The organism is Halonatronomonas betaini (assembly GCF_015666175.1).
In the GTDB taxonomy this organism is placed as follows: domain Bacteria; phylum Bacillota; class Halanaerobiia; order Halanaerobiales; family Halarsenatibacteraceae; genus Halonatronomonas; species Halonatronomonas betaini.
The window spans coordinates 346029-403699 of sequence record NZ_JADPIE010000003.1; the positions used below are offsets into that span (position 1 = coordinate 346029).

Below are 57671 nucleotides of genomic sequence, written 5' to 3' on the forward strand. Positions count from 1 at the left end.
GAATCTATCAGGAATACAGCCATGAGTATGAAAATAATACAGAAAAATTTAAAGAAAGAGTTAAAGAATCTCTAGACGGTATCGAGAAATACCTGCTCAGAAAGCTTGGCAAAAAGGGTAAGAATAAACTACTCAAACACTTAGAGTCCGGAGAGTTCCAGAAGTTTATTAAATTAATCTTAACAGGATATTATGACAAGTTTTACAGTTATGCCGAAAAACATCAGCCTGATTTTGACCTTTCACTCTATGGTGATTCTACAGACAGTCTGACAGTTGAAATCATAAATTTCATTAAAGAACTCCAGACTTAAATAAAAAGGAGCTGATTAAAATTTGTGGAAGATATTTTTTGAAGATGGATGCTAAATTAATGGCCAGGCTCTTTAACGCTATTTTAGCTGACAGGGAATTCAATTTCAATAAAGAAATTTATCCTTCGGAGCAAGCACCGGTCATTATTCATAATCCTAAAGAATCAGAAAGAAAAATTGGCCAGATGCACTGGGGATTTAAAACAAATTATTCCTCTAAACTATTAATTAATGCCAGAAGCGAAACTATCGATCAAAAACCGACTTTTAAAGACTCTTTCTATAACAGGAGACTTATCGTTCCCTTTACAGATTATTTCGAATGGAAAGGCCCAAAGGGCAATAAGACAAAATACCGATTTTCAGTTGAAGAAGATAGCCCCTATGCCTTTGCTGGTATCTATAATAAATTTAAAATAAAAGACCGAACCCAGTGGAGATATTCTCTAATCACCACCGAGCCCAATCCTAAAGCTGCAGAAATCCATAATCGAATGCCAGCAATCTTGACAGATAATAATATTAATAGATGGCTAGACCCTGACTCTGAACCTTCAGTTTTGAAAAAACTTTTAAGACCATTTCCTGGCAATTTATCTTATCAACCTGAAGGTCCTGAACAGCTCAAATTTTAAGTTTAATCAATAGAATCTACTTTTAATATAATCTCTTTTATTAACTGATAACCAATTTCTCGTGAGATATAATCTCCAGTTTCTATATATTCTAGAAACTGATTATCAATAAACTCTGATTTAAGAATCTCATCACCATCTAAGTCTTCAGTATCACTTAAAAATATTTCACCATAAATCTTATTTAAATTACTTTGATCTAATAGTCCTTCTAATTCTAGATCATTCAACTCAACATCTAACTTATTATTATTTTCATTTATCTTAAAATATCGAACGCTGGCCTGGTTAAGTCTATTTAAAAATTGATCCGTCTCAAGTTTTTCTTCAAAATCAAATTGATTTTCATAACCACCAATCAGCAAACCCAGGCTATTAATAAATCTTATCCCATCAAGAGCTTTACTATCCTGCCCGGCAAATTCATATTCAAAATCATCAAGATAATTGCCCTGATTTTTAAGCCTTGTTTGCATTTCAGAAATCTTGATATCAGATTCTGCAATTTCATCAAAACCGACATCTTCTTCAATGGCAATTCTACTGGCTACACCTGCAGCCTCTGCAGTTGCCATACCAGTTGGAATTACCCTGGCAGAACCATGTGCTAGAGAATCAAAGCCTGCAGATCTACCAACAACTAATAAATTCTCAAACTGATCAGGTACAATACTTCTAAATGGAATACTATACTTTTTAGGATTATTATAAACAAATCCCTGATTATCCCTTGAAGTTCTCTGGATATCTACTGGATATGATGCCAGAGCGATCTTATCCTGAAAGTCTTTATGCTCTCTAACATCATTTATATTTAAGGTATAAAGACTTTCAGTATGAATACTCTCTCTTATATATAATTCTTCTGCTTTTTTAGTTAAACTGGCTTCGCTAAACCCTGGAATCTCATTATTGATATGCTTAACAATAGAAGGTAATTCATCAGCCGCCAGCTCCTTTGCTCTTTCAATTGATTCATTATCTAATGGATCAACATCAAAGAGATGAATAGAATTTATTAATACTCTATCATCCTCCTGGCGACCTACATTGAGACCTCTGACATCCAGATCATCACTTTCAGGTTCATATCTCCCCATCTCTGAACTAAAGCCCCAGAGCGATCTCTGATCACCACCAGTATTCGGGTCGCCATCATTATTTAGATAATCTCTGGTTTCATCCCAATCAACATTCTCCAGTTCAAAGACCTGGGTAGCAACCTGATATTCATCTGGCCGGCCTATATCTTCCATCCCAACTGAATAATTAACACCTGCTTCTCTGGCAAAATCAGCATCAGCAGTTCCATCTATAAAATTATCTCCATAATATTTATCAACATTATCATTTTTAAAAACTTCTAATCCTACAAGCTGTTCATTATTAAATACTGGTTCAAACTTTTCAGCTGAATCTATGTAAGTTATATTTTCTTCTGCTCCAATCATTTCAGTAAATACATTTTCAGCAGTTTCAGTATTAAATGATGTGCCTTCCAGCTGATTATATACTTCCTTGAAAATCCCCTGGTTAAGTATTTTCCCATCAGGATTATAATTCATATCAATTGTATTTAGCTTCCCCTTAACCATTAAACCTCCTGGTCTTTTATCTGTACTAACAAGCAAAACTTTCTGACCATTTCTGGCTCCGGCAACAGCAGCTGCTATAGATTCAGGCTCACTACCGGTTACAATTAGATTATATTTATCAGTAAAATTTTTGTCAATCTCTTCAAGGTCAAAATCAGGGTTAATATCTGCTTCATAATAACTATCTGTATCAATAACTGCTAAATTTATATATAAAAGAGTTCCAATTAAAATTATAAAGATTACAATTCCAGAAATAAATAATCTTTTCATAATTAAATAACCACCTTATTTACTCAGTATCTCCCAGGAAATTAAGATAAGAAAGGCTTGACGCCCATAGGAATGCTGCTCCAAGTAACTCAAGACTTTCCTCAACTAGAAAATCCATAAACCTGTAACTTATTGATATATAACCACCTTCAGCCAGAAACTGATCTGTAGTTTCATAGATAGCTAAAAGCTCATCGCCACCAAATTCCAGGGTCCAATCATAAATAATATTTCCTGCAGTCTGATACCAGAACCTTATATCCCTGGTTCCTGACATAAGAACTGCAACTCCATAAAAAGCAGCTCCAAAAAATAAAATTACTGCTGTTCTTTTATCTTCTAAAAAGACCTTTCTATATCTAATGAGGGCATAGACAGGTATTAAAGCCATAAGACCAAAATAAGTTAATTCTGTAATAGAGCGATATATCATTTCATCTCTAAATAATAGTACACCTCTGGTTGTCAGGAAATGCCTGATATTACCTGCATCCTCCATAATCATTAAAACAGCTAAAATCGAAAATAAAAACCAGAAACGAGACCTTGAACTCTTCTGGTCTCTAGTTGATATACCTGCAATATAACTGGATGTCATCATAAAAAGGCCAATAAATAACCACTGCAATATTTCAACTGGTCCGCCTTCAGAAAATAAATAATTCCATAAAAAAGGCACATTAAACCCATCATGTTCTACCATCCAGTCCCTGATCCCATTAAAATTATAAAGATCAACAAAAAAACTTGAAATATAAAATACTAACAATATAATAAAGACAGATATAATAACGTAGTAATCTTTAATTTTAAATATATTCAATTTTTTCATAATATCACCCTTTTTAAATAATAACAAAATTTGTTGAAATGATATTATAAAATTATTGATATAATTATGATATTTATCAATAATAAAGAAAAGACCCAGAAAATAATAAGTTAAGTTTGATTTAAAATCTTGATAATAAAATAATAAGACCTGGATAGCTTATAATATAAGCAATCCAGGTCTTAAGGTAAGTATAAATTAATCGAAAAAACTAAAAAAGCAGCAAAATTTAATGAAAATTAAATCTAATAAAAATTATAAATAGTCCTGTGGTTATAGACTTGACCAGGTTTTAGGATCGTATCAGGAAAATCCTTCTGATTAGGAGAATCAGGGAAAAACTGAGTCTCCAGACAGAAACCCTCTCTATCATTATACACTCTGCCAGATTTACCTGGCCCGGCCGGAACAATGCTATTACCACTGTAAAACTGCATCCCTGGCTTGGTTGTATATACTTTCATCTTTAACTTTTCATCACCAGAGACTGCCAATCCGGCATAGGTTAGCCTATCACATTCCTGGTTTAAAACCCAGTTATGGTCATAACCTCCGGCAAGTTCCAGATCATTATCACTCTTATTAATATCCTGGCCGATCGGCTTTAAACTCCTGAAATCAAAGGGAGTTCCGGCAGCATTTTTAAAACTACCGGTAGGTATCATCTTCTGATCGATTTCAGTAATCTGATCAGCATTGATCATTAATTTGTGATCAAGCACCTGACCATCAGATTCTCCATTTAAGTTATAGTAACTATGCTGGGTTAAATTTACAGGGGTTGGCCGATCAGTTTCAGCCCGGTAATCAAAAGTAATCGAATTATCTTCAGTTAAGCTAACAATCACTTTAACCTTTAAATTACCAGGAAAACCAGCTTCACCATCACTGCTATTATAACTTAACTGTAAGGCCTCTCCAGTCTCATTTTCAATAATCCTGCCAGACCAGAGTTGCTTATTAAAGCCAGCACTACCACCGTGAAGACAATTGCCCTGTGGGTTACTATCAAGCTGAAACTTATCGCCTTTATAAGTGTAAGCAGCACCGCCAATCCTATTGCCATATCTGCCTATCAGGGCTCCAAAATAATTTTTATCTTCAATATAATATTCCAGCTTATCATATCCTAAAACTACATCTCTAAAAGGACCATCTTCTAGAGGTACTATTAGTTTCGAAATAATTCCACCATATTCAATAATTTCAGCTCTCATACCATTACTATTTTCCAGAGAGAATAAATTTACCTCTCTCCCATCTGGCATAATTCCAAACTTTTCTTTTTCAATAACTGTCATTTATATCTCCCCTAAAAGTATAATAAATTTTTACTCTTTATTATACTTCAGGATCTTTAGCTATTTTCCTGCATTAGAATATCAAGATAGTGATCTTCATTAACTATTCTCTCATAATTTATCTCAGAATTAAGAACTTCAACAAAGCTTCTTATCCAGCTTTAATATAGAGAATGCATTAAGTCAATCTCAACGCCTGCTTCTTCCCAGAATTCCTGATGAAGCCTGGCTTTATGCTCCCAGATTATCTTATTCTCTGATTCAGTCGATTCAGATAGTCTATCACAGGGCATCCGTTCTAAGAAATAATTATTAAGATTTTTAAAAACCTCGCTTAAATCTAAATCTTCCTCAGATTTCAATTGGTTAGCTATATTTTCAGCCTGTCCCTTATAACTTTCAACTAAAAGTTCTTTATCAGCAAAGCTATCATAAAAGTCTCTGACTATGGCTGCCTCACGGCTTTGAGCCGATATAATTGCAGATTCAAGCCAGGGGTGAATATTATTTCCATCTATTAGTTGACTTAATGGAGCTTCCTCTTTTAATTCTCCATATTCTTCCCTGATAGGATTAACAATTTCTTCTACCTCTTTATTATCATATTTCTTGCTAAAATTTCTAACTAATTTTCTTTCTCTATCCTCAATAATTTTAATCTGTTGATATAACCATTCATGAATCGGTCCTAAAAATGCACTCATTATAAATCCCCTTCCTTATGTTGATTGGTATTGTCAACATAATATCAGAGATTAGCATTATCTTATATGACTTATATCACAGATAACCAGTTCTGATAAAATTGCTTCCTGATCTTATCCCAATTTTCAGCAGGAGTTAGACCATCTCTGGAATGAAAATAATTTGCTGGCCTGGATATATCCAGACCTTTATCTAAATCTCTTTGATATTCTTTAACTAAAGTATCTCTGTCATATTCAAAATGACCAGTAATATAAATGTCTTTTAGATCTTTGCTGGTAAAGACTGATGGGCCAACCCTTTCCCCGGCAGATAAAATCTCAAGACCTGCTACTTTTAGCTCATTTTCACCAATTTTAAAATACCTGGAATGAGGTATTTTAAATTCTTTGATTTGATCAGGAAATAATCTGTTTTCTTTTAAAACCTCCTGTCCATAAAGACCAAAAATCTTATCAGGAACAAGTTCCTTTTCAATTCCATATTTATAATTTAAAGCAGCTATTACTGACCAGCAGATATAGAGGGTTGAATCAATGTTTTTATCAGCATAATCAAATACCTGTTGAAGCTCATTCCAGTATTTAATCTCAGAAAACTCCTTATCTTCAAGAGGAGCTCCAGTTATTATCAAACGATCAAAATTATGATCATTTAATCTGCTGGTAGCAATATAATTATTTTCAAGATAGCTTCTACTTGAATTTTTCGAGATATATGACTCAAGTCTAATAAAACTTAATTTTACATCTCTCTCAATCCTGGCAAAGATCTCTTTGAATTGATTTTCTGTCTTTATCTTTGTTGGCATAAGATTTAGAACTGCAACTCTCTTCATTGAACTCACCTCTATATTTTAGCTAAAGCCTGATCAAAATCTTCTATAATATCTTCAATATTTTCTATACCGACTGAAACTCTTAACATATCCTCAGAGACTCCTGATTCCTTTAATTCTTCAGGGCCTAACTGTTTATGGGTTGTAGTGGCAGGGTGTAAAATAGAAGTCCTGGCATCTCCAACATGGATAACAAGCGATGTTAAATCAAAAGATGTTAAAAGCTTTTTAGCTGATTCAATACCTCCCTTTACTCCAAAAGTTAAGATCCCACTGGCTCCATCAGGAAGATATTTTTCAGTTAAGTGATATTTATCTGAGCTTTTGAGTCCAGGGTAATTAACCCAGTTAACTTTTTGATGTTCTTCTAGAAACTCTGCTAATTCCTGAGTATTACTGCTATGTCTCTCCATTCTCAACTCAAGAGTTTCACTGCCTAAATTTAATAAAAATGCATTAAAGGGACTTAAGGTAGCTCCTAAATCTCTAAGTAGATTGGCTCTGGCCTTAATAATATAAGCTTCATCGCCAAACCTTTCAACATAGCGAACTCCATTATAGGTTGGATCAGGTTCTGTAAGCTCAGGATATTTTCCATTATCCCAGTTAAAACTTCCTCCATCTACAATTACCCCGCCAACTGCCCTGGCATGGCCATCTATATATTTTGTTGCTGAATGCAAAACTATATCTGCTCCATGCTCTAAAGGATTACATAATATCGGGGTTGGAAAGGTATTATCAATAATTAAAGGTACGTCTATCTCTTTTGCAACATTACTAAATTTTTCAAAGTCCAGTACATTTAAAGATGGATTACTAATAGTTTCTGCAAAAACCAGCCTGGTTTCAGGTCTTGCTTTATTAATAATCTCTTCCACTGAGCTCTCTGGATCAACAAAGGTAACTTCTATTCCATATTTTTTTAATGTAGATGACAGCAATGTATATGTACCACCATATAAATTTGCAGCTGCTAAGATATGCTGGCCCTGCTGACAGATATTTAATAGAGCTATAGTTGTTGCCGCCTGACCAGATGAAGTTGCTAGAGCTGCTGCCCCTCCCTCTAAATCATTAATTTTTTCTGCAAAGGCCGCAACAGTTGGATTGCTTATTCTTGAATAGATATGACCCTCTTCTTTTAAATCAAAAATATCGGCCAGTCTTTCTGGATCATCATAATTATAAGTCGTTGATTGCACTAAAGGTAAAACCTGAGGATCTCCTACTTCTGGTTTGTAACCTGACCTAACTGCCTTCGTCGATTTTTTCCATTTCTGCGTCATAAATTATCCCATCTCCTGTTATAATATTTTAAAGCTATAAAATAAAAAATCTGCTCTTAAAAGCTTCAAGAGCAGAAAATAAAAAATCCTCAAAAAGAGGATTATAATTCCTCTCATCTCTCATTTCCTAAAAGGAAATGCTGGAATTAGCACCTTCTCTAAAAATAGAGAGGTTGCCGGGCTTCATAGGGCCAGTCCCTCTGCCGCTCTTGATGATCTTTATTTGATTTAAATGTTATGATATCAGTAAATATCATTCCTGTCAAGTATTAATTGGTTAAAGAATTAAATAACTTTCTGATCAGGTAACTTTTTTCATCTTTTTAACCTCACCAGATTCAGCATCGACATAAAACATTTTATATATCCTTGGTATCTGGCCACTCAAATTTGTTAATTGGGCACTGGGTGGTTTGGCATCAACTAAACGGGGATCATCCCAGCCTAATTTTACATGCCAGGTCTCTTCATCCTCTGATAATTCAACTTCTTCCACCCGGAGTGATTCCAGCTCTTTATCCTCATTAATATATTTAGCAAATGAAGTTGCAGATTCAACTGCCTGTTTTACATCTATCATTATTTTGACCTCCTCAATTAAAGAAACTATTGTTAATATTATTATAACATAGATAATATATTAATAAATTATCAAGGAGAACTAGTTTCTTATTAACTTTCTATTTTCTTATGACTTTTCTATCTTCAATTATTATTTTATTATTGACAATATCTCTTATAACCTCTGGATAAATCCGATGTTCCTCCTTTAATATTTTCTTTGATAAATCCTCTGCTGAATCACTATCATCAACCTTAACCACAGCCTGTTCAATAATCGGCCCTGTATCAACCCCGGCATCTACAAAATGAACTGTACATCCAGAATATTTTACTCCATAATCAATGGCCTGTTTCTGGGCATTAAGCCCTTTAAATGCCGGTAATAATGAAGGATGAATGTTAATTATTTTATTTTTATACTGATTGATTAAGGTTGGAGTGAGAATCCTCATAAAACCAGCCAGAACTATTAAATCTATCTTATATTCCTTTAATAATTCAATCAGATCTTTTTCATACTCTCTTTTGGTATTAAATTTATCTGGATCAATAAATATATTCTCTATCCTGGCAGCTTCTGCTCTTTTTAAGGCTACAGCATTTTTATTATCTGAGATTACCAGCTTGATTTCAGCAGGAATAAATCCACTGGCAGAAGCATCAATTAATGCCTGTAAATTTGAACCTCTGCCAGAGGCAAATACTGCTATTTTCATAAATTTCACCTGCCTGTCTAAATAAATTCTAAAGAACTATCTTCATCTTCAATAACTTCTCCGATTAAATAATATTCTTCGTTTAGTTCATCCAACTGATTAGTAATTTTATCCTCATCAGCTGGATCAACTACCAGAATAAAACCTAATCCCATATTAAATGTTCTATACATTTCAGCTTCAGCTATTGAACCGGCTTCCTGAATAATCTTAAATATCTCAGGTTGCTGCCAGCTCCCTTTTTTTATTCTGGCTTTCAAGTCTTCTGGAAGAATTCTAGGTAAGTTTTCCAGGATGCCTCCGCCGGTTATATGGGCCATCCCTTTAATATTAAACTTATCTAGTAAATTTAAGACCGGCCTCACATAAATTTTTGTCGGTTTTAATAATTCAAAACCTAATTCCTGATTAAGACCAGTTAAATTTTCTCTATAGGAATAGCCTGCAATATCAAAAAGAGCTTTTCTGGCCAGAGTAAATCCATTACTGTGAACTCCACTGGAAGCAAGGCCTATTAATTTATCTCCAGACTCTATATGTTCACCGGTTATTAACTTATCCTGATCAGTAAGCCCCACAGCAAAACCGGCTAAATCATATTCTCCAGGATTATAAAAGCCTGCCATTTCAGCAGTTTCTCCACCTAATAAAGCAGCACCGGCTTCTCTACAACCGGCTGCTACCCCCTTTACAATCTCTGCAATCTTTTCAGGATCAATTTCTCCAGTCGCCAAATAATCAAGGAAAAATAAGGGTCTTGCTCCCTGAACTAAAATATCATTAACTGACATAGCCACTAAATCAATACCAATAGTATCATGAATATCAAGTTCGAATGCCAGTTTAAGTTTTGTGCCAACCCCATCGGTCCCTGAAACTAGAACTGGTTCTTTAAAGGCTCCAAGCTCTGGTTTAAATAATCCTCCAAAACCACCTGGGTTATTAATTACCTCAGGGGTAAATGTTGATTCCACCTCATTTTTCATTAATTCAACTGCCCTATTGCCGGCATCTATATCAACACCAGAATCTTTATAGGAAATACCCATTATCTTTCCTCCTCTTTAGAGAAATAATCGATATTCGAGTAGTCACCATCAAAACAGGCAGTACAGAAATCAATCTCAGGATCATTTTTAATAGCATTACATAAACCTTTCTGGCTTAAATAATGAAGACTATCTGCTCCAATTATTTCACATATCTCATTAACAGAATTCTGACTTGCAATCAGCTCCTGTCTTCTTGAAGTATCAAGGCCAAAATAACATGGATATGAAACCGGCGGTGAAGATATCACCAGATGGACTTCAGCTGCCCCGGCTTCCTTAATTCTTGCAATTATCTGCTTGCTGGTTGTTCCTCTTACTATAGAGTCATCAACTAGAATCACTCTTTTACCCTGGATGATTTCTTTTATAGGAGCTAATTTTAAACGGACCTTTAAATCCCTGATCTGTTGAGTTGGTTGAATAAAAGTTCTGCCCATATACCGATTCTTTAAAATACCTCTTACATAATCAATTCCTGACTTTTCAGAGAATCCTAAAGCTGCTGCAATTCCTGAATCAGGTACTGGAACTACTATATCTGCCTCAATATCAACCTCTTCTGCCAGTTTTTGTCCCATCTCTTTTCTGGCAAGCAGAACATTCTGGCCAGATATATTGCTATCCGGCCTGGCAAAATAAATATATTCAAAGAGGCAGAGACTGGTACCATTATGACCACTATATTTTCTGCTCTTTAGGCCATCCTGATTAATAACTATAACCTCTCCAGGTTCAACATCTCTGATATATTCTGCCCCAATGATATCAAAGGCACAGGTTTCAGAAGCAATCACATAGCTATTATTTAACTTTCCAATCGATAGAGGTCTAAAACCTTTAGGATCTCTGATAGCTATTAGACTATCATCAGTCATTCCCACAATGCTGAAAGCTCCTTTAATCTGATGGAGACTCTGAATTAAAGCTTCAACAATATCATCCTCAAAGGCCCTGGCAACTAGATGGGCAATCACTTCAGTATCCAGGGTTGAATGAAAGATTGAACCATTCCGCTCAAGATTCTCTCTCAACTCAGGACCATTGGTTAAATTACCATTATGGGCAAGGGCTAGACTGCCCTTAATGCTATTGACTAAAAGGGGTTGGGCATTGACCAGCTTACTTGAACCGCTGGTTGAATACCGGACATGACCAATAGCCATCTCCCCTTTCAACCTGGTTATCTCTGCTTCATCAAATACATTCTCAACCAGACCCATCCCCTTATGAATATTTATATCACCACCATTATTAACTGTAATTCCTGCACTTTCCTGGCCTCGATGCTGCAGAGAAATCAGACCGAGATAAGTCAGATCAGAAGCATTATCTTCTCCATCTAAATTATAAATTCCAAAGACACCGCATTCTTCAATCATTTTATCAACTTCGATGGAATTGCTTCTTCCCATTTAATTTTCATCTCCTTAATATCAATATCAATTAAATTATTTATTTTTAATCTCTCACCTTTAACCTCACCAATCACCTGATATTCAACATTCTCTGCAATAATTTCTTCAACTCTTTCCAGATCATTTCTGGCTATACTAATAACTATTCTACTCTGGGATTCTGAAAAGAGAAGTTCTTCAGCTCTCAATTTAGTATCTATTCTAATGTCTGCACCTTTAAGATTACCGACACTGCTCTCAAATAATGTAACTGCCAGACCACCATCTGAACAGTCATGGGCAGATTTAACAAGACCTGCTTTAATAAGACTTAAACAGACTTCCTGAATTTTTTGCTCTTTTTCTAAATCCAATTCAGGAATCTCTCCACTGACAAGATCATGGATAGATTCAAGATACTGACTGCCACCGAGTTCAGGACCTGTCTTGCCTAATAATAAGATTAGATCACCTTCGTCTTTAAAAAACTGATCCGTTGCATATTCAATTTTATCTAAAAGCCCCACCATTCCAATAATCGGTGTAGGATAAACTGCTCCAGCTGGACTCTCATTATAAAAGCTAACATTGCCGCCGGTAACAGGTGTATTTAAAAATTCGCAGGCCTTTGAAATCCCTTGAATTGCCTTTTCAAATTGCCAGAATATTTCAGGGTTCATAGGATTACCGAAATTTAAACCATCAGTTATTGCCAGTGGCCTTCCTCCTGAGCAGACAATATTTCTGGCTGCCTCAGCAACAGCTATCTCCCCGCCTCTTTCAGGGTCTAAATAACAATATCTGGAGTTGCAATCTGTAGTTATAGCAATCCCTTTATCTTTATCCTTAACCCTTAAAACAGCTGCGTCTGAACCAGGTAAAACTACTGTATTGGTCTGAACCATGTGATCATATTGCTCATAAATATATGATTTACTGGCTATATTTTCAGAAGTAATTACTGTTTCTAAAATATTATTATAATCTAAATCTTTCTGACCAGTTGAACTATTTTCCGTTTTACTAATTAAACTATCTATATTAAAACTCTTTAACTGCTTATAATAATCAGGTTCTATGCTCTCCCTTATATACTCAGGGGCATCATCTGCCAGGATTCTAGCCGGTACTTCTGCAACTTTCTCTCCTTTATCTAAAACTCTAATCTTGCCATCATCTGTAACCTGACCAATAACTGCAGCATTTAAATCCCATTTAGAGAATATCTCTTCAACAAGTTCTTCTTTACCTGATTCAGGGATAACTAGCATTCTTTCCTGTGATTCTGACAGAAGAACCTCATATGGAGTCATACCTTCCTCTCTTTTAGGTACTAAATCTATATCCAGCTCTATGCCAGTCTTGCCTCTACTGGCCATCTCTGAAGCTGAGCTGATTAAACCAGCAGCCCCCATATCCTGAATACCAACCAGGCAGCCAGTTTTTATCAATTCCAGACTGGCTTCCAGCAGTAATTTTTCCATAAATGGGTCGCCAACCTGAACAGCTGGCCTATCTTCTTCAGATTCATCAGTCAATTCATCTGAGGCAAAACTGGCTCCCTGAATTCCGTCTCTACCAGTTGCTGCTCCAACAACCATAACAGGATTGCCAATCCCACTGGCAGTTGCAGTCGAAATATCTTCATGATCCATAATCCCGACACACATGGCATTAACCAGGGGATTGCCCTGATAGCTTTCTGAAAAATAAGTTTCTCCACCAACTGTTGGCACCCCAATACTATTGCCATAACCTGCAATTCCTGCCACAACTTCTTCAAATAAGTACTTTACATGCTCATCATCCAGATAGCCAAACCTTAATGAATCCAGCAGAGCAATCGGCCTTGCTCCCATAGTAAAGATATCTCTAATAATTCCACCGACACCAGTAGCTGCTCCCTGATATGGCTCTATTGCCGATGGATGGTTATGGCTTTCTATTTTAAATGATAAGGCCTGACCATCACCAATATCTATAATTCCAGCATTCTCGCCTGGACCCTGTAAAACAACTTCGCCTTCAGTCGGAAAGTTTCTTAAAACAGCTTTAGAATTTTTATAGCTGCAGTGTTCTGACCACATAACACCAAACATTCCTAGTTCAGTATAATTAGGTTCCCTATCTAATAAATCAACAATCATATTATATTCTGATTCAGTTAATCCCTCTAATTCCCAGGGTTTATTTGTCTGATTCATTAATTAACACCTTCTTTTAAATAACTGATTAAAGACTCAAAAATCTTTTTGCCATCACTGCTTCCAAGTATCTCTTCAGAGGCTCTTTCAGGATGGGGCATTAAACCAAATACATTTCTTTTCTTATTGCAGATTCCTGCAATATTATCTATTGAACCATTCGGGTTTTCAGAGTCATCCAGATATTTCAATACAATCTGGTTATTGGCCTTTAACTCCTTTAAACCGGCATCATCGATATAAAAATTTCCTTCCTGATGGGCAACTGGTATATCTAAGATCTGATTAATTTCCAACTTTCTGGTAAATGGAGTCCTATCATTTTCAACCTGAAGTTTTACATGTTTACAGACAAACTTTAAATTATCATTGACTTTCATAGCTCCAGGAAGAAGTCCTGCTTCCATTAAGATCTGAAAGCCATTACAGATTCCTAAAACAGTTCCACCATTATTTGCAAATTCTATGACTGAATCCATAACCGGTGAAAACCGGGCAATTGCTCCAGAACGGAGATAATCTCCATAGGAAAAGCCACCAGGTAATAAAATTGCATCATAATTATTCTTAAATTTCTCTTTATGCCAGATCATATCAATCTCTATCTCAAATATATCTTCAATCACATACCTAAGATCCTGATCACAGTTGGAACCTGGAAATGTTACAATTCCAAAGCGCATTTATGCCATCTCCTCTATGCTGTATCTATAATCTTCAATAACTGGATTGGCCAGCAACCGCTGACACATCTCATCAACCTGTTTATCAACCTGCTCTTTGTCTTCTAGATCAGATATTTTAAGTTCCATATATTTTCCGACATTTAATTCACTGACATTGTCATAACCTAAAGCATTTAACCCTGCCTGGACTGCCTGTCCCTGAGGATCTAGAATACTCTCCTTTAATTGAATATTAATCTTAACTAACCATTCCATTATAATTCCCCTCTTCCTGTAATTCTTTTTAGCATCTCCTGATAAGCCTCTTCAACATCTCCTAAATCCCTTCTGAACCTATCTTTATCCAGTTTTTCTCTGGTATTACTATCCCAGAACCTGCAGGTATCTGGAGAGATTTCATCGGCAAGGATTATCTCACCATCATCCAAATACCCAAATTCCAGCTTGAAATCAACTAAATCTATTACTCTCTCTCTTAAAAATTCTTTTAAAATCTTATTAATCTTAAAAGTCATTTTATTAATTTCTTCCAGGTCAGTCTCTGTAGCCAGTTTCAGTACTTCAATATGAGAATTATTAATTAGAGGATCTCCTAGATCATCATCTTTATAATAATATTCAAGAACAGGCTTATCTAAAACTTCCCCCTCTTTAATGCCCAGTCGTTTACTTAAACTCCCGGCAACAATATTTCTCATTACAACTTCTACAGGAATAATTCCAACTTTTTTAACAAGAACTTCATTTGCACTGAGCTCTTTTATTAAATGGGTCTTTATCCCGTTATCTTCTAATAATTTAAAAAAGAAATTACTAATCTTATTATTAATCTTTCCTTTTCCTGTAATCTGATCTTTTTTCTGACCATCAAAGGCAGTGGCATCATCTTTAAAATGAACAATAACCTGATCATTCGCACTGGTAGAATAGATCTGCTTGGCCTTGCCTTCATAGATCATTTCTCTTTTTTCCATCTCTAGAAACCTCCATTTTTAAGCTTTGAGAGCATAAACTGACTATACAAATTCATCTTGATCTACTCTGCAAATTTTTCATTCTTTTCAAGGTATTCCTGATAGCCTTTACTTTCCAAATCTGCTGCCGTATCTAAAACCTTATCCTTCATACTTTCTCTAAAGGCTTTCTGTCTATCATTTAACTTCTGGTCATTAATAGCTAAAATTTGAACTGCCAGTAACGCAGCATTTTTAGCTCCATTAATTGCCACAGTTGCAACCGGCACCCCTGGTGGCATCTGAACTATTGAATAAAGTGAATCAAGGCCACTTAACTTTGATGTCTTTACTGGAACTCCAATAACCGGTAAGGTTGTTATGGCAGCTATCATCCCTGGCAGATGGGCTGCTCCTCCAGCTCCTGCAATAATAACATCTAAACCCTTATCTTCTGCAGTCTCAGCATATTTATATAATCTCTCTGGTGTTCGATGGGCTGAAACAACTGTCAATTCATAATCTAATTCAAATTGATCTAATAACTCTGCTGCCTCTTTCATTACTGGCAGATCAGAATCGCTACCCATAATTATTCCAACTTTTGATTTCATTAAATCTAACCTCCTCTGATTTCTATTAACTGACTGGCCTTTAATGCCTGTTCAGCTGCAATTTTTAAAGCATTTGCTGTCACAGTTAGATGGCCCATTTTGCGGCCAGGTCTTGAGATAGTCTTTTGATAAATATGAACTTTCACCCCTTTAATTTCCAGGGCAGATTCAAGCCCAATGATTTCAGCTTCACCTTCATTTCCACTCCCTAAAATATTGCGCATAACAACAGGCCTCAGCAGACCTGTATCACCAAGTGGTAGAGAAGTAATTGCCCTAATATGCTGTTCAAACTGAGAAGTTACACAGCCCTCGATTGTATAATGGCCTGAATTATGAGGCCTGGGAGCTATTTCATTTATTAAAAGTCGGTCATTTTCTGTCAAAAACATTTCCACACAGAAGATTCCTATTCCAGCAAAGACCTCTAATACCTCTTTAGCCAGAGATTCGGCCTTATTTTTCAGTTCAGCAGAAATTTCAGCTGGAACCTTTGTTTCAAAAAGGATATTATCCTGATGATCGTTTTCTCCAATTGGATATACTCTCATCTCTCCTTTTAGATCCCTGGCTGCAATTATAGAAATTTCTTTTTTAAAGGGAATATATCTTTCAACCATCAATGGATTTTTCTCACCGGCTAATTTATGAAAGGCTTTTTCTACTTCAGTCTCATTTTTAATAACTAGATTTCCCTTGCCGTCATAACCACCTGTACAACTCTTTAGCATTAATGGATAGCCAAAATCATCACCAGTTTTATAAATATCTTCAATGACTTCAGCTTTAATAAAATCAGGCACAGCTATCTGATTCTGTTTTAATAAAGTTTTCTGATGATATTTATTCTGAATTATTTCCAGACTTCTTGCTGTTGGATAAACCTTATAATCTTCAGCTTCTAATTCTTTTAAAACCTCAGCATCTATATGTTCAAATTCATAGGTTATTAAATCAGATTTATCTGCCAGCTCTCTAATTGCTTTGCTGTCATCAAAGTCAGCCACTATATGCTGATCAGCAATACTGGATGCCGGACAGGATTTTGTCGGATCCAGAATAGTTACATAGAAGCCAAGTTTTTTAGCCTCTAAAATCATCATCTTTCCTAGCTGACCACCACCGATAATTCCGATTTTCTGCCTGGTTTTATCGATATAATTCAAGTAAAAACCTCCTTGTTTAAAAGATCTAAATTAATTTATAATGCTTTATGTCCTATATCATTTCTAATATGATAATTTTCAAAATTAATTTTTTCTACACCGGTATAAGCCTTATCTATTACTTCCTTAAAACTATTCCCTAGAGCAGTAACTGCCAGAACCCGGCCCCCATTAGTCAGTAATCCATCCTTTTCTAATCTGGTGCCTGCCTGGAAAACTATCATATCTTCAATCTTTTCCGCTTCTTTAATTCCTGTGATTTCTAATCCCTTTTTATATTTAACTGGATAGCCACCTGAAGCCATTACAACACAGAGAGTCTTTCTATCCTTCCATTTGATTTCGATTTGATCGAGTTTTTGATTTAAAACTGCCTCCATAATATCTATTAAATCGGTTTCTAAGAGAGGGAGAATTACCTGGGCTTCAGGATCTCCAAATCGGGCATTATACTCAAGAACTTTAGCCTCGTCACCATTTATCATTAATCCAAAATAGATGATCCCTTTAAAACCTATACCTTCAGTATTTAATGCCGCCAGGGTAGGCTCTATTATTCTTTCTTTAATTTTTAATTCGATATCCTGATCAACAATTGGTGCAGGAGCATAAGCCCCCATCCCTCCTGTATTCGGGCCTTCCCCTCCATTATAAGCTGCTTTATGATCCTGGGCTGCTGGCATGGTTTTTATGGATCTGCCATCGCAGAAAGCTAAAATCGTAGCCTCTTCACCTTCTAAATAATCTTCAATAATTATTTTAGATCCAGCATCTCCAAATTTTTTATCTAACATTATTTCTTCAACAGCTGCCAGTGCTTCCTTTTCGCTCTGGGCTACAGTAACGCCCTTGCCTGCTGCCAGGCCATCAGCCTTAACAACCAGGGGCGGAGTTTTTGATTTAATATATTCAATTGCCCTATCTGGATCATTAAAACTTTCATATTCTGCTGTTGGTATCTTATATTTTTCTAATAGATTTTTTGAAAATATTTTGCTACTTTCCAATTGAGCTGCTTTTTTATTCGGTCCAAAAACCTTTAATCCATCTTCCTTAAATAAATCAACTATTCCTTCTGCCAGCGGTGTTTCTGGGCCTACTACAGTTAAATCCAACCTCTCCTTTAATGCAAATTCATTTAATGCCAGTAAATTATTAGATTCAATTTTTAGATTAGTACCGTACTCTGCTGTACCAGCATTCCCTGGCGCTATAAATAATTCATCAACTCTACTACTTTGCGATAATTTCCAGGCCAGTGCTGATTCTCTGCCTCCACTGCCAATAAGAAGAATTTTCAATATATCACCCCTGTTATGATTTACCCCATTAACAAATAAAAATAGCCCAGGTCAGGAAAGCTCTACAATTATGAGTAGAACCTCCCCGCCTGGGCTTTTATCCCTTCGGTGTAATATAATATATATCTGTACCGCTTGGACCAGCCATAGATAGACATACTTATCCTATATTCTATAGGCATACTTATCATGTATTCTATATATGCGGAAACCTAGGTACACTTCCCCCATAGTCAGACCGTTTACGGCAGCCTGGTAGAGACTTGTGAGCCATATTCTCACCGTTATATGAGGTACAAATTTTATTCAATTTTATACTTACATCTTAACAGATGGATTTTATTAAGTCAAGAAGTTCATATTATTATTTCTAACTTGAAGGAAAAAATAGAGTTTTGTTGAATTAATGATTAACAGAACATTTAATAATTTCAGGATAGGTTGAAATAATAAGGAGGTATACACCAATGAGTATTGGAATACTAACTGATAGTACAGCTGATTTACCTGATGAATTATACAAAAAATTTGATATTGGAGTTATTCCACTAACAGTAAACTTTGGAGATGACACCTTTATTGATGGCGTTGAAATAACATCAGAAGAATTTTTTCAAAAATTAGATCAATATAATGAGCAACCAACTACATCCATGCCATCTGTCGGTAACTTTATAGAAAAATATAAAGAGTTAAATAAAAAATACGACAGGATTATCTCCATTCATTTATCAGGAAACTTAAGTGGCACCTTAAATTCTGCAAAATTGGCTGCTAGAGAATGTTCAGATATTGATATCTATCCAATTGACTCAAAGTCAATCTCTTTAGGACTTGGATTTCAGGTTCTATATGCAGCCAGATTAATTAAAGCAGGCAAAAACATTTCAGAGATTAAAGATAAACTTGCTAAAGCAAAGGATAACCTACTTCTCTATTTTACAGTTAATGATTTAACTTATATGAAAGAAGGGGGCAGAATAGGGAAAGCCCAGGCCTTTTTAGGAAGTATATTAAATATAAACCCGGTAATATCTATCAGCACTGAGACCGGTGAGGTTGAACCTCTGGATAAAGTCAGGGGCAAAAAGAGAACTTTTAGAAAAATGCTTGAAATAGCAGAAAGCAGGATTTCTGGAAAGGATAAAGTCTGGATCGGCTTTGCCCATGGAGATAGAAAAGAAGATATGCTTAAATTTAAAAATAAATTAATAGATAAGCTTGATTCAAGTTATAATATAGATAAAGAGGTATATGAGACAAGAATAAGCCCAACACTTGGAAGCCATGTCGGGCCATCTGTCTACGCAGGTTTTATAATGACTGATATTGAGTTAAATTAGATATTATTTATTATCCTGCGTAGAGATTATTCTGCCTCTAATATTGACATTTTTTTGATCATTAATCCAGCCTGTCAAACTTCTTAGGCGATATCTATCAGATAAATCTCTATCTCCTAATTCAATGCCAAATCTAAAAGATTTGGTACTGTCATGATATCTTGAGCCAGTAAAATTTATACCTAAATCTTCTAAAGGGTAATAAAGTTCAATCTGCTGAGAAAAATCTAAAAAACTTTCATTTTCGTAAAATCTACTTTTATTTCTTAAAAGCAAGGTGATTCTTTCAAAATTATGGATATATTCAATATCTAAATCCCTATAAAAACTAGTATCTTCAACCCAGGGATCTATAAAACTATATCTAATTCCTGCTCGCCGATTATAGTTAATATCATAAGTCAAATAACTGCTTATGCTAAATTCATATAAACTATCAAAACCACTTATATTTGAAGCAAAACTCAACTCAAGATCAGGAGGTGTTACAGGATCAGTGAAATAAATACTGGTATTAAGATTTAAAGCTGGCTTTCGGTTATCATAAGAAGGTCCAAAGGCTATATCCATTAAGACTCCATCCTGAATCGGGTTTTCAACTCCTAAAAGTATAGATTTAAATAGATTATTATCATACCCGATGCTAAAATCCAAAAACCTTTCTATGTTTTGCCTGCTGGCAGATTTCCATAATTCTACTCTATCAAGATGCTCTTTAAAATCCTGTCTTTCTGGATATTTTTTTATTAAATCTTCAAGAATCATGATAGCTTCTGAATAATCTCCCTGCCAGCTAATCAGTAAAGCTTTATAAAAAATATGGTCTGGATACCCTGTTAGATCATCCTGTTCAAGTTTCTCAAGGGCTAAATCATATTCTTCATCTGATATTAATTCCTGAATAACCTCTAAATCAACAATATTATTTGCTTCTACCTGCACTGAAATAATTAATAAAACCAGTAACATAATTATAATTTTTGTTTTCATTAAACATACCGCCTCCTAAAACTAATATAAGTCAGGATTGACTACAAAAATTTAAAAAATCAAAACAGAATATAGCATTTTAATTATTAATAAAATCTAAAACCTTATCTTTATATTTATCATCATAATCAAAATATATTTCTGCATGTTGACTATTACTTACAGTAAGTTTTGATTTAAAATCATGTTTAATTCCATCATAAATCTCTTCTGCCATAAAAAATGGAGTTATCTCATCACTTTTACTATGAATTATAAATACTGGAACTTCAGAATTCTTTAACTGACTGGATAGTTCTGCATCCTGATAGAAAAATCCTAGTTTATATCTGGTATATAAATTACCTGCCAGTAACATATAATCAGGTGGGTAGAAAGTATCTACCTTTTCTAAATGCTGACTTATTGGAAATTGCATTTCGCTTAATGCAGAATCTAATATTGCATAATTAATATGTTCATTTCCATGTTCAGTACTAATATATAAACCAGCAGTCAGCCCACCAAATGATATTCCCCAGAGACCAATATCATATGAAAAATCATCTTCAATATAATTTACATAATCTTTAAGATCATATTTTTCTAAAACTCCATATGTATTATTAGCTGCCATATTCTCACCTGAGCTTCTTTGATCATAAGTAAGAACATCTATCCCTGCTTCTAAAAAAAATTCTGCATAGGGATAGACAGACCTCCTATTGCCCCCTGAGCCATGGACCATAATTACTAACTGATTGGATGATTCTCCAGAAAGAATCAACTCTCCAGGTATTTTATGGTCAGCTTTAGATGATTCGATTTCCAGGTCATTTATTTGATATCTGCTAATAAATTTCTCTAAATTAAACTGCTCCATACTCTTTAACTCATTAGTGATATTTTTAAGGCTGGTCCGCTTGTTATCAGTAAACTGCATTGAACCATCATATACGAACCTGCCTGTGAAAAATATATTGATAATTATAAGAGCCATAATAATAACTGCAATTATAATTTTTTTCATTATAAAACCACCTTTAATTCTTTAACTTTAATTGTATTATAGATTTTTCAAAAATCAAAATTTATTAATCATTAAATCAGAAAAAGTATAAATAAATTTAATTTTATGAATTGTTATATTTTAGCGCTTTAACTTGACAAATTATTTTTGTTATGCTAAATTATTAAACATTATAAGCCCATATATAAGGAGGTGACAGGGAGTTAACTAAGATTTTTAACCTTTTTATTAGTAGAGATAATGAGTATTCTAGTAGCCGAGCAGAGTAACTATCAAAACAAAATATTTAAACCAAGGAGAGAGTAGATAATGAGTAAAAATACAAGGTATCTAATCATAATTCTAGTATTTTCATTAGTTTTTTCATTTAATAATATTCAGGCAGAGGAACCATGGTCAGCAGTTGAGGGAGAAAGTTTTGATTTAATTGTTGGTTTTGATTCTGGAGGTTCACATGATTTATCAGCCCGTTATTTAGCTGAAGCTTTATCAGATTTAAATATCGATATCAACATAGTTAATATGCCTGGTGGTATAGGAACTGAGGCTGGCTATCATGTTGCTTCACAGGATCCAGATTCAAATATTTTATTCTGGGGTCATCCACCAGCTGTAGTTTTTGATCCAGCAACAGAAAATGTTGGCTATGAATATAGCGATTTTGATCCAGTCGGAGCCATTGGTAGCCCTACATTTGTCATTGCATCAAGAGATGGAGCTCCATATGAAACTCTGGATGAACTAATTGAGTATATGGAAGAAAATCCTGGTGAAGTAATTGTTGGTGGCCAGGGTGAAATGCACCTAATGCATTTTGCAATTGAATTTATTTTGCCAATGGACGAACTGGACTATAGATATGTTGCCCTTGCAGGAGGTGCTGATGTTACATTAAACCTTACTGGAGGTCATGTTGATGTTGGCCATATGAGTCTATCTGCAGCCAGACCATTACATGAAGATGATGACTTAACAGTAATGGTTCATACTTCTTCAGAAACTGAAGAGGTTGATATGATGCCTGATGTTCCCCATGTTTCTGAATATGGAATTGAATTTACTGAACCACATACAATGGCAGCCTGGGCTCCAGCTGGTACAGATCTTGAAACAAGAGAAGCCTTAAATGCTGCATTTGCTGAAGTATTAGAAAATGACGAAGAATTGCAAAGTAATATGAGTGAAATGGGCTTTATTTTAGATCATTATACAATTGAGGAAACTGATGATTATTTTGGCGGTGTATTATATGAGGAAATCCTTCCTCAATACGAGGAATGGCTGGAGAATCAAAGACAACAATAATAATTAATCATGATAAAGAGCTCTGATATAATATCAGAGCTCTTTTAACTCTTTTAAAGAAACTTTCTTTAAAAATGCTTAGCTAATAATTCATCCATTACTCCACTTTCAATTACATCCTGAAGGCCTGCATTTAATTTATCCAATAACTCAGTATTGCCTCTAGCTACTGCTAAACCATATTCTTCGCCAGTAACAAGCTCTGCAATCATCTCTACTGGGTTCTCAGCGGCATATCTTTGAGCTACAGGGGTATCCAGAACAACTGCCTGTACATTTTCATTTATAAGGTCCTGAACTGCCAGCACAAAGGTATCAAAGTGAGTTACATTACCGGTTAAAATACCTGTATCCTGAAGATGTTCTTCAACCCAGAGATCACCAGTTGTACCTGTCTGGACTGCGAGACGATTATCGCCAAATAAAACAGTCACATTATGGCCACTATCTTCTTTAACAAGAACAGCTTGATTTGCAGAATAATATGGGTCTGTAAAATCCACAACCTGTGCCCGCTGTTCTGTTATTGTCATACCGGCTGCAACAATATCAATAGTACCTGCCTGTAAACCAGGAATTAAGGAATCAAAGCTGATATCTGTAATTTCAATATCAAACCCCTGACTTTCCCCGATAGCTCTCATTAAATCGATATCAAAACCAACTACTTCTCCATCCTGAATATACTCAAATGGAGGAAAACCAGCACTTGTTCCAACTACATAGGTTTCAGCCATAACTGTAAATCCAGAAAGAGCCACCAATAAAGCAAGAGCTAACATTACAACAAAGGTCCTTTTTAACATTATTATTACCCCCTTATTAAAATTGACTAAATTAAAATCCACAACTATTTTAGTTTAACCAAAACCTGGAATCTTCAGTTTTTCTTCTATTCTATCGATAATCCAGGTGCTTATCCAGACAATAATTAGATAAATTATTGCAGCAATAAGATAAACTCTGAAAAATTGATAATTACGGCTGGCTATAAATTTGCCCTGAGTCATTAAATCTGGAGCCCCAATAACATATGCCAGTGAAGTATACTTTAAGATATATATAAATTCATTAGTCCAGGCAGGAATTGCCCAGCGAATTGCCTGGGGCAGAACAATAGTAAAAATTGTCTGCCAGCGACTCATTCCCAGCGAATAAGCTGACTTAAATTGATCAGACCCCACTGACTCGATTGAACCTCTAGTATACTCTGCCTGATAGGCTGCACAGTTAATAGTAAACCCAAGATAGGCAACTGTTACTGCTGTCATTCTAATACCATATGGCGGTAGTGCAAAATAAAGAATAAATAGCTGAGCAAGCATTGGAGTTCCTCTAATAATCTCAATATAGGCTGTACAGAGCCAGGCTACTGGTTTTGAGCCAAAACTTCTTCCCAGAGCTAGCAAAACCCCTAATATCGTTCCAAAAAACATAACTACTATTGTCAGGGTAAAGGTAAACCTTAAGCCACTCATTAATCTGCCAAAGTTACTGATAAATATATCTATAATTAAATACTGAGAAAGGAAATCAAGCAATGCCTATTCACCGCCTTTACCATAAAGATCATCTAATTTAAATAAAAACTGCCTGGTCCGTTCGTTTTCAGGACCTTTAAACATATTTTCAGGATGGTTTTGTTCTACAATTTTGCCGCCTTCCATAAAGATAATCTCATCTGATACAGAGCGGGCAAATCCCATCTCATGGGTAACAACTAACATAGTCATACCCTCTTCAGCAAGCTTTTTCATTACATTCAAAACTTCACCAATTAATTCAGGATCTAAAGCTGAGGTTGGTTCATCAAATAGCATTAATTTAGGCTGCATTGCCAGTGCTCTTGCTATTGCAACTCTCTGCTTCTGACCACCAGATAATTGGGCTGGATATGAATCATCAACATCGGTTAAACCAACTCTATCTAATTCAAATCTTGCAAGTTCTTCTGCTTCTTTTTTGGACATATTTTTAACCTTAGTTAACCCAATCATAACATTCTTCTTTGCCGTTAAATGATGAAAGAGCCCAAATCCCTGGAAGACATAGCCAATCTGCTGTCTTATTTCATTGATATTTTTAGCAGAGACTATTTCTGTATCTTCCAACCATATCTCTCCTGAATCTGGCATAATCAATCTATTAATACAATTTAAAACAGTACTTTTCCCGGTACCGCTGGGACCTATAATAACTTTATTTTCACCGGTATTTAATGAGAAAGATATACCATCTAAGACAAGATTATCCCCAAAACTTTTTCTTAAATTCTTAACCTGTACAAGAGGTTTTTTCTCCATTATCTGCTCTCAGCTCCTATCCCAGGTATTTTCAATTTGAATTCAACTAATTTTAATAGTCTCGTTACTCCAAAAGTTAGAATAAAATAGATTGCTGCTATCATTAAAAAGATTGTAAGTGGATCATACTCTACTGCTATAATATACTGGCCCTGCCTTAAAAGCTCTGCTACTCCAATTGCATAGGCAAGTGATGTATCCTTTAAAATTATGGCATATTCATTGGCAAAGGGCGGGATGAAACTCCTGATTGCCTGGGGAAATATTACATAAAAAAAAGTTTTATATTTACCCATTCCAATTGAGTAAGCAGCTGTTATTTGATCTGAGCTGATTGATTTGAATGTACCCCTAAAGATCTGGGCCATATAGGCTGAAGCTCTTATACCAAGACCGAGAACAGCAGCATTAAAAGGCCTGATTCTAAAACCTAGATTGGGAAGGCCATAAAAAACTAATAATAAAAGTACAAGTTCTGGTATACTTCTGACTACTTTGCCATATAGGGCTGTAAACTTTCTTATTAATATATTCCCATAGGTTTCTCCAAAGGCTAGAATTAAGCCTAATATTAAACCAAATATCAATATAAGGACAGTTAACTGTATTGTTATAACAGTACCTCTTAATAAAGCAGGCAAGGAATTAATAATTAATTCTAATCTTCTATCCAAAAATGTCCCCTCCTCTTTTTATAATTATAAAAATGTATATGATATTATTCAACGCAGGGTTAATTTCTCCTGCATAATAAAAAATTATTTTATAAATTACTCTATATTTTAAGAATTAAGATACTGATACTATTTATTTTTTAAATTAATTTGAAATTATGCTATAATCAAGAAGGTTAATGACAAATTTCGAAGGGTTGGGGTAAGATGGAGTTAAGTTTTAAGCAGGCTATTATACCTGTAATTACTATGGCTTTTTTAATAATAATGTCTGTTTTAGTCTGGGATGTTCCAATTCAGATTGCTTTATTTTTTGAAATTATTATAATTGTCTGTCTCTCTTTTATCTGGGGTTATAGATGGAAGAAAATTGAGAAGATGATGTTCTCCAGTTTTAGGAGCATAGGCAATGTTATCATTATATTATTTTTAATCGGGATGATGATAGGTCTCTGGATAGCTATAGGGACTGTACCAACTATGATTTATTATGGTTTAGAAACTATTAATCCTGAGTATTTTTTAGTCTTAAGTTTTATATCAACGTCTCTTGTTTCCATGGCGATTGGCACAGCTGTTGGAACTGCCAGTACTATTGGGCTGGCTTTAATAAGTATAGCTGAAACTTTAGGAATGAGCCTGCCATTAGCTGCCGGTGCTATAATCTCAGGCGCTTATGTAGGCGATAGAATGTCGCCTGTCTCATCAATTGCCAATATTACAGCCCACAGCGCTGAAGCAGATATTCTGGAGATGGTAAAAAGCATGATGAAAACAACTATCTTACCTTATATAATTGCAGCTATAGTCTATCTAATTATAGGATTGAATTTAGGAGGTCTTGGAGAAAATGCAGGGGGATTTTTAGAGCTGACAGCTGCCCTTGATAGCTATTTTATGATCTCCTTCTGGATGTTACTGCCGCCAATACTTATAATAAGCATGGCTTTTTTAAAGGTACCTACAATTATAAATCTTGCTATCAATATTATCTTTAGCCTGATTCTAGGGATAGCTATTACAGACCGGAACTGGTCCGGGCTATTAAATATTATGTTTCAGGGATTTGATGAAAGCTCTGGTATAACCTTTATAGATAATATACTGGCCAGAGGCGGTTTAACAAGTATGTTAGAATTAATATCTCTAATAATTTTTGCAGTTATTTTAGGTGGATTATTAGAGCAGTTAGGGGTTTTAGATAGTATTTTAAAACCGATAGTCCATCATATTACCGGTAAGATAAAACTGGCTGTGGTTACTGTCTTTTCAAGTATATTATCTGCAATATTAGGTTGTAATCAATTTCTGGCTGTATTTTTACCGGCAAGAATGTTAATACCTCATTATGATAGGATAAAGGTAAAGCGGAAAGAATTAGCCCGGGCTCTCGGTGATTCTGGACTTGTATTCTCTCCGCTAATCCCCTGGAATGTAAATGCATTAATGATGACTGCTGTCCTGGGGGTAGATACTTTTTATTATGCACCCTATGCATTTTTTATATTAATTATGCCTTTATCAAATATTTTAATTACAGTGATTAAACATAAAAAAGAACTGATTGATTAGGGCCTGATTAAGATTTTAAGTGAAGATTTTTCTCTGGCTGCTTTTAAAGCATCCAGGGAATCTTCAAGCTTATACTCATCAGTAATTAGCCGGTCAAGGTGGAGTTCATTTCTTTCCAGCAAATTAAGTGCCGGCTTAAAGGGGCCACACCTGGAACCTAGTAATTTTATCTCATTAATAGCCAGCCCTGCCAGGTTAAGGTCATGGTTTTTGGCTGTCGTTGTCTTATATATTATTTTCCCCTCCGGAGCAACAAGTTCAATGGCTGCTTTTAAACCTGATGTGCTCCCGGTAGCCTCAATAACAACAGGTATATCTGGCTCTTTTTCTGGATATAATTTTTCAAGGTATGTTTTAATATTTAATGGTTTTAGAGTATCTAGCTTTTCCTGATGCCGGCCTATCATCTCAACATCAAAACCCAGGGCCCAGAGGGTTCTTGCTATAATTAAGCCCAGTTTGCCGTCGCCAATAACCATTATTTTTTCAGAGGGTTTAAGATGATATTGTTCTGCAATTTCAACAGCTGCTGCAATTGGTTCAGTAAAAACAGCCTCTTTGTCAGTGACAGCATCTGGTACAATATGAAGGTTTTCTCCTGGCAGTGTTAAATATTCAGCCAGTGCCCCATCCTTGCCTCGCATCCCAATAGCCTTTATATTTTTGCAATGTTTATATTGATTATTATGGCAGCGTGAGCAATTATAACAGGGAATATTTATTTCACCAACAACCCTTTTGCCAGTAAGTTCTCCAGCCGGGTCATTAACAACTTCTCCGACAAATTCATGGCCAAGTACGCCATTAAACTCGATCATACCGGCAATTACTTCAAAATCTGTATTACATAGACCAGCCAGCCTTACCTTGATTAAAACTTCATTTTCTGCAGGCTCTGGCCTGGCAATATTTTCAAGATTTATTTCACCATTTCTAACTGTTAATGCTTTGATATCTGTCGCCTCCTTAAATTATATAGATATCAGTCCAGGAAACCCTTCAATTCAGCTGCCAGATTCTTTCCTTCTTCTGAATCAGAAATTATTTCAATTTCTTCAGGTCCTGATACTCCAAGCTGAATTTCAGCTGCCCTGGCTATCTGTTCCAGTTCAAAAACAGGAGTATTCATAATAATATCTGTGCTGCCTAAATTTTTGAGCATGGCAACACCAGTTGCATCAACGGCAACTGGATCTTTAGATACAAGGAATATATTTGAATCGACTCTATTACCAGTTGATGGGCCACCTGAGGTGAAGGCTTCAACTCCATCGATTATAAATAGATCTGGACTATAGGCCAGTGATATCTCTGCGATCATCCTGCGCATATAATCTGAATTATGGAGCTGGCTCATATAATCTGTTCCTTCACGGGGGATTATTCCAACTGCTAGTTTTAAAGCCATTGTAAACTGGCCGCCAAACTGATGGGTTTTTAAACAACCTGTAGCTATAATATGATCAACTTCATTAAGAATTCTCGGTATCTTAAAGCCATCTGGCCAGTGTAAGCCTTCTCTATTAAAGAGAGTAAGTTCATCATCAGTCAGCTGATCAAAATTAATTATTTCAATATTATATTCTTCTGCTATCTCAAAAATACCCTTTTCCTCCATGACCTCTTCTGTATCTGGCGGGCCACTTCTTTCACCAATTATTATCCTTTCTGCTCCAGCCTTTTGCAGCTCTTCAATAATAGTTATAAGGGTCTCATTATCAGTGGAACCTGGAGCAGGGTCTGCAGTATTAAAATTTGGCTTAATTAAAACACTATCTCCATTAACATCAGGTAATGGAATTAAATTTAAGCTTCTTTTAACCCCATCGCTTCTATTTGAAGTTTTAATCAGTCCAACCTGGCTTTTACTGGCTGCAAAAGCCTTATTATCCCAGTCAGAAAATGATAATAAAGAAAGGCCTAAAAGTGCACTTCCTGAAAGTGAGATAAATTGACGTCTACCAATATCATTTGCAAAGTCAAAAATCTTTTCCATTTTAATCACCTGCTCCTTCTTTATAATAATTAAATTTTAAAGAATCAAAAATTTATAAGTTATTGCTATTTTAAATATATCATTTTTATGTACTAAATTAAATAAATAAATTAAATCAATTTATTATAACCATATATGAAAGCCTCCCAATTTCCATGGAAGGCTTTTTGAAAAATTATTTTTCTTTTTTATCTTTCTTTTTAATTTTTTTCTTTATAGTGTCTTTAATTTTACCTTTATTTTTTTCTGCCATTATTTATCCCCTCCCTTTTTTAATTAATGATTTAATCAACTCTGCCATTAATTTAACAGTACTAAAATAGAAGGAGCATCTATTACTGACAAAAAATAATCTGTAATATTTGTTATTCTATTTGCTTAAATTATAGCACTATTTAACTTTTTAACAATAGGCTATAATACCCAAGATTTCATGGTTTATGAATATCTTAACCAGTGAATTATCTCTTTAAAGCTGGCTGACTTTCCATACATTAACATGCCTATTCTAAATATTTTAGCAGCTGCCAGGGTAAACAAAATAGTGGTAATTAATAAAATTGCCAGAGTAATTATTATTTCAACTGTAGAAATTTCGCCGATTGCAATCCTTACAATTGAAATAACCGGGGCAGTTAAAGGAAAATAGGTTACTATTCTTGATAGCATACCTCCAGGATTATTAAATACTGGACCTATTACTAAAATAGGCAGCACCGGCAACATAAATACCATGCTCTGGGCATTAGTTGCACTCTGCAAATCTTCCATTGTTGCGCCAATCCCAACAAATAATGCAGCAAATACCAGGTAACCTAATAGAGCAAAAACTGCTATTAATGGCAAGGCTGGATTTAGGAATGCCTCAAGCAAGGGTAGATCAAAAAAGTAATCTGCCAGAGGAATACCGATACCAAACCAGACACCAATCTGGATCATGCCTAGAATAAAATGCCCAATAATCTTACCGGCCATAAGCTGCTCGGAGGAAATCGAGGATAGAATTATTTCTGACATCTTCTCCTTTTTCTCCTGGAGGGCACTCTGTAAAAGCATGGATCCTGAAGTGATTAATAAGAAAAATAATCCACCACCAAAGATTACTGCTGTAATAACTCTACTTCCCATAGCTGTTTCATCTTCTTGAAGACTTACAACCTGCAGGTTAGCCGGCATTGTAACCTCCTGGATAACTTCTTCAGAAAGATCATGGGTTGCTAATTTGTAATTCTGCAATTCTTCGGTCAAGAGGTTTGCCAGGCCACCATGGTTGGTGGCTGATAATGAAAATACATTTAAATTGATATTCCCGGTTTTAAAAAACTCCTGGTCTATTATAAAATACCCATCTGCATCTGCAGATTCAGCCCTGCTTTGTAATTGCTCCTGGCTGTTTTCTGATTCAATTAATACTGTATTCTCCAGCATATCTTCGGACCAATCCAGTTCGACTTGAGATTGATTCTGATAATAAAATGTTCTTTCAACTGGACTATCAAATCTTTCAATAAAATTTGGTAGACCACCAAATATAAGAATCAATACCGGGGTTAAAAAGATTCCAACTATAAATTGCTTGTTCCTTAAGTTTCTCATTACTTCCCAGCCAGTTATCTTAAATATTTTCTTTAGCATCTAAAAGACCTCCTCTGGCAACCCTTGTAAAGATATTATGAAGAGAAATCCTTTTTATTTCTAATTCAACTAAATTTATCCCTGCTGGTAAATCAGCTATAAATTTGTTTGGTTCAATATTATCTTCAAGCAGGATATTAAAATTATTGCGATATGAATTATAATTTAAAATTAAATCATTTTCATTAAGCCAGTCTTCTAATAGATTACTATCATTGGTCTGAAGCCTGGCTCGATAGTTTCCGTATTGATTTTTAATACTGTCGAGATCATCATATAATACTTTATTTCCTTTATCTAAAAGAAATATTCTATCACAGACTTCTTCAACCAGGTTCATCTGATGACTGGAAAGCATTATTGCTACACCTGATTCTGCCAGCCCTTTAATTTCTTCTTTCATAAGATCCTGACTAACTGGATCAAGACCGGAAAAGGGCTCATCAAGAATTAATAGTTTCGGTTTATGCAGAACACAGGCTGCAAACTGGACTTTTTGAGCCATCCCCTTTGATAGTTCCTTAATCTCGTCATTTAAATTATCAGTTAGATCAAATTTATCAAGCCAGTATTCACCCTCTTTTAAGGCCTCTTTTTTGCTAAGACCTTTAAGGCTGCCAAGAAAGATTAAGATATCCTTAACTTTTGCCTCTTTATACAGACCTCTTTCTTCCGGTAGATACCCTACCCTGCTCTGCCAGTTATCAGTATCAAGATTTAGTTCAATCTTTCCTTTATCTGGAGCATTGATATTCATGATCATCCTGATCAGACTGGTTTTTCCAGCTCCATTTGGGCCTAATATACCCATTATCTCACCCTGATTGACTTCAAAAGAAATTTTATTAACTGCTATAAGATCATCATAGGCTTTTAAAACATCTTTTACCTTTAAAATCGGCTCCACTGGTTTGCCCCCCTCAAATATGTGAATATATTCATTATATTATTATATCAAATATTTTTTATTTTAACAATATAAATTAGTTCGATTAAATACTTCTTTATCGAGAGTTTTTTTCCTGTATTAATTAATTTTTATAGTTATAATTCTATATGCTCTAAATATTATATAAGTTGAAAGTGAATCAGGAGTGGGTTGGTACTGGGTTGATACTGGGTTGGTACTGGGGAGGTATTGGAGGGGGTATAAAGAAATGGCCTAAACAGAATGTCCAGGCCATTTAATTTCTTGGATTTAATTAATAGCTAATAGTAGTTTATATATCATTACTCAATCATAATTAGTATAGATAATTTTATTCTCCAGTAACACTTATTTTATCAACTAAAAGATAGGGGAAGCTTCCCATTTGAGAAAGAATTGCTTTATCGCCTATACCTATTATGTTTTTAAAATCATCATAGATATTGCCGGCCAGCATGACATCTTCCAGTCTACCCTGAATCTCTCCATTTTTAATATGAAAACCATGGGCCTGAACAGAAAAATGGCCCTGGGTATAATTAGAAGAATGAAATCCAATCACATTTTCGACCAGGATACCTTCATCAATTTCAGCAAGGAGTTCTGATTTGCTATAACCTCCTGGAGTGATTACAGGATGAACAAATGCTGGATTAACCGGGGTATCAATTCCACTGCCAAATAATGTCTTCTTTAATCCATTACCAGTCGGTTCTTTATCAAGCCTGGCGGCATACTCTAAATCATAAAGGTAGTTATTTAATTTGCCGTTATTAATTATAGTCTTATCTGATGTTGGTATGCCTTCATCATCAAAGCTTTTTCTATAACTGGTTCCTTCAAGCCGTGGTTTGTCAGTTATTGTTAATTTATCAGAAAATATTGACTCACCTAATCTATCTATAAGGGGAGATGTTCCCTGATAGATATTCTGCCCACTGACCCCTGTCTCCAGGCTAACCAGGAAAAAATATAGTGACCCTGGTGAAAATAGTACTGGCATTTTCCCTGTTTTCGGCTTTGATACCTTTTCTGTCATTTTATATTCTTCAATAAATTCATTTATATCAGCTTCTGGTATCTCTCTAAAAAAACTATCTGATTCATAAAATCTATATAACTCTGAACCTCCTCCTGGAATTGGAGCTGAAAAGATAAAGGTAAAACCTGTTTTATTTTCTTTTAAATCGGCTTCATTTGTGGTAATGATTTTTGTCTTTTCATAATTTTTACTTATACTAAAGTTAAGAGTAAGATCAGGTTTCTTCTCTTTAAAAATATTTTTGATTTCCTGGGCATATTCAATTAACTCATCAGATTCAGTTTTTGAAAATCTATTTTCGGTAGCATGGTCTACAGCGTCTATTTTTTTATCAGAAAAATTAAAGTTTGCTGGTTCTCCATACTGGACTGATTTCTTTGCTCCCTTTATTAAATTATCCAAAACCTCTGGAGAGCTGCCTGTAGCTGTACTGGAACCTGATTTATTATTGTCCTTAACTCTTAAAGAAAGCTCTGATAAATCATTGCTGGTAATATCCTCTAAATCCCAGTTTTCAAAGTCATATTTCATTTCTCTGGTCTCTTTAATTAGCAGTTCGGCTTCATCAAAGTTCTTTTTTAATTTATTAATATCCAGCATCTAAACGCCTCCTATATTGACCTGATCGACTTTAATATGGGGGGCACCCATACCTGAGAAGATATTTAATTGCATAGGATTACCTTTACCGCAACCGCCAACTTCTCTAAAGTTTAAATCGTTGCCAATCATTGAAATTCTTTGTAAAGTTGCAAAAAGCTCGCCACTTAAGTTTATATCTCTGACCATACCTTTTTTCTGGCCATTTTCAATCTTATAACCGTATTCTGCTCCAAATGTAAACTGATCTCCAGTTGTCTGCCCACCCCGACCATTACAGATATAATAGCCGTTATCTATTGAGGAAATCATCTCCTCTACATCTGATTTACCTTCTGCAATATAGATATTTGACATTCTTATTATTGGAGTATATTTACAATCTACTGCCCGCATATTTCCTGAAAGGGGCTCATTAAAATCTGCAGCTGTCTCCCTGGAATGGAGCCTACCACTTAAGGTTCCCTGATCAATCAACGTGGTTTTTTGAGCAGGCTGGCCTTCATCATCATATTTATAGTTTCCTGGAGTGTTTTTAATGCCAGGGTCATCAACTACTGTCAGGATATCACTACCTAATTCAGTGCCAGCCTGAAGTTTATCTCTAAAAGCAGGATTATTCTTTACTATATCTGCCTCGGATAAATGTCCAAAGGCCTCATGGATAAAGACTGAAGCCAGGGCCTGGTTAATTATAACTGGATAATTACCGGCTTTAATAGGCTCGGCATCTAGCATCTGCTGTAAAATATCAATTTCTTTTAATAAGTCATCTTCACGATTAAAGAGGTTATCAAATTCAGGAAAACCTCCAAAGGAGACCCTTTTAACCTGAACAACATCATTCTTTTTTGCATAGACTGCGCCACTGATTAGACTGCCTAGAAGGTCATATTCTATTTCTGAACCCTCTGAATTTATAAAAATTCGCCTAGAGTAAAAATCTCTATAAGTAAAATTTGTCTTAATTATATGCTCCTGCTCTAAAGCCAGGCGATTGTAATTTTCTACTAATTCTTTTTTCTCTTCCAGACTGTAGTTTTTTGGGTTGGTATCAGGGTTTATAAAATGTTTATCCTTGATAACCTCTGCTTCCTTTAATTTAGCAGCTTCAGAAATGAGCTCTTCTGTTCCTGATATTGAATTGGCCAGCTCTTTTTTGGCTTTTCTGGCATCTTTAAGTTGACTGAATGAATTTACTGCTTTTACACCCTGGTTGTAAACTCTAAGATGGCCACCTTCACGGTATGATGATTTAACTTCTTTTAAATCCTGGTTTTCATATCTAATTTCTGTCTGGTTATTCTTTTCAAAACGAAGATCTCCATAATCTAAATTATCATCGCTAAAAAAATCTTTTAAGACTGATTTCATAATTTCCCCCTGGAAAAACTTATTTAGAAACGAACTGCTTTTTAATAATTAACTAGGTACTAATTTTATTATTTCTAGATATCATATCCTTAAATTTTGCAGTTATCCACTGGTGGCGACTTGCCAGATAATCAATAATAATTCCATAGATTCCACCGGCTAAAAAGCTTACAACATCGGCAAAACCGGTTGTAAAATAATAAGCAAATGAAACCAGTAGTCCTAAAATTGCTCCTCTAATAATAGCAACATGCCGTTTATTATTGGTTACTAAACCAATAACAACGCCCATTAAAAAACGATTATACCAGAGGGCCCATAATGATATCCAGTTACCGGCAAATCCAGTTCTATAACCAGCTCCTAAGATACAGATAATGCCTAAAAGTGAACCGATTAAAATTGATGTTTTTATTCTATCTGTTAGCAAAATATCACTCCTATAATTTAAAATTAATTTTTACTCAATAAATAATTAGAGATAGAAAAAACTTCTCCTGCTTTAAATTTAAAATAATTATCAGAATGAAAAAATCCAGACTTAATAGCCTAAAAAAGAACCTGCAAAGTTATGAATCATCTTTAAATAATATTCAGTTTTTAATTGTTTTAGATAAGTTCTTTCCTACTTTCATTGCAAAATAAATAATTGCAAATTGAAAGATCATTAATGGGATTAATGATCTAAGAGTTAAAAATGCAACTATAACTGCTAATGCAGTTATAATATAACCAAGATCTGAATTTATCCTAAAACCTAAAATAATAACACCTGCTATAACTAATTGCAGAAAAATTATAAGAGCTAACAAAGAATTCACCTCAATAAATTATTATTTCATTCACCGCTAATAATCATATAAGTTATATCATCACTGCCAATTTCATTACCGGTATAATCTTTGAAATCTTTTTTGATTTTTTTAATAATCTCTATTGGTTTAAGGTGACAGGAATTCTTTAAAACTTTATCAAGTCTTTTTTCTCCATACATTTCAGGAATTTTGTTATTTATATCTTTAGAAGTTTCTTCTACCAGCCCATCTGTAGTTAAAAATAATTTGTCACCAGATAGAATTTTGAAGTTTTCAAGTTTATGATTTAAAGTCTGGTTATAAAATTTTATATCAATAGCTGTAGAAATAGGTGCACCTGAATTCTGTAACTTTCTTAAAGTTCCATCTTCCCTGATGATTACAGGTGGAACCTGAATGCCGGCATTAATAAATGAAAATTCTCTTTCTTCAATATTCAATAACCCTATCAGAAGACAAACCATATAATCTCTTGAAAATTCTTCCTGGTGATATCTATTAATTATATGTTTTAATAAAGCATCAGGAGATAAATCAATATTATTATTTAATTTACTGGAGATATAATTGTTGATTGTCTCTCTTAAAAATATATTGAGCATTGAACCATCAAGTCCATGTCCACTTACATCTGCAAGATAGATCAAAAGATAATTACCAATTTTTATAGCATTATAAAAATCTCCTCCTAACCTTTCTGCAGGTTGAAAATAAACTTCATATTTGAAGTTATCTATTTCTGGTAATTTTTTTGGCAAAAAGTGTTCATGTAGCTTAATTCCTTTTTTAAATTCTTTATTTAGTTTATTATATAATGATTCAATTTCTTGATTATATTCTTTTAATTTATTCTCATCTTCTTTTCTTTGAGTAATATCACGGAAACTCTGAATCATACCAATTATTTCTCCAGCTTCATTTTTATAAGGCACAACAGTAACAATAAAATATTTAGTTTTATTATTGAATTTAACTTTAATATCTTCTTGAATAGTCTGGCCATTTTCCAATATCTTTTTTATTGAACAATCTTCTGTATTACAATTTTCAGTACAAAAAACTTCGTAACATTTTAAATCATTTTTCTTAAAGCCTTCCCTGTTTTTATAAGATTCACTTAATAATTTATATTTTTCATTTGTTTTTATTACATTGTAATTTAAATCTACATACCTGATTGCTTCAGTGGATAAATTTAGAATCTTATCTAGCATATTTTTAGTAGATTTAAGTTCTTTTTGGGCTTTCTTTTTCTCTGTAATATCATGTTTAATTGCAATATATTTAACTGTTTCATCTTTCCAATTTTTTATAGGTGAAATTGAAGTTTCTTCCCAAAAAAACTCTCCATCTTTTTTGCGATTATAAATTTCACCATGCCACTTTTCTCCTGAAGAAACAGTCTCCCAGAGATCAGTATAAAAATTATCTGTATGATATCCTGACTTTAATACCCTTGGATTTCTACCAATAATTTCTTCAGGCTTATAACCAGTAAGTTCAATAAAACCTGGATTTACATATTCAATTTCTCCACTGGTATCAGTTATTAAAATTGTTTCTGGACTCTGCTCAATTGTTTGATTTAATTTTAGGGCTTCGTTTTTATAATTAAATAGTGATAGATAATTTTTAATCTTTCTTACAATCAATTCAATACTAAATGATTTATAAATCAAATCTATAGCTCCTAAATTTAAGCATTCAATGCCTTTATCCTGGTTTGCATAATCAGCAATAAATATTAATGGTATATCTTTAATACTGTTAATTTCATTAATTTTTTCGCACAGGGAAAGACTGTCAATATCAGGTAAATTTAAATCTGCTAATATTAAATCTGGATTAATTCTTTTTGTTAAGGAAACAGCTTCTCGTCCTGATTTTGCGCTGATAATTAAATATTCGTCCCCCATTAATTCCTTTATGCTATGATATAAAGTTTTTTCTGCATCAACTATTAAAATAGTAACTATATTTTTCCCCATTGTATAACCCCTTAAAAACTAAAATTAATTAAATGAAAAATTGAATGAAAATAAGTTAATTTCTTGAATCTAAAAGAAAGCTAATAATAAGATTATTCACTTCTTCTGATGCTGTAACCATAGGCATATGATGATTATCTGCAATAATTTCAAGATTGGAGTTAAGAAGTTGATCATCAAGTTTTCTAGCATCATCAACTGAAACCCAACTATCATCTGCCCCCCAGATTAATAAAATATTAGTTTCTAGCTGATCAAGATTATCTAGTTCATCAGAACTGCTTCTTACTAAATCAATCCAGGCCCTGGCAGTTCCTTCAATTTCCAGGGGCTCCAGATATTTTGACAGTTCTTCTTCAGAAACTTCTCTGCCATAAGCAGATTTTAAAGCTCGATTAATAGCAAAGGGCTGATGTATAATATTCCGAATAGCAAATTCAAATAAATGATTGAAAGGAGTCTGTTCAATTAAATTACCAAATAAATTAGGTGGAGAATTAAAGACTGCTCCAGCAACAAAGACTAATGCCTCAACATCCTCATTTCTATTAAATGTCATTTCAGCAATAGGTTTGGCCCCCATAGAATGACCTACTAAAATCCAGGGGGTGTTGTCATTAAATAATTCAGAATCTAAATAATCCAGGAGACCCCATAGCCAGTCTGCTCTATTTTTTGCAGTATGATCCAGACCTGGCTGCCTATCACTAAAACCAAAGGCAGGAAGGTCTACTGTGATTACAGTAAAACCGTTTTCACTTAATGGTCCAGTATTTTCACGCCAGCAATAGGTTGAACCCCCCATGCCATGGACCATTAAAATCTTTCCTAGTGATTGATCTGTTCTAGCTTTATCAATTCTGTAATGCAAACTTATTCCATCTACTTCAATAAAGTGACTATTATCAAAAGGAGTTTTATTTTCAACTGAATAAGCTTTTGTAATTTGACTACTTAAAACCAGGACCACTATTATTATAATAATCATAAAAATTGAAATTACATGTCTTTTACACGGGATTTTAATAATCAAGCTAATCACCCCAGAATAATACTAGTTTTAAATCTATAATAATTATTATATCATAAAAAATAATCCTTTGAATATTAAATAATTCAAAGGAATAGAGCTGCAGGATTAGAACTGCTTTATATTTAGCAGTATTTTATCTGAATTAGATTTATGACCAGGTTTTAGTCCCCTCAAATTCTAAGATTAATTCAGATATATAATTATAAATTTTATTATACAGCTTTAAAATTCTCTTCATTTTAATCACCTCAAAAAATATTAACCACGGCATCAAAAATTGCCGTGGTTTAAAGTATGCAACCTGGCAATCTTTATAAAAGACCCATAGCTTTGCGTCCCTGCCTCGCAGCAGGTTTGCCCAGTTATTTAATTTTATATTATTTGCTACTAAAGAACTAATTCTAGATAGAATCAAAAACTCCTGCAAAAACTTCAAACTTTTTTAGTTAATTTAATAATAAATTATATAAATCTTTGCCAGCTACATTTTTGAATTTACCAGATTCAAGATGCCAGTATTGAGCATTATCAGTATAATCATTTATATGCCTGACCAGATGAGGATGACATGTTAATACAAATATCTGATGGCTGTTACCTAACCTGGATAGAATCTGAACTGTGTTTATTAAATGGCTTCTATCAAAATTAACCAGAGAATCATCAAGAATTACCGGTAAAGCTGACTTAATTTCTTTAATTCTGCTTAAGCGAACAGCAAGAAATAACTGCTCCTTTGTTCCTCTACTTAAAATATTTACAGTCTCCTGCTCTCTTCCACTGGCAAGTCTGGTCTTAAAGTCATTTTCTTTAAGGTCGGCTGGAGGATTTATTTCCTGATATTCACCGGCAGTCATCTCTGATAATAGATCTGCTGCTGGCTGTAATAGTTCCTCTCTGGCTCTCTTGATTACACGGGCTTGAACTTCTTTAAATATAAAAGAAGCTGTTCTATTAATTGCATATCTTTCTGCAAGCTTTTTTAATTTACTCTGATTATTGTCAATCGTAGCATGGGCCTCTTCTATTTTAGCTGGTGAGGCCAGCTCTTTTTTTGTATCCTTTAAGCTCTGAAGCCTGTCTTCTTTCATCTTTTTATTCTTTGCAATTAAATCAAGTTCTTCCTTTAAATTTTTATAAACAGTTTCGACTTCTTCAATGGAGGTAAAAGAGTTATAATGTCTCTGAAAAAGTTCAATTAAAGTGTCGGTTTCATTTGCAAGTGGTGAATCTATAAAAGAATCTTTAATATGATCAGCTGAACTAATTTTAGCTACTAACTGGTTGGTTAACTGGTCTAGCTGATTTTGTTTTTCCCGATATTCCAGAAACTTATTGGATTTTTTAATAAAATCCTGCAAAAATTCTACAGGATCTCTATCTGATGAAAAATCTGAAAACTTATCACTTATATCAGATTTAGCTGTTTCTCTACCCTGCCAGGCATCATTAAGATTTCGAGCATAATTAAGATACTCTAAAGCTTTATCCAGTGCTGAAAATAATTCTTCTGACCTTAAAATAAGCCTGTCCTCTGCTGGCAGGATTAATGCTGAATCAGTTAGCTTTGAATTAAGTTGAACCAGTAAGTTTCTCAATTCGTCTAATTCCCTGACGATTTTTTCTTTCTTATTTTGAATCTCTTCTCTGGTATTTAGCCATCTATCATAACTATTATTAATATCTCTTAAACCATTAAAATAATCCTTAATAAGCTCAGGACTTGCAGAGTTTTCTAAACCTAAAATTTCCTGATAATGGTTTAATTCTTTTTCAGCAGAATTCTTTTTGGCTTTTATAGCTTCAATCTCATCTTCAAGCAAAGAAAGCTTATGTTGTATATCTTCAAGCTCTTTATCAAGGTTTTCTTTTTTATCCTGTAGAACTATTTCTTTCTGATGTTTACCATGATAATATAAATAACTTAATAATAATCCACCACCACCAATGACTATAGCAGCAATAATATTAAAAAAAGCAGAAGAAGCTCCAGCTCCAATTGAGATAAAACCGATTAATAAGGAGTTTTTAAATATTCTTTCTGGATTGCCATCTTTTATACTTGAAAGTTCTTCATTTAACCTGGTAAGCCTGCTTTCTAAATCATGTTTCTCATCAAGACTGGTTTCTAAATTATCTCTACAGGCTTTAAAATCAGCTATATTGTTAAGTAATTTCCTCCGCTCAATCTGGTCGTTTCTAATAGATAAGATACTATTAAAATCTTCCTCCCATTCCTGATTAAACTCTACTGCTTCAGCTTTAATATTCTTTAGCTCATTTTGATTTCTCTCTTTTTGTTGAATGAAATTATCAATTTTTTCTTTAAGCCCTGAAATATTTTTTTGATAATTTTCTAAATCTGAACTTTTATTTAATAAGCTGTTTTTTATTGTTTCAGGATTTTGAGAGCTAACTCTACTTTTAAATATACTCTTTTCTTGCTGATATTTTTCATTTTTTGATATAAAATCATCCAGTAGATTTCTTGCAGTTGATTTCTTATTCTCACTATATTTTGCCTGATTAAGCTCTGCGCCTGAATGGTTTTCCAGCTGCTGCCTTAAGTTCAGTATTTTTGAAAATTCATGATAATTGTTCTTTAAGAGATCTATTCTGATTCGTTTCTTTTCTAAACTACTTAAATCATTATTCAAGTCATCTATTGTATCTTTAAGATTATCAATCTCTTCTTCAGTTTTGATATACTTTTTTACCTGCTTTAAAGCTTCATTCTTTTTCTTTTCTGCCTCTGCAATGTTTTCCTGGTAGGGTTTAAATTCTCCAACACTGGCCCGGCCAGTTGTTCTCCCAATATTATAAGCTTTATTATCAAAATGACTAATTGCCTGGGGTAATTCAACTATCTTAGAAAGTCCTGCCCCTAATAAAATAGATTGGAGTCTATCTTTATCACCTTTGCCTGAAAGTCCGGCAGGCTCTTTAGTTAATTCATCAAGGCTTATTGTAAAAATTTGATGATATGTAAAGCGATCAAGATTGTTATAAAGCTGGCCAGGAGTTTCTGGTCCTGATTCTGGCCCCTGATTATTTAAAGATATTAAAACAGGATCGGCATAACCTTTAAGTTTCAACTGATACTCTAAATTATCTTCAGTTTCAATATCAGCCTCTATATCATACTTATCCGCCGGTGCTGGTAATTTATCAGTATTAGGAATACCATAACCTAAATAACGAAGGATATGCATGAATGTCGTCTTACCAGAGCGGTTTGGGCCTCCAATTACCACTATATTTGGGGATAAAGCTTCAAGTTTCTGATTATTATAGATTCCAAAATCATTAAGATGTAAATTTTTTAATCTCAAATATCATCACCTCCAGCAAATAAATAAGCAATAATCTTATTCCGAGCTGCTTCTATAATTTCCTGCTTGGTTTCTGGATCAGGATAAAAACTGTCATTATCTCTGTTCTCATGATCTTCATCACCTTCCCAGATAGATCCCCATTCTCTTAATAATTTAGCTTCTAGATCTGGATTATTAGAAACCTCTTTAAAGATTTTATCTATCTCCTTATAAATTTCATTTTCCTTAAATTCTTCCAGATCAGGAAGTTCTTCAGAAGTTCTTATCTGAACAGAATGGGTCCAGACAAAAGGATAATTACCAGGGGAGGCCAGATTTCTATTGAGAAAATCCCTTAAATCTTCCTCGGCTTCATCCTGATTACTTGAAATCCGTTCATGGAGTGGTCCATGGCCTGTAATAACCCAGCGAATAATAACGCCCTTAACTGGAGCTTTACCATCAATAAAAACATTTTCTCTATCAATACCATGAAAATCTATTTCATCAGTGAAATTATTGTCCTGTTGCTTCTCTGCTTTTTCAAGTAAAAGCTCCTGGAGATCTGATAGAGTTTTTAACCTCTCATCCATTTCTGTAATATTAAATTCAATTTTTTTATAGATCACAGGAGAAGTTGGTATAAAATTAATTTGTGGTATCTTTTCAGGATTTTGAATTGGTACTTCAACAATAAAACAACCCTTTACTCCAACCTCTGAAATATTATGGCCCTGGGGAGTTCCAGAGTAAACAAGAGCAGGTGATGAACTATTTAAGACAAGTGGCTGATGAATATGACCTAAAGCCCAATAATGTATGTCATCTTTCTCTAATAGATCTGATTGAGAGATAGGAACATAACGACGGTTATCCGGGTTCAGTTGAGTATGAATCAAACCAAGATTAAAATGATTTTTATCAGGAACAGTATAATAGGTATACATCTTTCTTGACTCAAAATTGCTTCTATAGGACTGACCAATAATTCTGGCTAAAGTATTTCCACTATCATTTTTATGATTATTTATTTCAACTTCTTCACTTGGATAGAAATAAACATTTTCAGGATAATCAAATGGCTCTAGTTCTTTACCTCCTGGATCATGATTACCTGAAATAATGTAAACTGGAATATTATATTCTTTTAAACGCCTGCATTCTTCTAAAAAATTACGGCTGGCTTTCACTGAACGGGCCTCAGAATCATAGAGATCACCTGAAATTACTACAAAATCAAGTCTTCTATTAATAGCCTGGTCAAAAATATTCTTTAAAGCATTATAACTGGCATTATTAAAAAGCTCATTAAGATGATCAGGTGCCTGGCTGGCTGATTTTAAGGGGCGACCAAGGTGAATATCTGCTGTATGAAGAAATTTTATAGTATCTTTCATTTTTTATACCTCCAGTATTATATTCTATTATAACATAAGCTTAATAAAATACTGAAATGATGATTACATTAAGAAACCCACCTTATTTATAGGGTGAGCTCCTGTTTGAATTATTGCTAACTATTTAGTTCCATATCTCTTTCAATCTCCTCAGCAAATTTACTGATATTATCATACTTGATATTGGACTCACTTTCCTCAACTCCGGCAGCTTTTTTAAGCATAGTTCTCTGAATAAAGCCAACCTTCTTTAAATCATATTCATAACCAAAATAACCCTTAACTTGAGCCTTTTCAATCAACTTATCTGGAAAAGAATTTGCCAGCTGTTCCATATCCTTTTCTTCACTTCCACAACAGATAAACAATCCAAGTTTCTTTACATTTAAAAGCTTTTCTTGATTGGATTCACAAAACTTCCTGACTGATTTCTGGATTTTCCCTATATAGATTGAGCCACCGATAATTATCCTATCAAAATCTTCAATTCTGGTTTTAGAAGCCGATTTATCTTCTAGATTTAGGATTACAATATCTCCAGTTAACTCTTCAGCCAATTTTTCAACAGCCTTTTTTGCTGTTCCATGCTTTGATGCATAAGCAATTAATGTTTTCATCATGCATTTTCCTTTCCCAAACTCTTTTTATATTTTTAGATACACAAACTCTACTTGCAATAAGAAATTTATCTATAAGGTTTTTGATAAAAATCAGTAACTGAATTAGTATAATACATATTATTAATAGGATAATTGCGCTGGAAAACCTCAGGTTCCTTTGCTCCAACAGGAACTAACATTAATTTCTGAGGTGAACTATCATTTACATAACGATTATCCAGATTTGTATCAAAATAATAAAGATAATCTCCTATCCAGTTGAAATATCGAACCATTTTTCTATTATTAAAACCTGGAATTTCTATCTCATTTCTATTATCTACTAATGCCTGCTGAAATTCTACAGCATTTAAAGGAATATCATTTATAACAGGAATTGCATTCCACTGGGGATCAATAAATACCCATTTATCAAACTCACTAGAATAGGTTTCAGTTACAACATGACCTGCCCCGGACTTTATTGTTTCAACATCCTTCATTTTTAAGGCCAACACTCTGGAAGGAAAATCTAAAGCATTCAAACTCCCGGTTAAAACAATTGCATATTCAACACAGCGAAAATTTCTATTTTGACTAATAGCTTCTCTATAAATTGAGAGAGGATCATTCTGCTCTGGCTGATTATTACCATCATGAGACCAGAGATTATGAGTCCAATCAGTTACCGCCAGAATCTTGCTTAAATCAGAATCTTGATCTAAAATTATTTCATCCAGACCAAATTTTAAAGATAATCTCTGTAAATATCCGTTATCAGGATCGCTCCATTGAAAATCATAAGCCTGACTTGTCTCCTGCGTAAAGATTAGGCTTTCTATCTCAACTTCTCCAAATGGAATAAACCTGAATCTATTCGCCAGTAAAGCCAGGATAACTAAAATTGCAAATAAAATTATTAATGATTTAATAATTAACTTTTTCATTTAGATTCAACTCCAAATTATTATCTGAACTATTTCTTTTCCATCAAAGATTCTGTATAAATCCTGCCACGATATTTCATAGATCCAGTTAATAGCTGTTCAATCACCTTTCTGCCTTTTTCGCCAAATACTAACGGATTTAACTCTGGATCTGTTCTAAAAATTAGGTCAGCAACCTTTGCTATATCATGCTTTTCCTGGTTAAAATGTTCTAAAATAATTTCAGACATAGTAGATCCCTCCTCATTTTTTAGCAGATATAATAAAACTTAAATTTAGATATTACTAAATATATGATCTCTGATTTCATCAGCCGCTAAAGCACCAGTTACATGTCCCTTATCAAATTTTGCCACCTGACAACTCCCATATGATTCTTTTTGAACATCATATCTGACAATCCTGTCATTACTGGCCAGTAAGGGAAAGACATTGCTATTATCGCAGTCTGCAAACTTATCAGTAAAATCAAGAAGTTTCTTAAGTTGCTCCTTTTCTTCCAGGCTAGTCTCTACAACTCCCCGACTATAAATAGATTCAAACAGAGTATCATAAAAATTTGCTCCTGCCATAATCGGTATATATTTATCAGCAGAATTATAAAATATATGATGAAAATTACTAACATAACCACCTAAACTGGTTCCTGAAATAACAATATCCTGACAATTTTCACCTTTAAGATATAATATTAAAGCTTCAATTAAACTTACTGAAGTGGCAGTCATGCCTAAAAAATTATCCAGTGTCACAATATTTTCGCTATATTCTTTCCTGGAACTATGAAAAGGAGCCCTAATTAGAATTAAATTAGCCTCTATCTCCTGCTTGGTATAGGGAAATATTTTCTTGAATCCAAAATCAAATGGAGTCTCTGAAGCCCCATGATGATAAATAATCGTAATAAATTCTTTTCCTTTCCACTGAGCTATCCTAAATAAAGCATCAAGCTCACCTGCCAGCGTACTGGCCTGCACCTGATGATCTCCTTCCCAATTGTCTGATGATAGCTTTGGTAATTTAACTTCCAGAGAATCCAGATGCTCCTCTAAAGGCCTGCCAGATAAATCTTCTCGAAAATACTTTTTAATAAATAGCGATCCAAGTGAGATTGAAGCTGTATCTATCAATCCATGTATATCCATTGTAATAACCCCCTACTCACTTAATTTTTTCTGTATTCTTATTCTCCCAAAAAGATGAACTCTCTAAACTTGCTAAATTTACTTTCTGCTTATAATAATAATATTTTGGCCAGGAACGAAATATTGATTTCTTGCCAAACATTAGCTTTGTAAACAGAGAATCAGGAATTGGCGCCCAGCCATCACCCATATTCATTTTAATTTCAACTATCTCCCCTTCTCTTTCAAGAGAATATTTACCAGAAACTGTACCCATATCTGGATCAGGTTTGATCTCAACCACTCCATTATAAACCTTCCCAACATTAAGATTTCGAATATCTGGAAACCCTGGATTAAACTCCACTAAAAAACGATGTGCTTCTGACTGGTGTTCCATCTTCTCTAGACTACCATCTAAAGAAAAAATCAATTTATTATCATTAATAGTAAGTGAATCATTAATTAGTTCATATTCATCAAGAACTTTCTTGCCGGAACTGGCAAATTCAATAATCTGACAATCAAGGCTATAACGGGTATAATAACGCCACTGAAAGTCTTTAGGAATCTTATAAGGAAAAGTATCTATTTTATGGGATTTGCCGCCGATTGTAAGTCTTATTTCAGTTTTATTTTTCCTCACAAAATCAAAATCATACATGAAAAATATTGGCAGATAAGAAGGATTTTCTGTACTTGAGCCCACAGGTGCTAAAAGATTTAAACCAGAACTCTTCATTTTCGTCTTTTCTATTATTTCTAGCGATATTTCTCTATCATATTTATCAATAAACTGAAATGATAAAAACAAACATCCACTATCCTTTTCAAAAACAGTCTTCTCCATCTCTACCTGCAGTTGCTCTTTCAATCCTTTACCAGCCACATCAAAACTTGCTTGATTATCAACCTTTAAATTCAAATCATCATATACATCTATATAACCATCATTTCTATAAGCAATAATGCTAAAACCTTCTCCGGTATCACTGCTGGAAAAATATTGAGGCTCTAAAGCAATATATTTACTATCTGGATCATTCTCAAAATTAATTAATACAATTTTTTGTATAGGACTGTAATTAAAGCCAAAGGGTAGAATGACAGATTTTCTCTCAGCTATTTTATCAGTTGAATTTATGATATTGATCACATCCTAATTATTTTTAGTCATCCCCTGAAAAAATGTTAAAGATAATTAAAACTAAAGGAGATTCAAATAATACATAACCCAGATAAATCCTAAACCAGCCAGAGTATAAATAGTATAACTTAAACGTCTATATAAACTCTTATTTCCCTTCACCCAACTCCACAGGGTAAATATAAGAGTTAGCCCAACCAACCCTGTAATAAGATAGGGCAAGATATAAATGATTTCTCCAAAATCACCAATATCACCGAAGAAAATATCAGGCACACCATATGCCGGGTTAATACTGCTAAACATATTTACAGTCCCTGCAATAAAAACAACAATACTAATACTCGCCAGCAAGATTAGAACACCAGTAAGGCCTCTTTTATCAACTCGACTTAACTTTTCTCTAAAAACCTTATCAACTAAAAAACATCTAATGCTAGTTATTATCATCCAGATAGATAAAAGTAAGATTAAAACTGTTATTCCTCCTAAAAAGATTCTAGATTCATACCATTCTACCTTCTGAAAAACTCCTGGCCCCCCTGTTATCATTAAAATACCGAATTCTTCATCTTCAATAAAAGCAACTTGATCGATGAATTGTCCACCATGATGATTTCGGTTTTGAAAAAGCCCTGTTTCAATTTTTCCTAGCTGTAAACTATCACCATAAATATTAAGTCTTAAAAATCCTTCTTCTGAAGCTTCCACATTTGCCCTCTGGAAAAGATTAATAATCATCTCTTCGCTATTAAAGTTACTCCGGGTTGGATGATACTCGCCGATATAAGCCTCATTAATTTCATTACTGGTTTCAACTGATAATCCATTTAGCTCCTCTGGAAAATATTGATTCATAAAACTTTTAAAAAAGTTATTCATCTGCATCTGCATTGGATCACCGCCACTATAGGAAACAAAGAGCCCAAGTTCATGTTCTGGCAGGAGATAGAGTCCACTATAAAAAAGGGTAGTTGCCCCGGTATGAGCAATAACCTGCTCACCATTGATTCTATCTCTGGCAAACCCTAGAGCCATTCCCTCAATTTCAGGATGATGGCTAAAATTATAATTATGCATTTCTAAAGCTGTCTCTTCTTGCAGAATCTGGTTATTTTCAAAGCTGCCTAGTTGCAGGTGAGCAAGCATGAAATTGGCTATATCATTAGCTGTTGTGCTCATAGCCCCGGCAGCATTATTTGATATATATTCAAAGTCTCCCTGGTGATATTGTCCACCAGCATATTTATAGGCCCTGGCCAGATCCTCACTTAAATGATCAGGTAATGGCTGACGGAAAGTACTATTATCCATATACAGAGGTTGAAAAATATTTTCTTCCACATAGTCTTCAAAATCCATACCTGAAACTAATTCAATTATATAACCAGCCAGTCCGGTGGCATAATTTGAATAAGCCATAACATCCCCTGCTGGAAATACTCTAGCTGGCAGATATCTCTTTAAATACTGCTCAAGAGTGAGCATATCATCCGCTAAAAGCACAAATAACCCTTCTCCTACATCTTCAAAACCTGGAGTATGGGTCATTATATTTCTTAATGTGATTGGCTGATCACCAGGAATAGTAAAATCAAGATAGTTATTAATATCTGCATCTAAATCAAGCTCGCCCTCTTCTACTAACTGCATCACTGCTGTCCAGGTGAAAAGCTTAGAAACTGAACCTGGTCGAAAAAGTGTAACTTCTGGATTAACAGGAATCCCTGCTTCTAAATCACTATAACCATAGCCTTTAGAAAATAAAAGCTCGCCTTCATTGACTATCGAAACGACTGCTCCAGATATTCTATTCTGATTAATCTGGGCACTAATAACACCATCTATAAAAGTCTCAACTTCTAATGGATCCAGCTCAATTGCCAGGATCTGGATTGAGAAAAAGACTCCGCAAAGCAGAAAAATTAATATTGACAATACCATAATAAATTTAGTCTTTCTTTTAATATTCAACGTACTTGCCCCTCTCAAATTATTAAAAATTTTACTCAATCCAGCTTAAACTTTAAAATCCAATTTCTCTCGCTTACAAATCCGCATAATAGTATCTTTACCAGTAATCAATGCTGTAGGCAACCCTCCAGGAGGCTGCAGCCACTGACCACTAAGCCACATATTATCCAGACCCTTAATATTTCCAGTATGATTCAACTCTTTCCCCTGTATCGTTGGCCAAAAACCCATAAAAGCACCTTTATAAGCATTACAATACCTCTGATAAGTCTGGGGAGTAGCCACATCTAGAACTTCTAGTTTATCTTTCATATCAGGAAAACGGTTTTCCATTGCAGAAATTATAGCCACTCCAATTCTGTTTTTCTCCTGGAGCCAGTCAAGTTCCCTGTAAAAATGAACAGTCGTATCTCCATACTCAACTGCCAAAAAACTTTCAGGGTGATAAATCTCAACTCCATCCAGTGCCCCGACTCTATCCCAGAGCTTTCGGAGGCCTGTCCCCTCTTTAGTACCTACCAGCCAGTGAATACAGCCATCAATATGATAACCATTACGTTCCCAGCCAGTACATTCACCACCAATAGTATGGTTCTTCTCTAATATCAGGCTTTCAAAACCATTCAACCTGGCAAAAATTCCTGCTGAAAACCCGGCAATCCCGCCCACAATGATTACAATTTTTTTCATAATTAATCTTGCTTCTTTATAAAACAGTTTTAATATTTTTTATGATTATTTAAAGTATAAAACCTGCAATTATTGAAACCCCAACAGCAACAACATTACTCATGCTATGCATTATCATTGGATAAATCATACTCTTTGAGCGCTCATAACAAATCCCGTATGCAATCCCAAGAACTGCAGCATATACCAGTTGGAAAGGATCATAGGTCATTGAAAACGGAAAGAAGCTAAAACCAATATGGGCCAGTGCAAAAACAATAGCAGCAATGACATTTGCATTGCTTATTTTTCCATTAAAAAAATCCCCTCTGATATAAAGGGAAAGCATTGTAATCGCAAAGGCCCGAAAGATCAACTCTTCAGATGGCCCTGACAAGAAAAACTGAAATCCAAGCTGGCCAAAAACATTTCTTATTGTTAAAGGATAGGGAAAAGCCCTAAAAGTTCCTGCCAGAAAAACAATGATTAGTGAAATTATTATATAAGTGCTAAATATTATTGCAAAAAGACGGACAAAAAATAAACCTGCCTTTTTATCGCCTAAAGTAAAACCAAACTTATAATCCTTAACTCTGGCAAGGATTAGCATAACTACAAGAAAAAATAAAGCCTGGGCTATATGATGAACAGAAATCCAGGCAAAAGCGCCATCAGGATCAATACCTGCATAGCTAAACTGGTCAGCAAACAAACCTGCCATCCTGGGAACCCCTAAAAGAATAAATGATAAAAATAAAACCCAGCCTAATTTTATAATAATATTTTTCATTTTAATCAAGCCTTTTTATTATAATTTAGAACTTTATAAAATTCTAACCAGCATAGTTATTTAGTTTTTCTAAAAGGTCAGTCCGACTATTTAACACTGTAATACTTACTAAGCTTATCAATCGAAGGAATATCAACTTTATTTCTATCTATATTGGTCATTAGTTCTCTATAAATATACTCCATCTCATCCCTTGCATCTCTAGGATGGCCTTCAACACTTGATTTAGCAAATTCTTTCCGCATCATCCAGCCAATTAGAGCTACCATTAAAAAGTTTGGAATATACTTAAAAACTTTAATCACTTTAGGACTTGGCGGTATACCTGAGAGTTCAAGAGCTTTAATAGCTTCTTTGGTTGCCTTCGTTGCATCATATAATAATTCCTTATCATTACCCAGTTTTTTCATATCAATACCTGAGGCATATATAGCTGGAACAAAGCCTGACATCAGCATTGCTGCATGATACTTTAACCAGTAAACCATATCAGTCCGAATCTCAACTTTGTAACCTCGCATCTTTCTTAATAATCCGGCTACAGCTTCAGTTCTTGGCCTGATTTTCCCATCAACTTCTCCAATCGGTATTTTATACTGTTTTTTCTCATCAATTTTAAGCACAACAACTTTAGGGTCCTCCCTGTGACCACCAGGATAAGGAAAACCTAGCATCACCCTATCTTTACCTAAAGCAGCAATTAATTCTTCAGGCCCGGCAGCATTATTCCCCATAAATAAATAGGTCGGTACATTCTTATTTTTAGCAAGGTCTGGAATTATCAAATCAGCGTGGTTCTTCCTCATTGCTATTATTACCAGGTCATAATAGTCATCAGAATTAAAGGAATCGACAACTTTAACTTTCTCGACTTCTTCTATCTCTGTGCCCTCAATATTAATGATAGCTCCATATTCTTTAAGGTCTTCTAATCTCTTGCCCCTGGCCAGAAGAGTAACATCTTCATCGGCTTCATTGAGCCTTGCAGCCATTAAAGTTCCTAGCGGTCCTGCCCCAAAAATTAAAGTCTTCATCATCTCACTCCTTTTGAGATATTTTTCAAGAAATAGATATTTTAAAAAATTATCAGGCTCACAAGCAGCCCAAATAAAGAACTATAAATAATCATCTCAAACTGAAACTTAAAGAACATTGTTTTATTTAAATAACGTTCCTTTAAATATACAAAGCCTTCAATGTTATCAGAGCAGGGGGCAGCACAGGCAATATGGGTAAAGATAAAGACCAATCCAAAAAAGAATAAAAAACTCATGCCAAAACTAAGCTCCCCGAGGGGAATGATAATTGGATATAAGATAAAGGACATTAATAATCCCCGCAATAATTGAGCTGGAAGAAACCACTTGCCAACATGGCTCTTTTCTTTAGGATTTGACATATCCCGGACATAATCCATTAACCGATCCTTACTCTCATAAATATCCTTACTGATCTTGAGAGCCAGGGCTCCTGCAAAAATATAAGAAAAAGTGTGAATTAACACAAACCAGATACTGAGTCTAAAATATTCCATTTTATCCCTCCCCTTATTCTCCCCGCCAATCAAATAAAAAAATTCTAACTTGCCAGTAAATCTATACTTTGCAGAAACGACTTTAAAACCATATTAAATTTTTCTGGATTATCCTGATTTGCAATATGATGAGCATCTTCAATTTCCACTAAGTCTGATCTGTCATGACTATTATGCCACTTTACAGAAAGCTTCTTAATAAAGTTAAGGTCATGATCTCCATAGAGAATTAATAGATCATGGTCCAGAGGTTTTGAAAGACCATCAGACATGTCATTAAACATCTCCAGAGTTAAATGCTTTATTAAATTTTTACCATTGGCTGAAGTTATTTCTTGCAAATACTCCTGAGTCCTAGGTTTAAGGGCTTTATGGAGGGCAAATTTTTTGTAAAGAAAGTTTTCTGGCACTAAAAGCATTGTTAAAGACGTAAATGGCTTAAATGCCTTAATAATTGCTGGGTATCCTGGATATAGAGAACCTCCACCTAAATGGACTGAGGCAATTACTCTATCAGGATCCTGTTCAGCTATTCTCTGTACAACAAAGCTCCCTAGCGACTGACCAACCATCACTGCTCTCTCAATTTCAAGGGAATCCAGTAGATTAATAATTGACTTTGCAGAAGTCCCTGAAAATTTATTGTATTCATCAATATTTGATGATTTTCCATGACCAGGCAAATCTAAAATAATAACCCGATAGCTGGATTCAAAAGCAGTGGCCTGCTCTAAAAATGTTCTATGATCCATACCCACCCCATGCAAAAATACAATCGCCGGATTATGCTTTTCCCCATAATCCTGATAATATATTTCACTATTATTAGCTCCAAAATACATTATCATCACCCCTATCTTAGATTCAAATCAGGTAGTCACTAAAATTTTGTTATTATAAACACATAAACTCTATTATAAACATGATTATATATGATTATTTGTAATAAGTCAATCTTATATTCTAATTTATTAATTATTTTAATTTTAAAATTAAATATTTAATGTTTATTATCTACATATTCAATCTCATGCTTTTCACACCATTCTATAGCTATTTCCCTATATTTTTGATCTTGGTAGTCATACCATTCATCAGCTATATCATATTGATAGATTTTATCTTTGAACCTACTAAAGGCTCCTCTCCCCTGAATAGCCTTACACATTATATTTCTTAGATTATTATCTTCAATTGAATAGCAAAAGCTTTCCATAATTTCGTAATCATCAATTTCATAGTCTTCTGGTAATTTAATATAATCAAAAGTTGAAAGAATATCTATTGCAGCTTTTATATTTTCTTGCTGCCATTCTGGAAATTTATTAATATCCGGATCTCCTTCTGCTTCCATTAATTCATAATCTGTAATCATAAAAATTGCACCAGTTTTTTTAGAATAATAATATTTAACCTCCCTCATGCTAAGGGTAATTGCTTCTATAACATCTTCTAAATTTACTTTAGCTTTCATATATTATCACCTACTTTTAGTTTTTAATATTAAACTAAACACTTAAGATTAAATTAGAAAAATAAAAGCCGGCATATTGCAGCCGGCAAAAAGGCTTATACAAAGTCCAAAGCTTATTATTGATCTAATCTATTCAACTTTTCTTTTAGCTCAGATAACAGCTTTTTAGCCTGCTTAATCTTCTCCTCTTCAGCAATAACCTCCTGGTATTTTTCTTCCAGCATCGATTTCATATTCTGAAAAGTTTTCTCTTCTTCTTTAATAACCTCAGTTTTACTTAAACCTTCTTCCATCCGCTCATCCAGCTTTCTATCTAGTAGCAGGATGACCTGGATCTCATCAAGGGTAAAGTGGAGACTCTTCAAATAATCAATTTCTTCAGCCTTCTTTAAATCCTGTTCAGTATACCAGCGATTACCGTCCCTTCTTTCAGGCACTAAAAGATCGATCTTATCATAATATCGGAGTGTATCAATACTTAACCCGGTCTTTTCAGCAAAATCACTAATTAGCATCTTAAATCCCCTCCCCAGTAGTTTAACTTAATTATATAGCCTGGAGTTAACTCAATGTCAAGGGGATGTTTATTTGGATATTTATTTTCACTAAAATTATATAAAACAAGGCCTGACCGCCTCCTTACCCTCCGGTTACCACCTCCGTCAAAACTATCTAAGTTATCAATAAATCTAACTAACAAAGCTTTAACGAATCTTATTCTAATACTATCAGAAGATATATAATAATCAAAGGGCCAATATTTGCAATTTTAACAAATAAATTTATTCAAGCTCAACAATTTCAACCCGGCGATTCATAGCCCTGCCGTCTTCAGTCTGATTGCTCATCACCGGTGCTGCCGGGCCAACACCAACTGCTGTTAACTGATCCTGACTGATCCCATAATCATTAATCAGCCGTGCAACTACATCCTCAGCCCTGGCTTCAGATAAATTTAAATTCATATCATAGCTGCCAACATAGTCGGTATGACCAACCACCAGATAGCGCTTACCGCTATTTTCTAATAAAAATTCTGATATCGTAGCAAGCGCCTCTTCAGACTCAGCTTTAACCCTGGACTGACCTGTATCAAAATAAATATCATAAATGGCAACTCTGCCATCAACCAGCAATCCCTCTTGAAGCTGGGCCATTGTCACCATGTCCATTTCCATGCCCTCTAATTCTATAATAACTATTTCAAAATAAGTATCATCGGCCTGCTGGGCAGCCCAGTGGCCTTTACCGGCGGCAACAATCAGATAATTTTCCACCTGCTCAACAGCAACTCTGGAAACAAGGTATTCATCTAAATCCCCAGGAAAACCTCCAAAACTCATAACACCAGTTGCCAGACCTCTATCCTGCCTCAGGGTTTCATAATAATCAGAAAAATCAATATCATCAATCTCAATTGACTGAGGATCTCTGGTCTTAAATAATACCTGGCCATCAATATTTTCAACAGCGGCCTCGTAATTCCTGATAATCTCATAAGGAGAACGGCCTTCAGGAGCCTTCAGCCAGAATCTTCGAATATATCCTTCCACATTATTAACAGTATCTTCCCCTAAAACAACTGGCATCTCTTCAAATCCAAAATTATCAGTATAAATTAAATCACTACCCTCATAAATCGGGACAATTCCTGGTCCATCCTCAGCCATTACCCTCATTGAAACCCCTGTCAATATCAGCCCAACAACCAAAAAAACCACCATCAGCCTATTAAATTTCATGATATCAACCTCCCCATTTTAAGTTATTAAGTAAACAATAATCTCCTGCTAGATTACACCTCCATTATCTATATATTTAAACTTCTCCCTGGATTATAATTATCCTGCAAAGTTTAATAAATATTAAACTTTTTTAAAGCTTTATCTAACAGGAATAACACTATAAAGGCAATTGCAATATTGGTTAAAAAGGCCAGCACCCCGGTTGCCACCATTAAGACCTTCTTATCAGTTAAAATAGCACTCTGGAACATCTGGAACGCTGTAAAAAATAACATCGCCCCTAAAACACCATAGGGAATAACCTCAATAATCTGAGGTGAGGCAAAGAAGAATGCGATTATCAAAAGGATTATACCGGAAATTATATTAGATCCACCGGTTCTAGCTCCAAATCTATACTGGGCAGCCAGTCCCCCTGCACCATGGCACATAGGAAAACCACCTAATGGTGATGAAATCAAGCACATTAAGCCCATACTGATCACCAGCTTATTTTCTGGAACCTCCCGCTCGAAGAGGTCTGTAATTAATAAAGAAGTAGCAAGAACTGCATTTCCCAGAGTTAAAGGGATCTGAGGCAGAGTTCCTGACCAGAAACCTGTCCCAAACTCAGAAATAGCAGGTAGAGTAAGCTCTGGCCAGCTAATCAGTGTAAGGGGCGGCAGACCTGTATGGTAGATTCCAATAATTAATCCCAGGCCAAAGACTATTAATGATGAAATATCAAGAACATTAACAAAAAAGAAGCCTAATATTATTCCAACTGACACTAAACCAATTAGCCAGTCTTCAACCATAAAAGATATCGCTGTCTCAAGTAAGATCAGGGTCAGACCAAGCTGAATTCCCCGGATTAACCATTCAGGTATATGCTCTTTAATTAGATCTATACCACCAAAGATGCCTAAAAGCAGCAGGATAACCCCCATCAAAATACCGGCAGCTGCAATCTCACCAGCAGTTAATGCCCCACCAATTGCCACAGCACCAATTGCCTTCATCGGCTCCACCGGCATCGGCAACTTATAATAGATTCCAGTGGCTATGTAGGCCAGACCAAAAAATAAAAGAATAGAGCTCATATTAATCTCTGTAACTACAGCCACCCCGACAATTATTGGCAACAGAGTCCCATAATCACCTATGGCTCCAGCCATCTCTTCTAAATTAAATCTAAAGTCTCTCTCCATAATACCCTCCTGACTGAATTATAATAACAGAACAAATTATTGCCAATCCTGTAACTCTAATCTCTTCTTAACTCTCAAGCAGCTTTAGAATAAACTCCCTGACTTATCAATTACAATCCTGGCAGCAAGCAGTTTCTTTATCAGCCAGCTCTTCAATCTCAGAGGCCAGCAATTTCAAATTATCCCTTTTAACACTATAGTGGACATAATAACCCCGCTTTTCCCCGATTACTAAATCAGCCTCCCTGAGGATCTTTAAATGCTGGGATACTGCAGATTCAGAGATATCATTCTTTTCCGCCAGGGCACTGACACAATAATTTTTAGTCAATAGAGATTCCAGTAATTCCAGCCTGGTCTTATCGGCAATCGCCTTTAATTTATTTATAACAGCTTCATCCATCTTTTTGTTTAATAGAGAAATTCATACTGATAATGATCTCTATTAAACTCTCCCCCCCTATTGTGATATTTTAAATTATAAAACAGTAAATAATTCATCCAACAAATGATTTATACAACTATTTCTTAAACTATAAATGAAGAATGTCTAATAATCATTTGTAATAATATGCTCTACACCTCTAGAATCAAAAGTATCAATTTTATCCTTAAAGAATGTTGGAAATGCCTTATAATTTTCTAGATTGTCAATTGGAATCCAATGCATATACTCTTTAATACCTAATGATGAATAACTATTACTTTTAAGCTTCTGTGAGCCTTTA

57 protein-coding genes and 3 riboswitches (2 of these 60 cut by a window edge) are annotated in these 57671 nt (G+C 34.5%); of the genes, 5 read left to right on the forward strand and 52 right to left on the reverse strand.

Annotation, left to right across the window (positions count from 1 at the left end; all coding sequences use genetic code 11):
• Both mnmH and I0Q91_RS07135 read left to right on the forward strand, forming a co-directional pair.
• A protein-coding gene (gene mnmH, locus I0Q91_RS07130) for a tRNA 2-selenouridine(34) synthase MnmH (RefSeq protein WP_270453750.1) crosses the window boundary here: on the forward strand, positions 1 to 314 show its 3' end. 748 nt of this gene lie to the left of the window's left edge; the window shows 314 of its 1062 coding nt (coding positions 749-1062); the start codon falls outside the window, past its left edge; the stop codon is at positions 312 to 314.
• Positions 315 to 334: 20 nt separating this feature from the next.
• Positions 335 to 949 carry an SOS response-associated peptidase gene (locus tag I0Q91_RS07135; protein WP_270453837.1) on the forward strand — a complete coding sequence of 205 codons (615 nt, stop codon included), beginning with the start codon at positions 335 to 337 and terminating at the stop codon, positions 947 to 949.
• 2 nt (positions 950 to 951) lie between these two features.
• Here I0Q91_RS07135 and I0Q91_RS07140 read toward each other — a convergent pair whose 3' ends face one another.
• The 17 genes from I0Q91_RS07140 to purD all read right to left on the reverse strand — a co-directional run bounded on the left by I0Q91_RS07140 (position 952) and on the right by purD (position 18432).
• Positions 952 to 2817, reverse strand: a complete 1866-nt coding sequence (locus tag I0Q91_RS07140) for an FAD-dependent oxidoreductase (protein ID WP_270453751.1) — start codon at positions 2815 to 2817, stop codon at positions 952 to 954.
• A gap of 19 nt (positions 2818 to 2836) precedes the next feature.
• The gene (locus I0Q91_RS07145) at positions 2837 to 3649 is read right to left on the reverse strand and encodes a hypothetical protein (RefSeq protein WP_270453752.1); all 813 of its coding nucleotides are present in this window, start codon (positions 3647 to 3649) and stop codon (positions 2837 to 2839) included.
• Positions 3650 to 3894: 245 nt separating this feature from the next.
• Positions 3895 to 4950 carry an aldose epimerase family protein gene (locus I0Q91_RS07150; protein ID WP_270453753.1) on the reverse strand — a complete coding sequence of 352 codons (1056 nt, stop codon included), beginning with the start codon at positions 4948 to 4950 and terminating at the stop codon, positions 3895 to 3897.
• 161 nt (positions 4951 to 5111) lie between these two features.
• Complete coding sequence (locus I0Q91_RS07155; protein ID WP_270453754.1) at positions 5112 to 5654, reverse strand: hypothetical protein; 543 nt, start codon at positions 5652 to 5654, stop codon at positions 5112 to 5114.
• A 71-nt stretch (positions 5655 to 5725) separates the two neighbouring features.
• Complete coding sequence (locus I0Q91_RS07160; RefSeq protein ID WP_270453755.1) at positions 5726 to 6493, reverse strand: homoserine O-acetyltransferase/O-succinyltransferase family protein; 768 nt, start codon at positions 6491 to 6493, stop codon at positions 5726 to 5728.
• An 11-nt stretch (positions 6494 to 6504) separates the two neighbouring features.
• The gene (locus I0Q91_RS07165) at positions 6505 to 7782 is read right to left on the reverse strand and encodes an O-acetylhomoserine aminocarboxypropyltransferase/cysteine synthase family protein (protein WP_270453756.1); all 1278 of its coding nucleotides are present in this window, start codon (positions 7780 to 7782) and stop codon (positions 6505 to 6507) included.
• 110 nt (positions 7783 to 7892) lie between these two features.
• Positions 7893 to 8001: riboswitch (SAM riboswitch) on the reverse strand.
• Positions 8002 to 8083: 82 nt separating this feature from the next.
• Positions 8084 to 8362: a hypothetical protein gene (locus I0Q91_RS07170; protein ID WP_270453757.1), complete on the reverse strand. Its 279-nt coding sequence runs from the start codon at positions 8360 to 8362 to the stop codon at positions 8084 to 8086.
• Between the two features lie 100 nt (positions 8363 to 8462).
• The gene (gene purN / locus I0Q91_RS07175) at positions 8463 to 9062 is read right to left on the reverse strand and encodes a phosphoribosylglycinamide formyltransferase (protein ID WP_270453758.1); all 600 of its coding nucleotides are present in this window, start codon (positions 9060 to 9062) and stop codon (positions 8463 to 8465) included.
• A gap of 17 nt (positions 9063 to 9079) precedes the next feature.
• Positions 9080 to 10111, reverse strand: a complete 1032-nt coding sequence (purM, locus tag I0Q91_RS07180; protein WP_270453759.1) for a phosphoribosylformylglycinamidine cyclo-ligase — start codon at positions 10109 to 10111, stop codon at positions 9080 to 9082.
• Positions 10111 to 11526: an amidophosphoribosyltransferase gene (purF, locus tag I0Q91_RS07185; protein ID WP_270453760.1), complete on the reverse strand. Its 1416-nt coding sequence runs from the start codon at positions 11524 to 11526 to the stop codon at positions 10111 to 10113. The genes purM and purF overlap by 1 nt, the downstream gene beginning before the upstream one ends.
• The gene (purL, locus tag I0Q91_RS07190; RefSeq protein ID WP_270453761.1) at positions 11490 to 13712 is read right to left on the reverse strand and encodes a phosphoribosylformylglycinamidine synthase subunit PurL; all 2223 of its coding nucleotides are present in this window, start codon (positions 13710 to 13712) and stop codon (positions 11490 to 11492) included. The genes purF and purL overlap by 37 nt, the downstream gene beginning before the upstream one ends.
• Positions 13712 to 14395 (reverse strand): phosphoribosylformylglycinamidine synthase subunit PurQ, encoded by a 684-nt coding sequence (gene purQ / locus I0Q91_RS07195; RefSeq protein ID WP_270453762.1) that lies wholly within the window; start codon positions 14393 to 14395, stop codon positions 13712 to 13714. Before purQ ends, purL begins: the two co-directional genes overlap by 1 nt.
• Complete coding sequence (purS, locus tag I0Q91_RS07200) at positions 14396 to 14653, reverse strand: phosphoribosylformylglycinamidine synthase subunit PurS (protein WP_270453763.1); 258 nt, start codon at positions 14651 to 14653, stop codon at positions 14396 to 14398. It lies immediately after the preceding gene.
• The gene (gene purC, locus I0Q91_RS07205) at positions 14653 to 15372 is read right to left on the reverse strand and encodes a phosphoribosylaminoimidazolesuccinocarboxamide synthase (RefSeq protein ID WP_270453764.1); all 720 of its coding nucleotides are present in this window, start codon (positions 15370 to 15372) and stop codon (positions 14653 to 14655) included. The genes purS and purC overlap by 1 nt, the downstream gene beginning before the upstream one ends.
• A 62-nt stretch (positions 15373 to 15434) precedes the next feature.
• Entirely contained in the window at positions 15435 to 15965 is a 531-nt protein-coding gene (gene purE / locus I0Q91_RS07210; RefSeq protein WP_270453765.1) for a 5-(carboxyamino)imidazole ribonucleotide mutase, read from the reverse strand.
• A 5-nt stretch (positions 15966 to 15970) separates the two neighbouring features.
• Positions 15971 to 17131, reverse strand: a complete 1161-nt coding sequence (locus tag I0Q91_RS07215) for a 5-(carboxyamino)imidazole ribonucleotide synthase (protein ID WP_270453766.1) — start codon at positions 17129 to 17131, stop codon at positions 15971 to 15973.
• A 35-nt stretch (positions 17132 to 17166) separates the two neighbouring features.
• The gene (gene purD, locus I0Q91_RS07220; protein ID WP_270453767.1) at positions 17167 to 18432 is read right to left on the reverse strand and encodes a phosphoribosylamine--glycine ligase; all 1266 of its coding nucleotides are present in this window, start codon (positions 18430 to 18432) and stop codon (positions 17167 to 17169) included.
• Between the two features lie 210 nt (positions 18433 to 18642).
• Positions 18643 to 18744: riboswitch (purine riboswitch) on the reverse strand.
• 155 nt (positions 18745 to 18899) lie between these two features.
• On the opposite strand from purD, the gene I0Q91_RS07225 reads away from it, so the two are divergent.
• Positions 18900 to 19775 (forward strand): DegV family protein, encoded by an 876-nt coding sequence (locus I0Q91_RS07225; RefSeq protein ID WP_270453768.1) that lies wholly within the window; start codon positions 18900 to 18902, stop codon positions 19773 to 19775.
• A gap of 3 nt (positions 19776 to 19778) precedes the next feature.
• Here I0Q91_RS07225 and I0Q91_RS07230 read toward each other — a convergent pair whose 3' ends face one another.
• Together I0Q91_RS07230 and I0Q91_RS07235 are read right to left on the reverse strand one after the other, a co-directional pair.
• Positions 19779 to 20765 carry a tetratricopeptide repeat protein gene (locus I0Q91_RS07230; protein WP_270453770.1) on the reverse strand — a complete coding sequence of 329 codons (987 nt, stop codon included), beginning with the start codon at positions 20763 to 20765 and terminating at the stop codon, positions 19779 to 19781.
• A 79-nt stretch (positions 20766 to 20844) separates the two neighbouring features.
• Complete coding sequence (locus tag I0Q91_RS07235) at positions 20845 to 21774, reverse strand: alpha/beta hydrolase (protein ID WP_270453771.1); 930 nt, start codon at positions 21772 to 21774, stop codon at positions 20845 to 20847.
• A 309-nt stretch (positions 21775 to 22083) separates the two neighbouring features.
• Here I0Q91_RS07235 and I0Q91_RS07240 point away from each other — a divergent pair, with 309 nt between their 5' ends.
• Positions 22084 to 23079 (forward strand): tripartite tricarboxylate transporter substrate binding protein, encoded by a 996-nt coding sequence (locus I0Q91_RS07240; RefSeq protein WP_270453772.1) that lies wholly within the window; start codon positions 22084 to 22086, stop codon positions 23077 to 23079.
• Between the two features lie 68 nt (positions 23080 to 23147).
• Here the strand turns inward: I0Q91_RS07240 and I0Q91_RS07245 are convergent, their stop codons facing one another.
• From I0Q91_RS07245 to I0Q91_RS07260, 4 genes are read right to left on the reverse strand one after another with little or no spacing between them, the layout of a single operon-like run.
• Complete coding sequence (locus tag I0Q91_RS07245; protein WP_270453773.1) at positions 23148 to 23885, reverse strand: basic amino acid ABC transporter substrate-binding protein; 738 nt, start codon at positions 23883 to 23885, stop codon at positions 23148 to 23150.
• Positions 23886 to 23939: 54 nt separating this feature from the next.
• On the reverse strand, positions 23940 to 24620 hold the full coding sequence (locus I0Q91_RS07250) for an amino acid ABC transporter permease (protein ID WP_270453774.1): 681 nt from the start codon (positions 24618 to 24620) through the stop codon (positions 23940 to 23942).
• 3 nt (positions 24621 to 24623) lie between these two features.
• Entirely contained in the window at positions 24624 to 25382 is a 759-nt protein-coding gene (locus I0Q91_RS07255) for an amino acid ABC transporter ATP-binding protein (RefSeq protein WP_270453775.1), read from the reverse strand.
• Complete coding sequence (locus I0Q91_RS07260; protein WP_270453776.1) at positions 25382 to 26056, reverse strand: amino acid ABC transporter permease; 675 nt, start codon at positions 26054 to 26056, stop codon at positions 25382 to 25384. The genes I0Q91_RS07255 and I0Q91_RS07260 overlap by 1 nt, the downstream gene beginning before the upstream one ends.
• Positions 26057 to 26263: 207 nt before the next feature.
• Between I0Q91_RS07260 and I0Q91_RS07265 the strand changes: the two genes are divergently transcribed.
• Positions 26264 to 27628: a Na+/H+ antiporter NhaC family protein gene (locus tag I0Q91_RS07265; protein WP_270453777.1), complete on the forward strand. Its 1365-nt coding sequence runs from the start codon at positions 26264 to 26266 to the stop codon at positions 27626 to 27628.
• On the opposite strand, the gene I0Q91_RS07270 is transcribed toward I0Q91_RS07265, so the two are convergent.
• From I0Q91_RS07270 to I0Q91_RS07410, 29 genes are all read right to left on the reverse strand, one after another.
• Positions 27625 to 28581: an MDR/zinc-dependent alcohol dehydrogenase-like family protein gene (locus I0Q91_RS07270; protein ID WP_345790963.1), complete on the reverse strand. Its 957-nt coding sequence runs from the start codon at positions 28579 to 28581 to the stop codon at positions 27625 to 27627. The genes I0Q91_RS07265 and I0Q91_RS07270 overlap by 4 nt on opposite strands.
• A 29-nt stretch (positions 28582 to 28610) precedes the next feature.
• Positions 28611 to 29624 carry a DUF362 domain-containing protein gene (locus I0Q91_RS07275; protein WP_270453778.1) on the reverse strand — a complete coding sequence of 338 codons (1014 nt, stop codon included), beginning with the start codon at positions 29622 to 29624 and terminating at the stop codon, positions 28611 to 28613.
• A 438-nt stretch (positions 29625 to 30062) separates the two neighbouring features.
• On the reverse strand, positions 30063 to 31259 hold the full coding sequence (locus I0Q91_RS07280; protein WP_270453779.1) for an ABC transporter permease: 1197 nt from the start codon (positions 31257 to 31259) through the stop codon (positions 30063 to 30065).
• Complete coding sequence (locus I0Q91_RS14430; RefSeq protein ID WP_270453780.1) at positions 31240 to 32166, reverse strand: ATP-binding cassette domain-containing protein; 927 nt, start codon at positions 32164 to 32166, stop codon at positions 31240 to 31242. Before I0Q91_RS14430 ends, I0Q91_RS07280 begins: the two co-directional genes overlap by 20 nt.
• A 352-nt stretch (positions 32167 to 32518) precedes the next feature.
• Positions 32519 to 33829, reverse strand: coding sequence for a TldD/PmbA family protein (locus tag I0Q91_RS07290; protein WP_270453782.1), 1311 nt, complete (start codon positions 33827 to 33829; stop codon positions 32519 to 32521).
• Positions 33830 to 35203: a TldD/PmbA family protein gene (locus tag I0Q91_RS07295; RefSeq protein WP_270453784.1), complete on the reverse strand. Its 1374-nt coding sequence runs from the start codon at positions 35201 to 35203 to the stop codon at positions 33830 to 33832.
• A 52-nt stretch (positions 35204 to 35255) separates the two neighbouring features.
• The gene (locus tag I0Q91_RS07300) at positions 35256 to 35633 is read right to left on the reverse strand and encodes a hypothetical protein (RefSeq protein ID WP_270453785.1); all 378 of its coding nucleotides are present in this window, start codon (positions 35631 to 35633) and stop codon (positions 35256 to 35258) included.
• 163 nt (positions 35634 to 35796) lie between these two features.
• Complete coding sequence (locus tag I0Q91_RS07305) at positions 35797 to 36015, reverse strand: hypothetical protein (RefSeq protein WP_270453786.1); 219 nt, start codon at positions 36013 to 36015, stop codon at positions 35797 to 35799.
• 26 nt (positions 36016 to 36041) lie between these two features.
• Positions 36042 to 38006, reverse strand: a complete 1965-nt coding sequence (locus I0Q91_RS07310) for a PAS domain S-box protein (protein ID WP_270453787.1) — start codon at positions 38004 to 38006, stop codon at positions 36042 to 36044.
• Between the two features lie 55 nt (positions 38007 to 38061).
• The gene (locus I0Q91_RS07315; protein WP_270453788.1) at positions 38062 to 39039 is read right to left on the reverse strand and encodes an alpha/beta fold hydrolase; all 978 of its coding nucleotides are present in this window, start codon (positions 39037 to 39039) and stop codon (positions 38062 to 38064) included.
• A 292-nt stretch (positions 39040 to 39331) separates the two neighbouring features.
• A riboswitch (cyclic di-GMP riboswitch) is annotated at positions 39332 to 39408 on the reverse strand.
• A gap of 77 nt (positions 39409 to 39485) precedes the next feature.
• Positions 39486 to 42371, reverse strand: a complete 2886-nt coding sequence (locus I0Q91_RS07320) for an ATP-binding protein (RefSeq protein WP_270453789.1) — start codon at positions 42369 to 42371, stop codon at positions 39486 to 39488.
• Positions 42368 to 43750, reverse strand: a complete 1383-nt coding sequence (locus tag I0Q91_RS07325) for a metallophosphoesterase family protein (protein WP_270453790.1) — start codon at positions 43748 to 43750, stop codon at positions 42368 to 42370. Before I0Q91_RS07325 ends, I0Q91_RS07320 begins: the two co-directional genes overlap by 4 nt.
• A gap of 116 nt (positions 43751 to 43866) precedes the next feature.
• Positions 43867 to 44370: a flavodoxin domain-containing protein gene (locus tag I0Q91_RS07330; RefSeq protein ID WP_270453791.1), complete on the reverse strand. Its 504-nt coding sequence runs from the start codon at positions 44368 to 44370 to the stop codon at positions 43867 to 43869.
• A 65-nt stretch (positions 44371 to 44435) separates the two neighbouring features.
• Entirely contained in the window at positions 44436 to 45296 is an 861-nt protein-coding gene (locus tag I0Q91_RS07335) for a transglutaminase-like domain-containing protein (protein ID WP_270453792.1), read from the reverse strand.
• 29 nt (positions 45297 to 45325) lie between these two features.
• A complete protein-coding gene (locus I0Q91_RS07340) occupies positions 45326 to 45526 on the reverse strand; it encodes a hypothetical protein (protein ID WP_270453793.1) in 201 nt (66 codons plus the stop codon).
• 45 nt (positions 45527 to 45571) lie between these two features.
• The gene (locus I0Q91_RS07345) at positions 45572 to 46441 is read right to left on the reverse strand and encodes a hypothetical protein (protein ID WP_270453794.1); all 870 of its coding nucleotides are present in this window, start codon (positions 46439 to 46441) and stop codon (positions 45572 to 45574) included.
• A gap of 16 nt (positions 46442 to 46457) precedes the next feature.
• A complete protein-coding gene (locus I0Q91_RS07350) occupies positions 46458 to 47576 on the reverse strand; it encodes a hypothetical protein (protein WP_270453795.1) in 1119 nt (372 codons plus the stop codon).
• 51 nt (positions 47577 to 47627) lie between these two features.
• Positions 47628 to 49541: a serine hydrolase domain-containing protein gene (locus I0Q91_RS07355; RefSeq protein ID WP_270453796.1), complete on the reverse strand. Its 1914-nt coding sequence runs from the start codon at positions 49539 to 49541 to the stop codon at positions 47628 to 47630.
• Positions 49542 to 49586: 45 nt separating this feature from the next.
• On the reverse strand, positions 49587 to 50231 hold the full coding sequence (locus I0Q91_RS07360; protein WP_270453797.1) for an NAD(P)-binding protein: 645 nt from the start codon (positions 50229 to 50231) through the stop codon (positions 49587 to 49589).
• Between the two features lie 49 nt (positions 50232 to 50280).
• The gene (locus I0Q91_RS07365) at positions 50281 to 50931 is read right to left on the reverse strand and encodes a CPBP family intramembrane glutamic endopeptidase (protein ID WP_270453798.1); all 651 of its coding nucleotides are present in this window, start codon (positions 50929 to 50931) and stop codon (positions 50281 to 50283) included.
• 155 nt (positions 50932 to 51086) lie between these two features.
• Positions 51087 to 52034 (reverse strand): ketopantoate reductase family protein, encoded by a 948-nt coding sequence (locus I0Q91_RS07370; RefSeq protein WP_270453799.1) that lies wholly within the window; start codon positions 52032 to 52034, stop codon positions 51087 to 51089.
• Positions 52035 to 52075: 41 nt separating this feature from the next.
• Positions 52076 to 52534: a hypothetical protein gene (locus I0Q91_RS07375; RefSeq protein ID WP_270453800.1), complete on the reverse strand. Its 459-nt coding sequence runs from the start codon at positions 52532 to 52534 to the stop codon at positions 52076 to 52078.
• A gap of 44 nt (positions 52535 to 52578) precedes the next feature.
• The gene (locus tag I0Q91_RS07380) at positions 52579 to 53376 is read right to left on the reverse strand and encodes an alpha/beta fold hydrolase (protein WP_270453801.1); all 798 of its coding nucleotides are present in this window, start codon (positions 53374 to 53376) and stop codon (positions 52579 to 52581) included.
• 158 nt (positions 53377 to 53534) lie between these two features.
• Positions 53535 to 54008, reverse strand: coding sequence for a UPF0158 family protein (locus tag I0Q91_RS07385; RefSeq protein ID WP_270453802.1), 474 nt, complete (start codon positions 54006 to 54008; stop codon positions 53535 to 53537).
• A 116-nt stretch (positions 54009 to 54124) separates the two neighbouring features.
• Positions 54125 to 54523 carry a helix-turn-helix domain-containing protein gene (locus tag I0Q91_RS07390; RefSeq protein WP_270453803.1) on the reverse strand — a complete coding sequence of 133 codons (399 nt, stop codon included), beginning with the start codon at positions 54521 to 54523 and terminating at the stop codon, positions 54125 to 54127.
• A gap of 267 nt (positions 54524 to 54790) precedes the next feature.
• Positions 54791 to 55750: an OmpA family protein gene (locus tag I0Q91_RS07395; RefSeq protein WP_270453804.1), complete on the reverse strand. Its 960-nt coding sequence runs from the start codon at positions 55748 to 55750 to the stop codon at positions 54791 to 54793.
• A gap of 113 nt (positions 55751 to 55863) precedes the next feature.
• Positions 55864 to 56943, reverse strand: a complete 1080-nt coding sequence (locus I0Q91_RS07400) for a putative sulfate/molybdate transporter (RefSeq protein ID WP_270453805.1) — start codon at positions 56941 to 56943, stop codon at positions 55864 to 55866.
• 106 nt (positions 56944 to 57049) lie between these two features.
• Positions 57050 to 57346: an ArsR/SmtB family transcription factor gene (locus I0Q91_RS07405; protein WP_270453806.1), complete on the reverse strand. Its 297-nt coding sequence runs from the start codon at positions 57344 to 57346 to the stop codon at positions 57050 to 57052.
• 147 nt (positions 57347 to 57493) lie between these two features.
• Positions 57494 to 57671, reverse strand: the end of a protein-coding gene (locus I0Q91_RS07410; RefSeq protein ID WP_270453807.1) for an NUDIX hydrolase. 308 nt of this gene lie beyond the right edge of the window; 178 of the gene's 486 nt are visible here — the last part of the coding sequence; its start codon lies off the right edge, out of view — the gene reads right to left on this strand; it ends in the stop codon at positions 57494 to 57496.

Coding starts and splice junctions, on each gene's coding strand:
- I0Q91_RS07240 (WP_270453772.1), top strand. CDS start 22,084: ATGAGTAAAAATACAAGGTATCTAATCATAATTCTAGTATTTTCATTA.
- I0Q91_RS07140 (WP_270453751.1), bottom strand. CDS start 2,817: ATGAAAAGATTATTTATTTCTGGAATTGTAATCTTTATAATTTTAATT.
- I0Q91_RS07160 (WP_270453755.1), bottom strand. CDS start 6,493: ATGAAGAGAGTTGCAGTTCTAAATCTTATGCCAACAAAGATAAAGACA.
- I0Q91_RS07245 (WP_270453773.1), bottom strand. CDS start 23,885: ATGTTAAAAAGGACCTTTGTTGTAATGTTAGCTCTTGCTTTATTGGTG.
- purL (WP_270453761.1), bottom strand. CDS start 13,712: ATGAATCAGACAAATAAACCCTGGGAATTAGAGGGATTAACTGAATCA.
- I0Q91_RS07345 (WP_270453794.1), bottom strand. CDS start 46,441: ATGGATATACATGGATTGATAGATACAGCTTCAATCTCACTTGGATCG.
- I0Q91_RS07360 (WP_270453797.1), bottom strand. CDS start 50,231: ATGAAAAAAATTGTAATCATTGTGGGCGGGATTGCCGGGTTTTCAGCA.
- I0Q91_RS07380 (WP_270453801.1), bottom strand. CDS start 53,376: ATGTATTTTGGAGCTAATAATAGTGAAATATATTATCAGGATTATGGG.
- I0Q91_RS07225 (WP_270453768.1), top strand. CDS start 18,900: ATGAGTATTGGAATACTAACTGATAGTACAGCTGATTTACCTGATGAA.
- I0Q91_RS07145 (WP_270453752.1), bottom strand. CDS start 3,649: ATGAAAAAATTGAATATATTTAAAATTAAAGATTACTACGTTATTATA.
- I0Q91_RS07165 (WP_270453756.1), bottom strand. CDS start 7,782: ATGACGCAGAAATGGAAAAAATCGACGAAGGCAGTTAGGTCAGGTTAC.
- I0Q91_RS07170 (WP_270453757.1), bottom strand. CDS start 8,362: ATGATAGATGTAAAACAGGCAGTTGAATCTGCAACTTCATTTGCTAAA.
- I0Q91_RS07295 (WP_270453784.1), bottom strand. CDS start 35,203: ATGAAATCAGTCTTAAAAGATTTTTTTAGCGATGATAATTTAGATTAT.
- purN (WP_270453758.1), bottom strand. CDS start 9,062: ATGAAAATAGCAGTATTTGCCTCTGGCAGAGGTTCAAATTTACAGGCA.
- I0Q91_RS07385 (WP_270453802.1), bottom strand. CDS start 54,008: ATGAAAGCTAAAGTAAATTTAGAAGATGTTATAGAAGCAATTACCCTT.
- purE (WP_270453765.1), bottom strand. CDS start 15,965: ATGAAATCAAAAGTTGGAATAATTATGGGTAGCGATTCTGATCTGCCA.
- I0Q91_RS07290 (WP_270453782.1), bottom strand. CDS start 33,829: ATGCTGGATATTAATAAATTAAAAAAGAACTTTGATGAAGCCGAACTG.
- I0Q91_RS07340 (WP_270453793.1), bottom strand. CDS start 45,526: ATGTCTGAAATTATTTTAGAACATTTTAACCAGGAAAAGCATGATATA.
- purF (WP_270453760.1), bottom strand. CDS start 11,526: ATGGGAAGAAGCAATTCCATCGAAGTTGATAAAATGATTGAAGAATGC.
- I0Q91_RS07390 (WP_270453803.1), bottom strand. CDS start 54,523: ATGCTAATTAGTGATTTTGCTGAAAAGACCGGGTTAAGTATTGATACA.
- I0Q91_RS07400 (WP_270453805.1), bottom strand. CDS start 56,943: ATGGAGAGAGACTTTAGATTTAATTTAGAAGAGATGGCTGGAGCCATA.
- I0Q91_RS07275 (WP_270453778.1), bottom strand. CDS start 29,624: ATGGAAAAGATTTTTGACTTTGCAAATGATATTGGTAGACGTCAATTT.
- I0Q91_RS07255 (WP_270453775.1), bottom strand. CDS start 25,382: ATGGAGAAAAAACCTCTTGTACAGGTTAAGAATTTAAGAAAAAGTTTT.
- purC (WP_270453764.1), bottom strand. CDS start 15,372: ATGGAAAAAAGAGAAATGATCTATGAAGGCAAGGCCAAGCAGATCTAT.
- purM (WP_270453759.1), bottom strand. CDS start 10,111: ATGGGTATTTCCTATAAAGATTCTGGTGTTGATATAGATGCCGGCAAT.
- I0Q91_RS07280 (WP_270453779.1), bottom strand. CDS start 31,259: ATGCTAAAGAAAATATTTAAGATAACTGGCTGGGAAGTAATGAGAAAC.
- I0Q91_RS07365 (WP_270453798.1), bottom strand. CDS start 50,931: ATGGCAGGTTTGTTTGCTGACCAGTTTAGCTATGCAGGTATTGATCCT.
- purS (WP_270453763.1), bottom strand. CDS start 14,653: ATGGAATGGTTAGTTAAGATTAATATTCAATTAAAGGAGAGTATTCTA.
- purQ (WP_270453762.1), bottom strand. CDS start 14,395: ATGCGCTTTGGAATTGTAACATTTCCAGGTTCCAACTGTGATCAGGAT.
- I0Q91_RS07395 (WP_270453804.1), bottom strand. CDS start 55,750: ATGAAATTTAATAGGCTGATGGTGGTTTTTTTGGTTGTTGGGCTGATA.
- I0Q91_RS07335 (WP_270453792.1), bottom strand. CDS start 45,296: ATGAAAAAGTTAATTATTAAATCATTAATAATTTTATTTGCAATTTTA.
- I0Q91_RS07325 (WP_270453790.1), bottom strand. CDS start 43,750: ATGAAAGATACTATAAAATTTCTTCATACAGCAGATATTCACCTTGGT.
- I0Q91_RS07150 (WP_270453753.1), bottom strand. CDS start 4,950: ATGACAGTTATTGAAAAAGAAAAGTTTGGAATTATGCCAGATGGGAGA.
- I0Q91_RS07310 (WP_270453787.1), bottom strand. CDS start 38,006: ATGGGGAAAAATATAGTTACTATTTTAATAGTTGATGCAGAAAAAACT.
- I0Q91_RS07370 (WP_270453799.1), bottom strand. CDS start 52,034: ATGAAGACTTTAATTTTTGGGGCAGGACCGCTAGGAACTTTAATGGCT.
- I0Q91_RS07330 (WP_270453791.1), bottom strand. CDS start 44,370: ATGATGAAAACATTAATTGCTTATGCATCAAAGCATGGAACAGCAAAA.
- I0Q91_RS07375 (WP_270453800.1), bottom strand. CDS start 52,534: ATGGAATATTTTAGACTCAGTATCTGGTTTGTGTTAATTCACACTTTT.
- I0Q91_RS07230 (WP_270453770.1), bottom strand. CDS start 20,765: ATGAAAACAAAAATTATAATTATGTTACTGGTTTTATTAATTATTTCA.
- I0Q91_RS07155 (WP_270453754.1), bottom strand. CDS start 5,654: ATGAGTGCATTTTTAGGACCGATTCATGAATGGTTATATCAACAGATT.
- I0Q91_RS07265 (WP_270453777.1), top strand. CDS start 26,264: ATGGAGTTAAGTTTTAAGCAGGCTATTATACCTGTAATTACTATGGCT.
- I0Q91_RS07235 (WP_270453771.1), bottom strand. CDS start 21,774: ATGAAAAAAATTATAATTGCAGTTATTATTATGGCTCTTATAATTATC.
- I0Q91_RS07405 (WP_270453806.1), bottom strand. CDS start 57,346: ATGGATGAAGCTGTTATAAATAAATTAAAGGCGATTGCCGATAAGACC.